This window comes from Staphylococcus cohnii subsp. cohnii (assembly GCF_002902365.1).
GTDB classification, from domain to species: domain Bacteria; phylum Bacillota; class Bacilli; order Staphylococcales; family Staphylococcaceae; genus Staphylococcus; species Staphylococcus cohnii.
Genome location: NZ_PPQC01000069.1, coordinates 55,489 through 113,159 on the forward strand (window position 1 = coordinate 55,489; position 57,671 = coordinate 113,159).

Genomic DNA, 57,671 nt, shown 5'->3' on the forward strand with positions numbered 1-57,671 from the left:
GAAATGAGTCTTTGTTTTAGTTTCTTGAGAAATATTCCAAACGATTTTGCATTGTGCTGACGCCTAGGTGAAAGATATGAACGAGAGACTACAGGCTCGAGCCATATCCCAGGCAAGCATGCACAGTCAAAATCGTAAGATTTTAAATATAAAGAGGACCAATTCATATTAAGGATTGGTCCTCTAATTTTGAGAATGGGGATTTATCTCCTAAACTCGTTAATATTAAAATGAATAGGGCGGTTAATAAAAGTTTGGATTAAAAGTATTTAGATAAATAAAGCTGAAAGAACAATCGTTTTGTTGTCCTTTCAGCTTATTATTGTTAAATATTATAATTTTCACTTACTGCAACATCTAACTCTACACTTCTTATTAGATTAAATCCTTCAATTTCATACAAAGCATCGATTACATCTTGTGTTACAGGATGATCAATCGATAAAATCATCAACGCATTACCACCTTGGTTTGTGCGTCCTAAATGCATAGAAGCGATATTAATATTGTATTCGCCTAATATTTGACCTGTATGTCCTACGATACCTGGTCTATCGTTATGATTGATAACCAGTTGATGCTTTTCGGGTTTGAAATCAACAGGGTATTCATTAATACGTACGATTCTTGGGCCATAGCCATTTAGTACAGTGGCACCAATTTTAATTTGTGTGTCTTTATTAATTAAAGTTAATTCAATATAATTACTAAATCCACGATGTTTGGTATCTTTTTCAATATTATATGATACACCTTGCTCATTTAGTAACACTAAGGCATTTATTAAATTGACACGTTCCGCTAAATCTTGGCGTAATACACCTGATACAAGAGTTCTCGTAAGTAAACTTGTATCATCAAGTGCGATATCCCCTTTATATTTAATTTGTAACTCACGAGGGGCTTTTTCCAATAATTGAATACCTACTTCACCAGTTAATTTACTTAATTCAATATACGGCTTTAATTCATCATTAATTTCATTGAAGGACATTTTTGGTGCGTTAATTGCATTAACGACATTACCATGTTCAAATATGTCTATGATTTCATTGGCAACAGAAACTGCAACTTTTTCTTGTGCTTCAACAGTAGATGCACCTAAGTGTGGTGTGACAATTATTTTGTCATGCGCAACAAGTGGTGATTCAGTTGCAGGTCCGCTTTCAAATACATCAATTGCAGCACCTTGAATTTGATCAGTATCTAATGCTTCGACAAGCGCATCTTCATCAATGATACCTCCGCGCGCAACATTGATAATTTGAAGGGTCGGTTTTGCTTTTTCAAAAAATGCTTTATCTACAATACCTCTTGTTTTTGGTGTTAGTGGGGTATGCACTGTTACAAAATCTGCTTGTTCAGCAATTTCATCAACTGTAGCACGAGTTACATTAAGTTCTTTAGCTTTGTCTTCTGACAGATAAGGATCAAAAGCAAGTATGTTCATGCCAAAACTTTGTGCACGTTTTGCTACACCAATTCCAATTCTCCCAGCACCAATGACACCTAATGTTTTGTTATAAAGTTCAGTTCCTCTATACGCTTTACGATCCCATTTTCCGTTTTTTAATGATTGGTGGGCTTGAGGGACGTTACGTGCCATGGATAAAATCATTGCCATTGAATGTTCTGTAGCAGAAATTGTATTCCCGTCAGGTGCATTAATAACGATAACACCATGCTTAGTAGCAGCTTCTACATCAATATTATCCACACCAACGCCTGCACGTGCGATGACTTTTAAGTTTGGTGCAGCAGCAATGATATTAGATGTAACTTGGGTTTGGCTTCGTACAATTAGCCCCTCATAGTTAGGAATAATTTCAGCTAATTCTGTTTCATTCAAATCAGTTTGAATGTCGACATTAAAATCGCTATGATCTGTTAAATTTTTTAAACCATCTGGTGAAATTGGATCTGAAACTAAAATTTTATACATACGCTTTTACGACCTCCATATATTGTGTGATAGCTTTTCCAACATAAGATTCATTTCTAAATTCTGACAATAGTATTTCTAAAGCTGATACAACTTGTAAAATATCAAATGGTGATATTTGACCCATGTGGCCGATACGTAATATTTGGCCTTTTAAATGACCTTGACCACCAGCAATTGTAATGGCAAATCTATTTTTTAATTCATTTTTAATATAGTTCAGTTCATCTTTAGATTTTGGAATAAACGCAGTGACAGTAGGAGATGCATAAGCATCTTGGACCAATAACTCCAAATCTAATGCTCTCAATGCTTGTCTTAATCCATCTCTTATCGCATAGTGTCTTGCTACAACTTGATTTAATCCTTCTGCATTGATTAGTTCGGCGTATGCGTTCACACCTCTAAATAAAGAAACATTAGGTGTGAAAGGTGTTGAATGCTCAGACAATGATTTTAAATATTTATTTAAATCTAAATAAAATCTAGGCGTTACTACTTCGTTAAATCGCTCTTTTGCACGATTATTATAAGCTACAAATCCAAGACCAGGTGGCAGCATAATTGCCTTTTGACTACCTGAAACAAGGACATCGATATAATCACGGTCTAAATCTACATCAACAGCTCCAATGCAGCTGACTCCATCAACAACAAAATAAATCGATGAATCAAAGTCGCTTAATGCTTTACCTAGTTCATGTATAGGATGTAATACAGCTGTAGAAGTTTCACAATATTGGCTGAAGACTGCTGTGATATCAGTGTTTAAAGATTTTAAGAAGTTGATAAAATCAGGAACATTAACTGCTTGACCCCATTCAACTTCAAATATATGTACATTATCGTAATAAGTCTCTGCTATTTGTTTAAATCTATTGCCAAATGCACCAGAAACAATAATAACAATGTCATCATCTGGGTTTGCTATATTTAGCATACTTGCTTCAAGTACGCTTGTACCACTTGAAGTAAGTATCATAACCTCATTTTTAGAACCAAAGATAGGTTTAAGTGATTTAAAAGCTTGTTCTGCGATTGTTTCAAAATCACTTGATCGATGTCCGACCATTGGTAATTGTGTAGCGTGTAATATATGTTCTGGTACAGGTGTAGGTCCTGGTGTAAGTAACAAAGGATGATAATATTTCATGTGTAATTCCCCCAATGCTTATGATTGTCAAGTTTAGCAAATTTTCAGAAAATATAAAAGTGTAAAAATTTAGAATTATTTAATATATTCAAATTTCAAATAATATGTAAGGGCATACATTGTTATTATAATCATATTCCGTCATACATAAAATGATTGCAAAATTATTTTAGTATAGGCTCTATTTTGACGTCGACATTGCCTCTTATAGAATTTGAAATCATACAATTATTGTCTGCAATCTTTAGTAACTTTGGTAATTTCTTTTTTAATTGTTCTTTCTGAGTTGTATCCACTTTTATTTCAGGATAATGTGTAATCGTGTCCATTTTAAATTTAGCATTTTCAAATATAGCAAATCCAATTGTTGATTGTTGGATATCTATCTGTGTAAAACCTGAGCGTTCTAATACAGCTGCAAGGGAAATGATATAACAAGACGATGCTGCTGAAACTAGTAATTCATCAGGATTCGTACCAGTTCCATTTCCACCCAGACCTGCTGGGATAGATATTTGTTCATCTAAAATATCACCTGATAATTTACCGACTGATTCACGCCCATCTGCCCATTTTGTAGTTACTTTAAATTGATGTTGGACCATTGCTTTGACCTCCAATGTTTTTATGATAACTTAAGTTTAGATGATTCTACTTAATATTGAAAGGGGAGGACACTTTTTATGTCATTTGAATTCGAAGACCATCACATAATGTTAGTTGCACATCGTGGCTTGGCAATGGACTATCCAGAAAATACTATCATTGCAATTCAAGCTGCCCTTCAAAGTAATGCAGATATGTTAGAGATAGATTTACATAAAACGCGGGATGGTCAGTTAGTTGTGTTACATGATGATTCTATTGACAGAACATCCGATGGTAGTGGAAAAGTTAAAGAACAAACACTTTATGATTTAAGAAGATTTGATTATGGTATAAATAGTAATCCAAGATATACAAAACAAACATTGCCGACATTAAATGAAGTACTAACATTAATCAAATCATCGCCTCAGTTATTATTAATAGAAATGAAACAACCTAAAAATTATCCTGGTATTGAAAATGATTTAATAGATAAACTAAATCAATATGAGCTAAATAAAAATCAAGTGATTATTCAATCATTTGATCAAAATTTTATAAAACAACTATATCTGCAACATTATGGTTATCGATTAGGTGTTTTAATTAGCAAAAAACGATATTGGTATAAAATGCCATCTTTTAAAAAAATAGCTGAATATGCTGACTATGTTAATCCGCACTATTCATTAGTGACGGAAGCGTTTATGAAGAAGGCACATGACTATGGATTGAAAGTAATGCCTTATACCGTTAATGAAAAAAGCCAAGCGATAAAACTGATCCGTATTGGTGTCGATGGTCTTATTTCTGACAAGCCACATCGTTTATTTTGTTAAGCCAATGATTAGTTTTAAATAAAAGTTTGTGGTGTCACTTTATCCGCTCTGTTAATGTATAGATTTAAATTGGAATATATTGTCAAAATTGACAGGGTATAGACATCGAAGTAATTTTTTACATTCAGTCTGACAAGGGAAGATAGCTTAGTTTTCAGGATTAGTTGAGCTAAAGCACATGCATAACCGCCACTAACTCAAAAAGTGAGAAGTGGCGGTTTATACGTTTATTTTTGTTGTTTAATCCAATCATCTTTCAAAAGCCCCATTACATGGCAATCATTATATTTTCCTCGTGTATAGAAATGTTCTTGTAAGGTACCTTCGATTTTAAAGTTTTGTTTTTGGTAAATATGTACAGCTTTTTCGTTCGTAACGTCTACAAATAAATATATTTTATGAAGATTTAACACTAAAAAAGCATAATCTATAGCCATTTTAAATGCTTGTGAGGCATATCCTTTACCACCATATCCTTCATCCACGATAATTTGAATTTCACAATTGCTATGTATAAAATCAATTTCTACTAATTCAACGACTCCGATACGTTCAGAATCATTTTCGATAATAAATCTTCTTTCAGATTCATCTAATAGATGTTTTTTGTAGAGTGATTGTAATTCACTTAGAGATTGATATGGTTCTTCAAACCAATAAGACATAATGGAATATTCATTATTCAAATGATGTACAAAGTCTAAATCTGTTTCTTCTAAAGCTCTGATTTTCAATGATAACACTCCTTTTTACTAAATATAAACAAAGTGAAGTAAAAAGTAAAATTGAAGGGGCGTAGAGAGGAGATGTTATATCTTTCTTTAACATTGATTGAATCAGTGGCAAACATAAAAAAAACTTTTAATATAGCGAAATTTATTAAGCTTTAGCACTGAAATGATAGCATAATGACTCATTGCATATAAATTAGCATGGAGAAATAAAAAAACACCGACAAAAAATTTGTCGGTGTTTGAGTATGAAACTTATTATCTTGAGTAGTACTCAACGATAAGTTGTTCATTGATTTCAGCTGGTAATTCACTACGTTCAGGAATACGAATGAATTTACCTTTTAAGTTATCTGCATCAAATTCTAAGTAATCAGGTACAAAGTTGTTGATTTCAACAGATTCAGCAATGATATCTAATTTAGCAGATTTTTCACGTACTGAAACTTCTTGACCAGGTTTAAGTGTGTATGACGGAATGTCAACACGTTTACCATCAACTTCGATATGACCGTGGTTAACGATTTGACGTGCTTGACGACGTGTACGAGCTAAACCTAATGAATATACAACTGCATCTAAACGTGCAGCAAGTAATTGCATGAAGTTTTCACCGTGTACACCATGTTGGTTACCAGCGATTTCGAATGTGTTACGGAATTGTCTTTCAGTCATGCCATATAAATAACGTAATTTTTGTTTCTCACGTAATTGTAAACCATACTCTGACATTTTTTTACGTTGATTAGGACCATGTTGTCCTGGTGCGTATGGACGTTTTTCTAATTCTTTACCTGTGCCACTTAAAGAAATACCTAAGCGACGAGATTTTTTCCAGTTTGAACCTCTGAATCGAGCCATAAATTGACTCCTCCTTTTTCTCTTTTATTGTTATGAAAAAACAAAAAAGAGTGTTGCATGCTTAATTGGATATATTGTTTTATGTGTCCTCGCCTCATAGCTACGGTTACACGGCACGCCCACTTTGGGAACAACATAGCGCCAATTAATATACAACTGCTAATTTCGTTTATTCACACAAAGAACATTGTACCATGATATATTAATCTGTCAATAGTCGACTTTGCGTTTGTTTGTGACAGCTAAACATAAAATTTATGATAATTGTTGTTCAATGATTTTTACAATCGCTTCTAATCCTTGTTTATCTTCATTATTAAAACGATTTGTGATTGGTGCATCTATATCTAAAACACCTATTACATTATTATCCTTATGAATAGGTACTACAATTTCAGATTTACTGTTAGCATCGCAGGCAATATGACCAGGAAATGCATTGACGTCTTCTACTAATTGTGTTTTATCTTGGGCAACAGCAGTACCACATACCCCTTTACCAATTGCGATATGTACACAAGCAGGATGTCCTTGAAATGGTCCGAGAATCAATTCGTTATCTTCTATTAAATAAAAGCCAATCCAGTTAATTTGATCTATTGAGTCATTTAATAATGCAGATACATTGCTTAGGATAGCAATCATATTTGACTCATCTTCAATTAAACCTGCAACTTGTTTTTGTAATAAATCATAATTTGTTTCAGTGACCTCTAGCATAAAAAACCTCACTTTTTACTTTTCATTTATTATAAAGACTGTTTTAATAGTAATCAATCAATAGATTTTAGAAGTTTTTCAAAATATCGTTATACATATGATTTAGGTGAGAATGAACTTATGATTAATTTTAAATAATTGAGATGATTCACTCATTTTCTCTTTAATGGGTAGGTATCTTACGTTATAATGAATAGTGATAAAATAGGAGGAGAAAACATATGGTATTGTATGTCATTTTAGCAATTATTGTCATTATACTGATTATTGTCGGTATATTATTCTATATGCGTTCCAACAAAAGTCAAATGATTGAAAAGGCTGAAACGCGTAAATCAAAAGTAGAACAATTACCCTATGATGAAAGTCTATCTCAATTATCTGAGCTAACTTTAACTGGGGAAACAAAAACGACTTATAACAGTTTAAAACAAAATGCATTAGATAGTAAAAATCAATATTTATTGCCAGTAGAAGAAAAAATTCATCAAGCGGAAGGATTACTTGATAAATTTAAGTTTTCACAAGCTCAAACTGAGATTGATGAAGCTTATGAACTAATGGATAAATATGAAGAAAACTACAACGAACTTAATTCAAATATTGAAAACATTTTAAATCTACATAAAGAAAGTGACCACCTATATGAAGAATGTAAGGTGGATTATCGTGAAATGAAGCGTGATGTGTTAGCCAATAGACATCAATTCGGTGAAGCGGCTGCTCCATTAGAACAAGAAATTGAAACTTTTGTTCCAGAGATGGAAACATACGAAACACTAAAAGAAGACGGCAATTATAACCAAGCGTATGATCACATCAAAACACTTAATGAAGATATGAATTATCTTAAAAAAGATATGGATGAAATTCCTGAATTAATTAGAGAAGCACAAAAGGAATTACCAGGTCAATTCCAAGATTTAAAATATGGTTGTCGCGATTTGAAGGTCGAGGGTTATGATTTAGACCATGTCAAAATTGATAGCTCATTACAGACGCTTAAAACAGAATTGAGTTTCGTAGAACCGATGATTAGTAGATTAGAATTAGACGAAGCAAATGATAAATTAAATAGTATCAATGATCGTCTAGATGAAATGTATGAATTAATCGAACATGAAGTGAAAGCAAAAAATGAAGTAGAAGAAACAAAAGAAGTCATCACAGATAATTTATTTAGAGCTAAAGAAATGAATTATACATTACAAACTGAAATTGAATATGTGCGTGAAAATTATTATATAAATGAAAGTGATGTTCAAAACGTCAGACAGTTTGAAAATGAAATTCAGAGTATGATTTCAGTTTATGATGAAATTCTACAAGAAATGGCAAAGTCAGCTGTAAGATATAGCGAAGTTCAAGATAACTTGAAATATATCGCAGAACATGTTGATGTTATCAATGAAAAACAGGAAAAATTACAAAATCATTTAATTCAACTTCGCGAAGATGAAGCAGAAGCAGAGGAAAATATCTTGCGTGTACAAAGTAAAAAAGAAGAAGTTTATAGAAAACTCTTGGCATCAAATTTACCAAGTGTACCTGAAAGATTCATCATTATGAAAAATGAAATAGATTACGAAGTGCGTGAAGTAAATAAAAAATTCAGTGTAAGACCGATTCATGTAAAACAACTTAAAGATAAAGTATCTAAAGTAGTCTTACAAATGAATAAATTTGAAGATGAAGCTACAGATGTCCTCGTTAATGCAGTTTATGCTGAAAAATTGATCGAATACGGTAACCGTTATCGTAAAGAAAGTTCAAATATTGATAAAAGTCTTAACGAAGCGGAACGTTTATTTAAAAACAATCGTTATAAACGATCAATTGAAATATCTGAACAAGCGCTTGAAAGTGTAGAACCAGGCGTTACAAAACAAATTGAATCACAAGTTATCAATTAAATAACAGTAATCTTTTTTGAGGCTGGAACATTTTTATGTTCCAGCCTCAAAAAATTTGTTGGACGTAGAAGTTCGCATTAATAGATTATTAATATTTAATGGTCATTCAAAAATTTATTTCGATAGTGATGAAGAAATTATATTTTAAAAACCAATTTCTATTTTAACTCTCTTTTCTTTTTAATAAAAGCGAGTATAATGCTAAAAGGGAAACTTTAAAATATGAAATAAAATGTTGATATAAAATATAAATATGAAACGTTTAAAAATATAAAATGATATACAATTGGAGTGAAAATATTGATTTATCTTGATAATGCAGCGACAACAAAACCAAGACAAGACGTATTAGATACCTATTTAAAAGTAAATGAGTCGTTATATTTTAATCCAAATAGTCCACATAAAGCAGGTATACAAGCAGAGCAGTTATTACAACAATCAAAAGATCAAATCAAAGCGCTATTTAAATTAGAAAAAGATTTTGATATTGTATTTACAAGTGGTGCAACTGAATCGAATAATATTGCAATTAAAGGAATTGCTTACAAGAAAAAGGCATTTGCAAATGTCATAATCACCTCTGTTTTAGAACATCCTTCTGTTTTAGAGGTGGTACGTTCGCTGGAAACTGAAGGGTTCGAAATAAGATATGTAAATATTACAAAAGATGGACAAATTGATTTAGAACATTTGGAATCGTTAATGTCAGACAATGTAGCACTCGTGACTTGTATGCATGTCAATAATATTATGGGACAAATTCAACCTGTCGAAGCAGTGTCAAAAATTGTTCATCAATACCCTAAAGCACATTTACATGTCGATGCAGTACAAGCAATAGGTAAAATTGCTTTGAATTTTGAAGCTGCTGACACACTGAGTTTAAGCGGCCATAAATTTCATGGCTTAAAAGGCCAAGGTCTTTTATTTGTTCGTAATTTACACCAAATTGAGCCCATTGTGCATGGTGGCGGTCAAGAGTATGGACTTAGAAGTGGCACAGTCAATCTTCCTATTGATATAGCTATCGTAAAGGCTTTGAAAGTCGCTGCTAAAGAAAGTACGCAACTGTATGAAAAACTAAGTGAGTTCAATCAGGAAATTATAAGATTTTTAAGTGGATTTACTGGAGTGAAAGTTAATTCTCCTAACGGTGCATCACCACATATTTTGAATATTGGCTTTCCGGGTGTGAAAGGCGAGGTTTTAGTAAATGCATTTTCAAAAAATGATATTATGCTTTCTACTACAAGTGCGTGTTCATCCAAAAAAGCTTCATTGAACGAGGTACTTTTAGCAATGGATATTCCAAAAAAGCAAATAGAAGGCAGTATTAGAATATCGATGGGTGCCAACACTACCGCTGAAGATATCCGTGATTTTAAAGAGAAATTTAAGCTTGTATATGAAGAAGTGAAGGAGTTGTTAATATGATTTATGATCACATTTTAGTGAGATATGGTGAGTTGACTTTAAAAGGTGCTAACCGTAAAATGTTTGTTAATAAATTACGTTCGAATGTCAAGCGTGCATTAATGCCACTGCAAGGATATAACGTCAAAGCCAATAGAGATAGAATGTACATTGAATTGTATGAAGGTGCAGATATTGAAGAAATGTGTCGTCGACTAGAAAAAGTATTTGGTATTTATTCTATCAGTCCTGTATTGAAAATTGATAAAACAATGGAAGCAGTACGTGATATAGCAGTAAAATTTGCACAAGGTTATGCACATGGAGATACATTTAAGATTGATGTCAAACGTTCAGATAAAAATTTTCCGTTTGATACCTATCAATTGCAAAAAGAACTCGGTGGTACAGTGTTAAACGCTACTGATAACCTAACAGTAGACGTACATAACCCGAACCATACGATTAAAGTAGAGGTTCGATTAGACGCTATTTATGTATATGATAAAGTGATTGCTGGATCTGGTGGATTACCAGTCGGTACAGGCGGTAAGACATTACTTATGTTATCTGGAGGTATAGATTCTCCAGTAGCTGGTATTGAAGTTATGAGAAGAGGTGTTACTGTAGAAGCCATTCATTTTCATAGTCCACCATTTACAAGTGAAAAGGCTAAGGATAAAGTAATTGAACTTACAAGAATCATGTCCACTCATGTAGGCCCTATAAAATTGCATATCGTGCCATTCACTGCTTTACAAAAACAAATTAACAAAGTGGTACATGAGCGTTATACGATGACTTCAACACGTAGAATGATGATGAGAGTAGCGGACAAGCTTGTGCATGATATTGAAGGACATGCCATAGTAAATGGAGAGAATTTAGGGCAGGTTGCAAGTCAAACCCTTAAGAGTATGTATGCTATCAATCATGTGACGTCTACACCAATTTTACGACCGCTTTTAACATTAGATAAAGAAGACATTGTGAAGAAAGCTAAAGAAATTGGCACATTTGACGTATCTATCCAACCATATGAAGACTGTTGTACAATCTTTACACCTAAAAATCCTGTGACGGAGCCAGATATTGAAAAGGTGGAAAAATTTGAAACAGTGTATGATTTTGAACCACTTGTACAGGAAGCATTTGAACAAATAGAAACATTAACAATTACGCCAGACTATCAAAGTGAAAAAGATACTGAAACGCAAGCACTGGCAGATGATTTATTTTAATTTTTATTATGAATATTCAATTCCATACAAACAACATTAGCTAATCAGACATAAGAATAAAACAGACAGGGGATGGAATTATGCTAGATTGGGATATTTCGATCGTTCTTATAATTATACTTCTAGGGTTTTTAGCAGCGTTTATTGATGCTGTTGTAGGTGGCGGCGGTTTAATTTCTATTCCGGCATTATTAGCTGTAGGTATGCCACCAGCTGTCGCTTTGGGTACAAATAAATTAGCAAGTTCATTTGGTTCACTTACAAGTGCATTTCGTTTCTTGAGATCGGGTAATGTCGATTTGAAGATAGTAGGAAAGTTATTTCCATTTGTATTTATTTTGGCAATTTGTGGCGCGAGTGTAGCCACATTTCTACCCGCCGAGCTTTTAAAACCACTGGTTATCATTATTTTGACGTTAGTCATGATTTATACATTGGTGAAAAAAGATTGGGGCAATGTACGTACATATACAAAATTGACATTTGGTAAAGCAATTTTATTTGTAAGTATTATGTCGCTCATTGGATTTTATGATGGTTTTTTAGGTGGCGGCACTGGCTCATTTATGCTTTTTATTCTACTTATGTTCGGTTTTGATTTTTTAGGTGCTGCTGGCAATGCAAAAGTATTAAATTTTGCTTCTAACTTAGGTGCTTTAATTTTGTTTATGATATTAGATCAAGTTGACTATTTTTATGGTTTGATTATGGCAGTAAGTATGATTTGCGGATCGTATGTTGGGGCGACTTTCGCAATTAAAAAAGGTGTCAGTTATGTAAAAACTTTATTTATCGTAGTAACTGCTATTTTGATTATTAAAAATGCTTACGATTATATTATGCAATTAATCAATTGATTACATTAAAAATAAAACTGTAATACTTCAATGGTATTCGGGTGTGTGTATGTTGCTGAGACAAAAATGTCTCAGCTTTTTTCATTTTAAAACGATTAGTTTTCTATACCACTCAGATCTTCCTCTTATTTTATTTTTCTTATAAAGGTATACATTGTTTAATTGATTATGTTTAAATTGTATTTGGAACGATTGAAAAAATATTCTGGGAGTGAATACGTTATGTCGAAAAAGAGAATAATAGCAATAGTACTTGCCGTAATAATCGTGCTTGGTGGTATTGTTATGAGTTCGATATCTACTGTGATATCTTCGCTTTTTAGTGAAGATGGCATGTCAGAAATGGATCCTTTTACTGAAACGGTAGAATCAGAAGGTGACAGTTCAAAACGCATTGTACACCTAACTTTAAATGGTGAAATTAGTGAAGGTACTGGTGAAGGATTGTTTGGAAGCTCTGGTTATAATCATGAAGCATTTCTCAAACAGTTGGATAAAGTGAAAAAAGATAGCTCGATAAAAGGTGTTTTATTAACCGTTAATACACCTGGCGGAGGTACATACCCAAGTGATGAAATTTATAAAAAAATTGAAGAAATAAAACAAAAACATAAAAAAGTTTATGTACATATGGATGCGATGGCTGCATCTGGTGGATATTATATTTCAGCCCCTGCCGATAAAATATATGCTGGCCCTCAATCTACTACTGGGTCCATTGGCGTTATTATGTCAAATGTTGATTATTCTGGATTACAAGAAAAACTAGGCATTAAGGAAAATGTCATTAAATCAGGTGAGCATAAAGACATTATGAGTAGCTCTCGAGAAATGACTAATGAGGAAAAAGATATCCTGCAATCTGTATTAGATGATAGTTATCAAAGATTTATTAATATTGTTGCAGAAGGTAGAGATATGCCAGAGAAAAAGGTTGAAAAGTTAGCTGATGGACGTATTTATAGTGCACAACAAGCTGAAAAGAACGGACTGATTGATGAAATTGGTTATAATGATAATGCGTTAAAAGCACTTAAGAATGACATAAAAGCAAAGGATGCAGAAGTGTTTAAATATAGTGCAGACGAAGGCTGGTTTAGTTCTATTTATTCAACTAAATCAACACTAGATCAATTCAAAAATGAATTAAGTGATTTGAAATCAATTATAAGCAATGATACAGAAGCTGAACCTATGTATCTATATAAAGGTTAGGTGTATAAAATGGAGCAGTATACAAATGAACAAACATTACAAACAACTCCAGAAAATGATAAATCTGATATAGAAGCAATGTATCAAAAACAATTAGCACAGTCTGTATATGCAGGTTTTGGTATAAGGTTTTGGAGTTTTATTATTGATTTACTCATTATATTTGGTATACGTGGACTGATATTGAAACCGATATATCATTTTACACATATAGATGAAATTAAGTTATGGATTGAATATTTTAGCCTAGGTCATCTTTTAGATGCGCTGGTATTTTATCTATACTTTGTATTATTAACCAAATTTTTCAAACAAACGATAGGTAAAATGATTTGTAATATTCGGGTAGAACGGATAGATCGTCAATCCCTTACATGGTCAGATGTATTATTTAGAGAGTGGATTGGACGTATTATAAATGGCGTGTTATTTAATTTACCTTACTTAGTTACTTTGTTTACAAATAAACACAGAGGTATTCATGATATCTTCGCTGACACGGTCGTAATCAGAAATAAATTCGAAAAATTATTTTATTTAAAAAAATAAAAGTAAACTTTAGTAATCTATGAGTTTATTTTGAGACAATAGATGGGTATACTATTGTAGTAAGAACTATTTAATAGGAGGCGTGCAACATGGCACAAATTACATTCAAACAAGAACCAGTAACACTATACGGTTCACAAGTAAAAAAAGGAGAATATGCGCCAGATTTTACTGTTTTAGATAATGATTTAAATGAAGTTAATTTAGAAACTTATGACGGACAAAAAAAATTAATTAGCGTTGTTCCGTCTATAGATACAGGTGTTTGTGACCAACAAACACGTAAATTTAATGAAGAAGCTGCTAAAGAAGATGGTGTAGTTTTAACAATTTCAGCAGACTTACCATTTGCACAAAAAAGATGGTGTGCGTCAAATGGATTAGAAAATGTAATCACATTGAGTGATCACAGAAACTTATCTTTTGGTAAAACGTACGGTGTTGTTATGGAAGAATTACGTTTATTAGCACGTTCTGTTTTCGTTTTAGATAAAAACAATAAAGTTGTTTATACTGAAATTGTTTCTGAAGGCACAAATTTCCCAGACTTTGATGCTGCATTAGAAGCTTATCGTAGTCTATAAATTATATAATATTGTCACATGATTATACTAGTAAAACTCATAAAACAGTATCGTTGACATTATAAATTAAACTGTCCATAATTATTTGGTAATATAAGTTAGGGTACTGACTTAGTTTCAATTAAATTATGGGCAGTTTTTTTAGAAAGGACTTTTAAATGGCACAAGAAGAAACAGTAATGGAACAATTATTTAAGGCACTTGATGAAAAAACCAAATCTTTAAATGAAGAGAATGGTCAAAGTTTCATAGAAAATTTAGGTCTTGCAATGGAAAATATTTATACGAATCAAAGATCATTGCTGGAACAAGCTACGTTACAAGATAGACGTAAAGCATTTCAATTTGCTTATTTAAATTTAATGCAAAAAGAAGATATTCAAGCAAATCATCAAATTACTCCTGATTCAATTGGAATGATTCTAGGTTTCCTTGCCGAGCATTTTTTAAAAAACAAAGAAGCATTTCATGTCGCAGATATTGCGAGTGGGGCTGGACATTTGAGCGCTTCTGTACATGAAGTATTAACTGAACATACAGTTATGCATCATCTTGTTGAAGTCGATCCAGTATTATCGCGTGTAAGTGTACATTTGGCAAACTTTTTAGAAATTCCATTTGATGTTTATCCCCAAGATGCTATCATGCCACTTCCTTTTGAAGACGCAGATGTTGTGATTGGTGATTTACCAATAGGATATTATCCAGTGGATGATAGAAGTAAAGAAATGGATTTAGGTTTTGAAGAAGGACATAGTTTTTCTCACTATTTATTAATTGAACAAGCAGTAACTGCATTAAAAGCATCAGGTTATGCGTTTTTAGTAGTACCTAGTAATTTATTTGAAGGTACGAATGTGAAACAGTTACAAAATTTCATTGCAACAGAAACAGAAATGCAAGCTTTTCTAAACTTGCCATCTACACTGTTTAAAAATGAAAAAGCGCGTAAATCGATACTCATTCTACAGAAAAAAGAAACTAATGTAACAAAGCCTGTAGAGGTTCTGTTAGCTAATATACCTGATTTCAAAAGCCCTCAACAATTTCAAGGTTTTTTACAAGATTTAAATGCTTGGATGATGGAAAATCATCCTGAAAATTAAACTGTAATATTCTTGAATTCTTACTGTATTAATGATTAAATAGATATGGATATAAAAAAACTTAATTTAAATTGGAGGCATTATGCTATGTCAAAATTAATTTTGGCTATTAACGCTGGTAGTTCATCATTGAAATTTCAACTTATTGAAATGCCGGAAGAAAAAATTATTACTAAAGGACTTATTGAACGTATTGGATTAAAAGATTCTGTATTTACTATTGAGGTAGGCGGAGAAAAACACAAATCAACTTTAGATATTGCAGACCACGAACAAGCGGTTAATATTATGTTGGAAAGCTTCAAAAAACATGGTGTGATTGATAGCATTTATGATATCGATGGCACAGGTCATCGTGTCGTACATGGTGGCGAATTATTCCCAAATTCAGTATATGTTACAGATGAAGTTGAGGAACAAATTGAGTCATTAAGTGAACTAGCACCATTACACAACCCTGCAAATTTAATGGGCATTCGTGCTTTTCGCAAATTATTACCAGAAATTCCACATGTAGCTATTTTTGATACTTCATTCCATCAAACAATGCCAGAGAAATCTTATTTATACAGCTTACCATACCAATATTATGAAGATTATGGTATTCGTAAATACGGATTCCACGGAACAAGTCATAAATATGTATCACAACGCGCTGCTGAAATTTTAGGCAAACCGATCGAAGAATTACGCATGATTTCATGTCATATCGGTAACGGAGCATCTATTGCTGCAATTGATGGTGGAGAATCTGTTGATACTTCTATGGGATTCACACCACTAGCTGGTGTTACTATGGGTACGCGTTCAGGGAATATTGACCCTGCCCTAATACCATTTATTATGGAAAAAACTGGAAAAAATGCTGAAGAAGTTCTGAATACATTAAATAAGGAATCTGGTTTGTTAGGTATTTCTGGTACTTCAAGTGATTTAAGAGATATTATTGATGAAGCAAAAGCAGGTAAAGAACGTGCGCAATTAGCATTAGATGTATTTGCATCAAGAATTCATAAATATATTGGTTCTTATGCGACACGTATGCACGGCGTAGATGTAATTATCTTTACTGCAGGCGTAGGTGAGAACTCTGACCCTGTTAGAGCAAAAGTTTTAGAAGGTTTAGAATTTATGGGTGTTTATTGGGATGCTAAGAAAAATGAAGCAATTCATGGTGAAGAAGGTTTCATTAACTATCCACATTCTCCTGTAAAAGTTATTGTTATTCCTACAAATGAAGAGGTAATGATTGCACGTGATGTAGTTAAATTTGGTAATCTTGAATAAATTTGAAATCAAAAGTATGATAGTTTAAAATGCACGATAGGTTATGACATAGTTTAAGATATAAAACAATGTTTAAAAATTAAAATCTATGATATAAATATCTAGCTTATAAATAATAGGGCCAATCCTTAATGTGGATTGGCCCTATTTATATTTGAAATATTACGATTTTGATCGTGCATGCTTGCCTGGGGATATGGCTCGAGCCTGTAGTCTCTCGTCCATATCATTTCCCCGGGCGTCAGCACGATGCAAAATCTCTATAATTTATATGTTATCTGCCTAGTTACCTTTAATTTAAATAGACATATATAAATTCCAAAAATAAAAGCTGTTTTTTGCAATTCTTAAGGTTTTATTTCAAATGCAGTAAGGTTCGTTTGTTGTTTTTGATTAAAGTTATTATCTGATATAAGAACTAAACTGTCGTGACCATTTGGCAATTTTGGACCAAAAGACATACCTTCTATGTTGTCAATATGTCCGATGTCTTGCGCATTAAGATTTGCAATTAATTGTTTTTTAACAGGTGTAACATGGTTCTTTTGCAGTGATTTGATATTTTTAGTATCTGTTCCGCTTGTGCTATCAATTTTATAAATACGTATATAATTTTTGAAATTGTTATTTTTATCTTGAACACTGGCACGCTCAAGTACAAGTAATTCCTTTTTATTCAATGTTAAAATTTCAGCTATTCCATTTTCAGCATCTTTGTTTTTTCCTGGTTTTTTTGAAATTGGATCTAGATTATAAGGCTTTTCTGAAATAACATCACCTTGACGATTATATTTTGTTAGGCGTGTTTTAGCGCTTGATTTTATGGTTGGTAATTGATCATCTTGAAGTAAAGGTGCTTCCATAGAAGTCCAAATATACTTACCATTTTCGGAAAAACTGCTACCTTCTAACGCAAGGTTATTTCTAAATCCATGTTTATTCTGATGTCCCATTTTAATAGGGGTATGGATTTGGAGATTACTAATAAATGTGCCATTTCTAGCAGCTGTCCTTATAAATGGATTGAAACCAAGTTCGCGATCGCCTTCACTTGTATAAAGCAGACGTTTATGATTTAAAGGGTCAATTCTTATCGACTCAGGGTCAGCTACAACATCATGTTGGTGCTTCTTAAATGATGTCTTACTTGGATATTTTGTGCCATTGGGTTGTGTTAAAAAGTGCATTTGAGTGAATTTCACTTTGTTAAATTTATGTTTATTGTAATTGATTTGAGCTTCATAAAACCTAGCAGGATTTTCTTCTGAGCGGTCGTCGCTAATCATTAGCCACTTTTTGGACTTAGCATCATAAGAAATACCAGAAAGACCGCCTATTTTTGTATTTTTGAATGATTTATTATAAGGGATGGTTTTTGTGTCAATATATTTTAATTGAGAAGCCGTTTTTTCATTTTTTACATCATCGTTATAAGCATATGTATGTGTTGACGCAGAAATAAAAAAAGCACTAATAGATAAACTAACCATCATCATTCTCTTAAATTGGTTCATATCATTTACTCCTTTATGGTATGCCTTAATTCTATTTTACATATTTGATATGAAGCTCATTTAAGGATGATATAACAATTTCTTAACAACTAAACAGGCGATGTGAAGATGATTAAGCAAAAAAGATAGTTTTACACGATATACAGTGTAAAACTATCTTTTTTCTATAGCTGAATGTCTTTATTAAATAAGTTGTACTTTAACGTTAATGTGCTTGATACTTGGATCTAAATTCATCTGTAGCTACCTGTGGTTGGAAATCTTCAGGAAGTTCTTCTGTACGTACGACCAACACGTCACAAGGAGAGTGACGCACAATCGCTTCTGATACAGAACCTACGATAAATCTTTCAACTGCGTTTAAACCTGATGTACCACACATAATTAAATCTGCATCAACATCAGCAGCTAATTTTTTAGGTATGATTGCTTTCGGTGAACCAAATTCTAGTCTCGTTTCAACTTCAGTAACACCAGCATTCGTAGCCACTTCTTTATAACCTTTTAATAAATCATCAGAGAAGTTTTTTGATTTTTCAGTAAATTGCGCATCATAAACTTCATAAGAAGAGTAAGTTCTTGAATCAATAACATTTACGATTGTTAGTTTTGAATCATTACGTTTTGCAACTTCTACAGCTTTATTAAATGCCCATTCAGCTTCATGTGATCCATCGACTGCGATTAAAATATTTTTATACGTTAGCATCACAATTACCTCCTTCATCTTCTTGCTTATATTATACCACTATTTACAGAATATTAACATAATTCGCCTTAATACATGTTGTAAAAATACCCTAAACTATGATTGCGCTTTCATATAATACGCGTTACTATAAATTTGGAGGTGGATAAAATGATAATAGGTATTCCGAAAGAGATTAAAAACAATGAAAATAGGGTGAGTTTATCACCAAGTGGCGTACATGCATTAGTAGAACAAGGTCACTCAGTTATTGTTGAAAAATCTGCTGGTTTAGGTTCATATTTTGAAGACGAAGATTATATTACAGCTGGAGCTAAAATTGGTGATGTACCGGCTGAAGTATGGAACGTTGATATGGTTATGAAAGTTAAAGAACCATTAGAAGAAGAGTTCCAATATTTTAAGGAAGGGTTAATACTATTTACTTATTTACATTTAGCAAATGAAAAGAAACTCACACAAGCTTTATTAGATAATAAAGTAATAGGTATTGCTTATGAAACAGTTCAATTGCAAGATAAAACATTACCATTATTAACGCCGATGAGTGAAGTGGCAGGGCGTATGTCTGCACAAATTGGTGCTGAATTTTTACAAAAATATAAAGGCGGTATGGGTATTTTACTTGGTGGTGTACCTGGCGTAGCTAAAGGTCGCGTAACGATTATCGGCGGCGGTCAAGCCGGTACAAATGCTGCTAAAATTGCATTAGGTTTAGGTGCCGATGTAACAATTTTAGATGTTAACCCTAAGCGTTTACAAGAGCTTGAAGATTTATTTGATGGCCGTGTACACACAATTATGTCTAATCCATTAAATATTGAAGAATGTGTTAAAAATAGTGACTTAGTCATCGGTGCGGTATTAATTCCTGGTGCCAAAGCACCAAACCTAGTTACTGAAGACATGGTAAAATCCATGAAAGACGGTTCGGTAATCGTTGATATTGCTATAGACCAAGGTGGTATTTTCGAAACGACTGACCGTATTTCAACACATGACGATCCAACATATAAAAAACATGGCGTTGTACATTATGCTGTGGCTAATATGCCTGGTGCAGTACCACGTACTTCTACTATTGCATTAAATAATGCAACGTTACCTTATGCATTACAAATTGCGGGAAAAGGTTATTTAAAAGCATTACAAGATAATGAACCTTTATCATTAGGTTTAAATACTATTAATGGCGTATTAACCAATAAAGGTGTTGGTAAAGCTTTGAATTTACCATATTCTAACGTTGAAAGCACTCTAAAATAATAAAAAATAACAAACAAAAACTGGTAATCTCTTCCATATAGTAGAGGTTACCAGTTTTTAAATTCAGTTTTAATACGATTTATTAAAATTTAGTGCACGCGTAATAAGCTTTTAAAATATAATATAAAATTTGATATTTGTATTAAAACAATTACTTAAGTGAAGAGCATTATAAAGTGGATTGTCAATGGTCTTATGGAAATTGTGTTGCCATTATATATTGAAATTTTCACAAAGTATATATGCTATTGTTATACAATTTTTGTACCATGTACCTCTTGAAAAGGAAATGCAGTAATGAGTTCTTGAACATTAGATTTTGTTAAACCGCCACCAGGCATGATTTCAATCTTTCCTCCTGAATTCACGACCAATTTACCAAGTTGATTTAAATTGTCAAAAATATTGGTGTCAGTCGGACCCCCATGTGTGAGTAATCTACTAAACCCAAGTTCAATTAATTTGTGTAATGCTTTTACTTGACCTTCTAAATGTATTTCATCAAACGCCATATGACAAACAACAGGTATCGGCGATGCTAGTTGTTTTAATGTTTTCATTTGCCATTCATTCAATGTGTTATCATCTGTTAAACAACCGAATACAAAATAATCAATATCAAATGATTTAATTGCTTTAATATCTCGCTGCATAATTTCAAAGTCATATAGGCTATATACAAAATCGCCACCGCGTGGACGAATCATGACAGCAATTTCTACGTCGTTTGCTTTGCAAATTTCAGTAGCAATTTCAACCATTCCTATACTTGGCGTGGTTCCTCCGACATGTAAATGATCACACAATTCAACACGATCTGCGCCATTTTCAATTGCATATTCAACTTGTTGGATTGTTTCAACTACGGCTTCTTTGATCATTTTTCGTAACCTGTCAAACTTTCATTTCCATTTTCAGTTACGAGAATATCATCTTCAATACGGACACCAGCTACACCAGGCACATAGATGCCAGGTTCAACAGTTACAACCATCCCTGGTACAAATTCATTTGCATTTGTACTAGAAACATCTTGATATTCATGCTCTTCTAATCCAAGACCATGCCCTAGTCGATGAGGGAAATAGTCTCCGTATCCATCATCTGTAATAATACCTCGGGCAATAGCGTCTATATCTTTAATTTTTACACCAGGTTTAATTGCAGCGATTGCCTCTTGTTCAGCTTTTAATACGATATCGTATATGTTTTGAGCATCTGAGCTAGGTTGTCCAAATTTAATTGTTCTTGTCATATCACTACAATAATTTTCATAAATGACACCTAAATCAAATAATACGAATTCATTATTTTGTAATTGACGTTCACCAGGTATACCATGTGGTGACGCTGCATGATCACCGAAGAGGACCATCGTATCAAAGCTCATTTCATTTACGCCATACGCTTTGATTTCATATTCAATGTGATTAACAACTTGTCGTTCTGTCACACCTTCTTTTAAGAAACTTGCACCAATTTCAATACATTTATCTGCAAGTTCACATGCTTTACGAATTTTAGCAATTTCAGAGTCACTTTTAACATTACGTAGTGACTTTATTGTTTGATCAATATCACCGAACGCTTTTACATCAAAAGCTGCGATTAATTCACGTTGACGTTGCACAGTTAAATGTGCCGCTTCAACTAACATTTTATTGAAAGTAAAGGGATACTTATCTAATGCATTTTCTGTATCAAGGTAACCAATGATTTCACCATCAAATGGTGAAGCCTTTACTTCTTCGACTTCTAATTGTGGACAAAATAGGACTTGATCGCCATTTTCTTTGATTAATAATGCTAGTAAACGTTCATGAGGATCACTTAAATAGCCTGTGAAATAAAAGATGTTCAATGGGGTAGTAATCCATGCTGCGTCAGCTTGTTGTGATTTTAATGATTCTATAACTTGTTGTAACTTCATTTTACTGCCTCCTAAATATATGATTATATTAATTTTAAGTTAGTTGTGTAAGGAATTCAAAAATAATATGTTGAAATAAGATATATTGCTAAAATTATTAAAAGAATTATCATATATAAGCACGTATTTTGTTAAAAGCGTGTTATAACTATTAATAATTGTGGTATATATAAAATAAATAGTTTTATGGGAGGAATTATCGATATGAAATTATCTTTTCATGGACAATCAACGATTTATTTTGAAGCGAATGGCAAAAAAGTAATTGTTGATCCATTTATTACGGGCAACGATTTATCCGATTTAGATGCTGAAACTTTAGAAGTTGATTATATTATTTTGACACATGGTCATGGAGATCATTTTGGTGATACGATTGAATTAGCAAATCGAAATCACGCAACAGTTATTGGTTCAGCAGAATTAGGTGATTATTTAACGACTACTAAAAACGTTGAAAATGTTAGACCTATGAATATTGGTGGTAAAGCAGAATTTGATTTTGGAACGGTTAAGTTTGTACAAGCGTTTCATAGTTCTAGCTTGACTGACGACAATGGTATTCCCGTATATTTAGGTATGCCGATGGGGCTAATTTTAGAAATAGAAGGCAAGACGATTTATCATACTGGTGATACAGGATTATTTGGTGACATGAAATTAATTGCCGAACGTCATCCAGTTGACATTTGTTTTATTCCAATTGGTGATAATTTCACAATGGGCATTGATGATGCTAGTTTTGCAATTAATCAGTTCATTAAACCTAAAATTACAATACCAATTCACTACAATACATTTGACTTAATCAAACAAAATCCAGACGACTTCAAGTCAGCTGTTTCAGAAGGTGAAGTACAGATATTAAATCCAGGAGACGCAGTTCAACTTTAAAGTGATTGCGATATAAACAGCTTACACATAAAATGTAAACGCCAATTTCACTAACATCATAGTAGAAATTGGCGTTTACTTTGTTTTTTATGGAATTGAACTAATTGTTGCAATGAGATGATTTTCCCAGTTATTAAACCGTTGTACTATTTTACTATTAGCACAGGGATGCTTGCTCTTTTAGCAACTTTGTGACTCACACTACCTAGTACGAATTTTTTCTTTTCTTCGGCACGACGGTTACTGAGGACAACTATTTCATATTTACCACTATTTGCTTCTTTTACCAATTGTTCTTTGGCATTACCACGTACAATGATTTCATCATATTTGATGCCATATTCATCGAGCGTATTTCGAGTGCTTTCTAACCCTTTACTACGTTTTTCAACAAGCTTATCTAAATGAACACCAGATTTAATCGATGCTTGTGCATCTTGCTCACTGATTGCATTAAGAATTGTTACAACAGTATCTTCGCCAGCTAATTTAGAAACTTCTTTAAGTGCTTTTTCATTTTTAAGTGTTGTATCAACACCTAGTAAAATATTTTTAAACATTATTCCATCCCTCCTTAATTCTATTCTAATTAAAGTTTATCACAAATCAAATTAAAAATTATATATTTTCATATTAACAGAGTAAAAAGTTTTATAGATATTAATATCTTAGTGAATATATGTCATAATTAAAGTTAAAATATATTTTTCAAGTGATTAAATCGCAATTTTAGTTATAAAAAGTTATAATATCATAGAAAATGTCCAAAAATGAGGTTATTACAATGACAAAGCATGAGCAAATTTTATCTTATATCGAATCTTTAGCAGTAGGGCAAAAAATTTCTGTTAGAAAAATAGCGAAAGATTTAAATGTCTCTGAAGGGACAGCTTATCGTGCGATCAAAGATGCCGGTAGAATTGGTTTAGTAGCAACAATCGATAGAGTTGGTACTGTCCGAATAGAAAAGAAAACACGTGAACAAATTGAACAACTTACATTTGGAGAAATTGTAAAAATAATTGATGGACAAGTATTAGGAGGAAGAAATGGCCTCATCAAGACATTAACAAAATTTGCTATTGGCGCAATGGAAATTGATGATGTGGTAAAGTATTTAAGTCCGCATACATTGTTGATTGTAGGAAATCGAAAAGACGTACAATTAGCCGCTTTGAAAAGAGGAAATGCAGTATTGATTACAGGTGGTTTTAGAACGTCCAATGAAATAATCAAATATGCTGATGAACATGATTTACCAATACTATCATCTAATTATGATACATATTTAGTTGCAAATATTATTAACAGAGCGATGTATAATCAAATGATTCGGAAAGAAATATTAGTCGTCGAAGATATAGTGAAATCTGTGAATGAAGATACTGTAGTTTTTGACAATATGACGTTGCACGATTATAAAGAAAAAGCAAAACGCACAGGTCACTCCAGATTTCCAGTTATCGATGAACATTGGCGTTTAGTTGGTATCATTACGAGTAAAGAAATTATTAAAATGGAAGACAAGGATACTTTAGCACATTTTATGACTAAGTCTCCGCTTAATGTACAACTATCAACTACAGTAGCAAATTGTGCACATATGATGATTTGGGAAGGTATCGAATTATTACCAGTGATTTCACCAAGCAAAAAATTAATTGGTGTAATTACAAGAAAAGATGTGTTGACAGCAATGCAATTATTAAGTCGTCAACCCCAGGTAGGCGAAACTATTAATGATCAAGTAGCTAAACATATTACAATTGCAAATGATGATATTCAAGTACAAACTTCGCCTTTACTTACAAATCAGTTTGGCACACTGAGTAAAGCGGTGTTTGTAGCTATTATTGAAGAAACTGTGCGTTATGAAATGCGGAAGTTAAAGAAACTTGAAGTAATGATTGAAAGTTTAAATATCATTTACATTAAGATTGTGCAAATTGAATCTGAAATTAATGTACATTATGATATGTTAGATGTAGGAAGAAATTTTGCTAAATTAGAAGTAACGATGACAAGTGATGGTAAACATGTTGCAAAAGCAATGATTATTTGTCAAATGATAGATTAAAAGCATATATAACTTAAAAAAGGAAGATAAAAATGACGATAGAATTTAACCAAATTATGGATGAAATAAAAGCGGTTCAAACAGTAATTATACATAGACATGTAAGACCAGACCCAGATGCTTATGGATCACAACTTGGAATGAAAAATTATTTGAAACTTAAATTTCCAGAAAAGAATATTTATGCAGTAGGAGAAGGAGAACCGTCACTTGATTTTATCGGTACTTTTGATGATATTAGTGATGACCAATATAACGAAGCATTGGTTATCGTATGTGATACTGCTAATTCTCCTAGAATCAGTGACCATAGATTCAATGCTGGCAAACGTCTTGTTAAAATAGATCATCATCCAGCAGTTGACCAATACGGAGATATTAACTATGTGAATGACCAAGCATCATCAACGAGTGAGATTATTTTTGATTTTATAAGTCATTTTAATGATCAATCACTAATTGATGATTCTGTAGCAAGAGTATTATATTTAGGTATTGTAGGCGATACTGGACGGTTTTTATTCAATAATACAACACCACATACTATGGAAGTCGCAAGCCAATTATTAAAATATTCATTTAACCATCAGCAAGAATTGAATAAATTAGGGGAAAAAGATCCAAAACTATTACCTTTTCAAGGCTATGTTTTACAGAATTTTGATTTAAATGAAAAAGGTTTCTGTAAGGTGAAAATCACCAAAGATGTACTTGAACAATTTGATATTGTAGCGAATGAAGCTTCGCTTTTTGTCAATGCGATTGCTGATATTCAAGGGTTGAAAATATGGGTGTTTGCGGTAGATGAAGGTTCCGAGATTAGATGTCGTATTCGTTCTAAAGGTATCGTCATTAATGATATTGCTAACACATTTGGTGGTGGAGGTCATCCGAATGCATCTGGTGTTTCAGTTGCAGATTGGCACCAATTTGAAGCATTAGCACAAGCATTAAATAATAAATTGTAATATTAAGGAGGTATTTGCTGATGGTTGCGCATTTAAACGTTCATACATCGTATGACTTATTGAATTCAAGTATTAAAATTAAAGATGTCATTGCGAAAGCAGCGAAAGAAGGTTATACATCGTTAGCAATTACAGATACAAACGTTTTATATGGGTACCCTCAATTTTATGACGCGTGTATTACAGCAAATATCCATCCTATATTTGGAATGACGATTTATCTTACAGATGGTTTGTCATCAGTTGAAACTATAGTACTTGCTAAAAATAATCATGGTCTAAAAGATTTATTTAAATTATCTTCTGCGATAAAAATGAAAGAGAAGACTGAAACGCCAATAGAGTGGCTAAATAAATATATTGATCATTTGGTTATCATATTTAAAAATGTTACGGAAGCACACCAAAGTATATTACAAAATTTCACTGATAAAGATGATATATTTGTAAATCACAATAGCCAACAAAGATTAGATTTTCCTGTTGTATGGGCGCAAAGTACAAATTATCTAAATGAAGATGATGCGGATACTTTAACGGCTTTAGCTGCTATCAAAAATAATGAGAAATTAGATTTGGTTAAAGAAGTTCATAATTATAATGCACATATGTATAGTCAGTCCGATTTGGATGCGTTTAATTTAAGCGAGCAAATTTGGCAAAATACAAATTACGTTGCGTCCATTTGTAATGCCGAACTACAATATCATCAATCGTTATTACCTAAATTCAAAACACCGAGTAACCAACCGTCTAAAGATTACCTTTATCAAGTTCTCCAACAAAATTTAAAACAACTAAATTTACCCAATGCTTCATTACAAAAATACGATAACAGGCTTAATCATGAATATGAGATTATCACACGCATGGGTTTTGAAGATTATTTTTTAATTGTTAGTGATTTAATCCATTATGCTAAAACGCATGATGTATTAGTCGGTCCGGGTCGTGGTTCATCTGCTGGCTCCTTAGTCAGTTATCTATTAGATATTACGACGGTTGATCCCATTAAATATAACTTGTTATTTGAGCGATTTTTAAATCCTGAACGTGTTACTATGCCAGATATTGATATCGATTTTGAAGATACGCATAGAGAAAAAGTGATTAAATACGTACAAGAAAAATATGGTGATAACCACGTTGCTGGCATTGTGACGTTTGGTCATTTATTAGCGAGGGCAGTTTCAAGAGATGTAGGTCGAATTATGGGTTTTGATGAAATAACATTAAATGAGATCTCATCTTTAATCCCTCATAAGTTAGGTATTACATTAGATGAGGCATATGAGCAAACTGAATTTAAACAATTTGTGCATAGAAATCATCGGCATGAACGCTGGTTTGAAATTTGTAAAAAATTAGAAGGATTGCCACGACATACGTCAACACATGCAGCAGGGATCATTATAAACGATCATCCTTTATATGAATATACACCATTAACTTTAGGAGATACGGGGTTATTGACACAGTGGACCATGACTGAAGCTGAACGTATTGGCCTTTTAAAAATTGATTTTCTAGGTTTACGAAACTTATCTATTATTCATCAAATCGTTAAACAAGTAAAAAGAGATATGAATATTGATATAGATATTGAAGCCATTCCTTTTAATGATCCAAAAGTATTTCAGTTACTCTCGCAGGGTGACACAACAGGTGTATTCCAATTAGAATCTGATGGCATACGAAATGTATTGAAAAAGTTACAGCCAGAACAATTTGAAGATATTGTGGCAGTAACTTCTTTGTATAGACCAGGACCTATGGAAGAAATTCCAACCTATATTACAAGAAGACACTTCCCTGAAAAAGTACAATATTTGCATAAAGATTTAGAACCTATATTAAAAACTACTTACGGTGTAATTATTTATCAAGAACAAATTATGCAAATCGCGAGTAAGTTTGCTAATTTTAGTTATGGTGAAGCGGATATATTAAGACGTGCTATGAGTAAAAAAAATCGTGCAGTATTAGAGAGTGAGCGACAACATTTTGTAGAAGGTGCTTTAAGTAACGGATATGATGAACGATTAAGCAAGCAGATTTTTGATTTGATTTTAAAATTTGCAGACTATGGCTTTGCACGTGCACATGCAGTGAGCTATTCTAAAATAGCTTATATTATGAGTTATTTAAAAGTACACTATGCTAATTATTTTTATGCCAATATATTGAGCAATTCAATTGGTAGCGAAAAAAAGACGGCACAAATGATTGATGAAGCGAAACATCAGCAATTAAATATATTGGCACCTAATATTAATGAAAGTCATTGGTTTTATAAAGCAAGTAATAAAGGTATTTATCTATCTTTAGGTGCGATTAAAGGCATAGGTTATCAAAGTGTTAAACTCATCGTCGATGAAAGAAAAAATAATGGTGCATATAAAGATTTCTTTGACTTTACACGTCGTATCCCTAAAAGAATAAAGAGTAGGAAATTACTTGAAGCATTAATATTAGTCGGCGCTTTTGATACATTTGGTAAGAATCGAGCGACTTTATTGCAGTCTATTGACCAAGTATTAGATGACGTTTCCGATGTTGAACAAGATGGTTTTATTTTTGATGTGTTGACACCTAAAACAACATATGAAGAAAAAGAAGAGCTACCAGATCAAGTGTTAAGTGATTATGAAAAAGAATATTTAGGGTTTTATGTATCTACTCATCCTGTAGAAAAAGCATTTGAAGAAAAACAATATCTTGGTATTTATAAACTTAATAATGCCAGAGATAATCAACCAATCTTTGTTCAAATCGACCAGTTAAAACGTATTCGTACTAAAAATGGACAAAACATGGCATTTATTACGTTAAATGACGGTCTTAACAATTTAGATGGTGTAGTGTTCCCAGACGCATATAAAAAATTTGAGGTATATTTAAACAATACAGATACGCTTATCGTGAAAGGTAAATTTGAAAATAGAAATAATAAAAAGCAACTTATTATTAATCAAATAGAAAATGTTGCGTCATTTGAGAACAATAAATTAGCAAATGCGAAACAAATAATCATTAGAAATATTGAAAGTTTATCGGAAATAAAACAGTGGTTAAATTCACAAGAGACTGCAGACGATATCCCAGTGAAATATTTTCAAGAAAAACAAAATCAATTTAAAATAATAGGTTTTATATCACGTGAAAAAGAGAAAATTGAAGTGCTTATATCTAAGTTTTCACCGTGGGATATAAGGATAATTTAACTTTATCAAGTCTATAAACTATGATATAGTAAACTGATGGTTAAGTTGAAACTTGCCATCAGTTTATATTAAATGATGACATCTATACTTCATGTGAAATATATGTTTTTATTACAAAAGTTAACATACAACTTGTGCTTGCTATTTAATGCTAACGATAACATTTGTAATTTATGTTAGATTGTAATAAAAATATATATGACTGATTAAAATTATTGAATGTAAGGGGTAGGTTTACATGACATTAAGAGACGACGCACTAGAAATGCATAGAATAAATCAAGGTAAATTAGAAGTTACACCAAAAGTACAAGTGACCAATAAAGAAGAGTTGAGTTTAGCGTATTCACCTGGTGTAGCTGAGCCATGTAAAGAAATACACGAAGACCCTAGAAAAGTATTTGAATATACCATGAAAGCAAATACAATCGCAGTTGTTACAGATGGTACGGCTGTACTTGGACTGGGTGACATAGGTCCAGAAGCTAGTATTCCAGTAATGGAAGGTAAAGCAGTTTTGTTTAAAAGTTTTTCAGGCATAGATGGTGTACCAATTGCACTAAATACTACGGATACAGATGAAATCGTTAATACAGTGAAATTATTAGAACCTAACTATGGTGGCATTAATCTTGAAGATATTTCTGCACCACGTTGTTTTGAAATAGAAGAGCGTTTGAAAAAAGAAACAAAAATACCTGTTTTTCATGATGATCAACATGGTACAGCAATTGTTACAGTCGCAGGTATGATAAATGCGCTACGCATTATAGATAAAGAATTATCAGATATAAAAGTGGTACTTAACGGAGCTGGCGCAGCAGGTATGGCAATTGTTCAATTACTGTATTCATACGGTGTTAGAGATATGATTATGTGTGATTCAAAAGGTGCAATTTATGAAGGCCGTTCCCACGGAATGAATGATACAAAATCATTTGTAGCTAAATGGACAAACAGAGATAGAGTAGAAGGTTCATTAAATGATGTAATTAAAGATGCTGATGTATTTATTGGTGTTTCTGTAGCTGATTTATTAACAAAAGAAATGGTTGAGTCAATGGCTAAAGATCCAATTATATTTGCAATGGCGAATCCTAACCCTGAAATCAACCCTGATGTAGCAAAAGAAGCAGGCGCCAAAGTAATTGGAACGGGTCGTTCTGATTATCCAAATCAAATCAATAACGTACTTGCATTTCCTGGTATATTCAGAGGTGCATTAGATGTAGAAGCTACACACATTAATGAAGAGATGAAACAAGCTGCAGTAGAAGCAATTGCAGACTTAATTAAACCGGAAGAATTAAATCCAGATTACTGCATTCCAGGTCCATTTGATAAACGTGTTGCACCTTCTGTTGCTAGAGAAGTTGCAAAAGCTGCAATGGAAACAGGGGTAGCAAGAACAGATATGGATCCAGAAGAAATTTATAATAAAACAATGAAATTAACAGACTTAGATAAATAATATTCATGAATACTGATCTCAAAATATTGAGTTTATAATATTGGAAAGACAGTAATGGTTAAGTGGAGGTTTAAAATGTTTAAAGATTTTTTCAATAGAAGTAGTAAAAAGAAAAAATATGTGACTGTTTCTGATTCAAAACAAAGTGATGTTCCAGCGGGAATTATGACGAAATGCCCGAAATGTAAAAAGATTATGTATACCAAAGAATTAGCTGAAAATTTAAACGTATGTTTCAATTGTGATCATCACATTGCTTTAACAGCGTATAAAAGAATTGAAGCCATTTCTGATGAAGGTACATTCACAGAATTTGACAAAGGAATGACCTCTGCGAATCCATTGGATTTTCCAAGTTATGAAGAAAAAATTCAAAAAGATCAACAAAAAACAGATTTAAATGAAGCTGTTGTTACTGGTACAGCGTATTTAGAAGGCATTGAATTTGGTGTAGCTGTGATGGATGCTCGATTTAGAATGGGGAGCATGGGGTCAGTTGTTGGTGAAAAGATTTGCAGAATTATTGAACATTGTACTGAGCACCGTTTACCATTTATCCTATTTTCTGCTAGTGGTGGTGCTAGAATGCAAGAAGGTATCATATCATTAATGCAGATGGGTAAAACAAGTGTCACATTAAAAAGACATATGGATCATGGATTGCTATACATTTCATATATTACAAATCCAACAACAGGTGGCGTATCGGCAAGTTTTGCTTCAGTTGGTGATATTAATTTAAGTGAACCCAAAGCACTCATTGGTTTTGCTGGCAGACGTGTGATCGAACAGACGATTAATGAAAAGTTACCTGACGACTTCCAAACTGCTGAATTTTTATTAGAACATGGACAACTAGATAAGGTTGTACATAGAAAAGAAATGAAAGTAACACTTTCTAATATTCTAAAAATGCACCAAGAGGTGAAGACGAATGCTTGACTTTGAAAAGCCGCTTTTTGAAATAAAAAATAAAATTGAATCGTTGAAAGAATCACAAGAAAAAAATGATGTGGACTTACAGGAAGAAATTGATATGCTTGAGGCGTCCTTAGAACGTGAAACTCAAAAAGTATATACTAATTTAAAGCCTTGGGACCGTGTACAATTAGCGCGCTTACAAGAAAGACCTACATCATTAGATTATATACCGTATATTTTTGATTCCTTTATTGAATTACATGGTGATCGTAATTTTCGAGATGATCCAGCTATGATTGGTGGTATTGGATATTTAAATGGCCAAGCAGTAACAGTAGTTGGACAACAGCGGGGTAAAGATACCAAAGATAATATTTATCGTAATTTTGGTATGGCGCATCCTGAGGGGTATAGAAAAGCATTACGTTTAATGAAACAGGCTGAAAAATTCAACCGACCTATTTTCACTTTTATTGATACAAAAGGTGCTTATCCAGGAAAAGCAGCAGAAGAACGTGGTCAAAGTGAGTCTATAGCTAAAAATCTCATTGAAATGGCAGCACTTAAAGTGCCAGTCATTGCAATTGTAATAGGTGAAGGTGGAAGCGGTGGGGCTTTAGGTCTTGGTATTTCAAATCGTTTGTTAATGCTTGAAAACAGCACTTATTCTGTTATTTCACCAGAAGGTGCATCTGCATTACTATGGAAAGATAGTAATTTGGCACAAATAGCTGCTGAAACAATGAAGATTACGGCAGAAGATTTATATGAGTTGAAAATTGCTGATGAGGTTTTAAAAGAACCACTTGGCGGTGCTCATCATGATATTGAAACACAAGCACAAAGTATTAAAACAGCATTTTTAAATCATTTGAGTGAATTAAATGCACTTAATGAACAACAAATCATAGATAATCGTTATGATAAATTTAGAAATATTGGATCATTTAATGAATAACTAAAAAGGCCTTGATGTTTACACCAACAAAACAATTTTTTACTACACATTCTTGCTATGAGTCATTTATTGACTAAGTTTTTCAAAGAGCATTATATTGGAGTCAGGTTTCAATACTTGATTTCATATTAGTGCTCTTATTTTTATTGAATAAAGCAATGTAGAAATGGAAAATTGAGATACCTGTTTAATAAAGTGAAGTTAAAGGTATGATAAAGTATAGTTGTTTTGACAATGTTAGATAAATTAAAAGGAAACGCTTTCGTATTGTAAAATGTTTTTTTACTATAATTAAAAACGTTTACATGAGTTACTATGCCTTATTTTAATGGCACCTTCTATGATTTTATGGTATTTTTAGAATAAGAAATACATGTTAGAAAGGTATGTCGTCATGAAAAAAATTGCAGTGTTGACTAGCGGTGGAGATTCACCAGGCATGAACGCGGCTATTAGAGCTGTTGTTAGAAAAGCGATTTATAATAATATTGAAGTTTATGGTGTTTACCAAGGCTATCAAGGATTATTAAACGATGATATCGAGAAGTTAGAGCTCGGTTCTGTTGGTGATACAATCCAACGTGGCGGAACTTTTCTGTATTCAGCAAGATGTCCTGAATTTAAAGAAGCAGAAGTTCGGAAAAAAGCAATAGATAACTTACGCAAAAGAGGGATTGAGGGACTAGTGGTTATCGGTGGAGACGGTAGCTATAGAGGTGCTCAACGTATAAGTGAAGAATGTAAAGAAATTCAAACGATAGGAGTACCAGGTACAATTGACAATGATATCAACGGTTCCGATTTTACAATAGGATTTGATACAGCTTTAAATACTATTATAGATTGTGTTGATAAAATTCGTGATACGGCCTCAAGTCATGCAAGAACTTTTATAATTGAAGTTATGGGTCGTGATTGTGGAGACTTAGCTCTATGGGCTGGACTTTCAGTTGGGGCAGAAACAATTATTGTCCCAGAAGTAGAAACGGATATTAAAGACGTTGCTGAGAAAATTGATAATGGGATAAGACGTGGAAAAAAACATTCCATTGTTATGGTTGCAGAAGGTTGTATGTCTGGAGAAGATTGCGCAAAAGAATTGACAAAGTACATTAATGTCGATGCGCGCGTATCTGTACTTGGCCATATCCAACGTGGTGGCAGTCCAAGTGGCGCAGATAGAGTGCTTGCTTCACGATTAGGTGGACATGCTGTAGACTTATTGCTAGAAGGAAAAACAGCAATTGGTGTTGGTATTCGCAACAATGAATTAACAGATACATCGTTTGAAGAAATATTCAGATCAAACGAACACAAATTTGATTTTGAAACTTTTGCTTTAGCAAATGAATTATCGATATAAAATACTGGGAGGCATTAATAATGAGAAAAACTAAAATTGTTTGTACAATAGGACCTGCATCAGAGTCTGAAGAAATGCTAGAGAAATTAATTAAAGCTGGAATGAATGTTGCAAGATTGAATTTCTCACATGGTGATCATGCAGAACATAAAGCTAGAATTGATAGAATTCGTGAAGTATCTCATAGATTGGGCAAAACAGTCGCTATACTATTAGATACTAAAGGTCCTGAAATCCGTACTCACAACATGAAAGATGGTGTTATTGAACTTGAAAAAGGTACGGAAGTCATCGTAAGTATGACTGAAGTTGAAGGTACACCAGAAAAATTCTCAGTAACTTACGATAATCTAATAAATGATGTTCAAGAAGGTTCATATATTTTATTAGATGATGGTCTTATTGAATTACAAGTAAAACAAATAGACAAAGCTAAAGGTGAAGTTGTTTGTGATGTTTTAAATACTGGAGAGTTAAAAAATAAAAAAGGTGTTAACTTACCGGGTGTTAAAGTAAGTTTACCTGGCATTACTGATAAAGATGCTGAAGATATTAAATTCGGTATAAGTGAAAATATTGACTTTATCGCTGCAAGTTTTGTTCGTCGTCCAAGTGATGTATTAGATATTCGTAGATTACTTGAAGATGGTAACAATACAAACATTAGCATTATTCCTAAAATTGAAAATCAAGAAGGTATTGATAACATTAAGGAAATACTTGAAGTTTCAGACGGTTTAATGGTTGCGCGTGGTGATATGGGTGTTGAAATACCACCTGAATCAGTACCAATGGTGCAAAAAGACTTAATCAGACAATGTAACAAATTAGGTAAACCTGTTATCACAGCGACGCAAATGTTAGATTCAATGCAACGTAATCCTCGTGCAACACGTGCTGAAGCAAGTGACGTTGCGAATGCGATTTATGACGGTACAGACGCAGTTATGCTTTCAGGCGAAACTGCTGCTGGATTATACCCAGAAGAAGCAGTTAAAACAATGCGTAATATTGCAATTTCAGCTGAAGCTGCACAAGATTATAAACGATTATTATCAGATCGTACTAAATTAGTGCAAACTTCATTAGTTAATGCAATTGGTGTTTCAGTAGCGCATACTGCATTAAATTTAAATGTAAAAGCAATAGTCGCAGCAACTGAGAGTGGGTCAACAGCTAGAACAATTTCTAAATATCGTCCTAAATCAGATATTATTGCAGTTACACCTCATGCTGAAACTGCACGTCAATGTGCATTAGTTTGGGGTATCCATCCTGTTGTTAAAGAAGGACGTAAAACAACAGATGCTATGCTGAACACAGCAGTTGCTACAGCGGTTGAAACTGAAAAAGTTCAAAATGGTGATTTAATCATTATTACAGCAGGCGTACCTACTGGTGAAAAAGGAACTACGAATATGATGAAGTTACATTTAGTTGGTGATGAGTTAGCTAAAGGTCAAGGTATCGGTAGAAACTCAGTAGTTGGAAATACTTTAGTAGTTAATGATGCGAGTGAACTTGAAGGCAAAGATTTAAGTGAAACAGTTATTGTAACAACTTCTGTAGATGAAACGCTCGTTCCTTATATTGAACAAGCAAGTGGCTTAATTGCTGAAGAAAGTGGTATTACGTCACCAAGTGCAATTATAGGTCTAGAAAAAGGTATTCCAACAATTGTTGGTGTTGAAAATGCGACTAAAGAGATACAAAATGACATCTTGATTACTGTAGATGCAAATCAAGGTAAAGTATTCGAAGGATATGCGAACGTACTTTAATCACATTAGTCATTATTCATGCATTAAACAGCATAAATGACAATATAAATAAAATAAGAGGACCAATCCTTATTAAGGATTGGTCCTCTTTATATTTAAAATATTACGATTTTGACAGTGCATGCTTGCCTGGGGATATGGCTCGCGCCTGTAGTCTCTCACTCATATCATTTCGCGGCCGTCAGCACGATGCAAAATCGGTAAAATTTATATTTTGTTATTTAAAAAATAAGGACTTTCATATAATTTAATAAATGCCCTCAAACTAAATTAACGAAGTGCCTTATGTATAAAGATTACAACATGGCTCAACTTACACTACCAATAGAAATTTCAATTTTTATTACCACAAATGATACATCACGACATGTGAATGAGATCGTTGAAACAATCTTTGAAAATGTATTTGATGAATTCAAACATCATCGTGATGCTACGCATATCATCCCTAAGTGATGTTGAAAATTATTCTATATGCGTATACACAATTTTTTTAACGGATTAAAACCAATAGCCAGTGCAATTTACTTCTCTCTATAACTATAAAAAAATAGCTATGAAGAAATCTGTGACGATAGATTTCTTCATAGCTAATCTTAATATATTTTTTTCTGAAACTATAGCTATTCCTTTATAATTGTCACTTAAAATCCTGTTTCTTATCTTTCTTACATAAAAAGATTGCGCATATGGAGAAAGTGCAAAACGCATAAATAACTCGAAATTGAATGTATATTTTAACTACCTTGATATGATATATACAACGAAAATTAAAATACGTAAACATTTTAGTTCTAGACAACACATATTGATTGTCTATCATCCTCTTCCCATAAAGCAAAGCCCAAGACTATTTTATGTCTTGGGATGTTTTTATTAACTAATTGAAATAGTAAAGTGCTAATGCAAGATTAATGATGCAGTTATTTTACATCTGAACTTGCGATTTTTTTATATCTTAGATACATAAGACTCAGGATGATAAACCAAATAGGTGTTAAATAAACTGCTCTTCTTGTCTCTACATTTACAAAAAGTAAGCAAAAGACTAAAAAGAAGAACGCTAAAATGATATATCCTATATATTTACCACCAAATAATTTATAGGTAGCATTTTTGTGCATTTCTGGATTTTGGCGATGATAATTAATATAAGCAACTATGATTAGTGCCCAAACGACTAAAAACAACACTGTGGAAACGGTTGTAATATATGTAAATACTAAAGTTGCATTTGGAATAATGTAATTTAATAATGCTGAAATTAATAATAACGCACATGATACTAAGATAGCTATATGAGGTACTCCATTTTTGTTTGTTTTTTCAAAAATAGGCGGTGCTTGCTGTTGATTTGAAAGTCCAAATAACATACGACTGTTTGAAAATATACCGCTATTACAAGATGAAGCAGCAGCTGTTAATACTACAAAGTTAATGATTCCTGCTGCAAATGGAATACCGATTAAAGCAAATAATCTAACAAAAGGACTTTCTTCAGGATTAATATTGTTCCAAGGAATGATGGACATTATTACAGTCAATGCACCGACATAAAAGATTAAGATTCTTATCGGTACACTATTAATTGCTTTTGGAATGGTTTTAGTTGGATCTTTTGTTTCACCAGCCGTTACTCCGATTAATTCAATTCCTACAAAAGAAAAGAGTGCCATTTGGAATGACATTAAAAATCCACTAATTCCTTTAGGAAAAATACCATGTTGATATAAATTGGTTAATGATGTATGTCCAAATTGTGTGTCGTATGCCATGATAATCATTACCACACCAACGACGATAAGTGCCAAGATTGTAACGACTTTAATGATTGAGAACCAGAACTCTAGTTCACCGAAAAGTTTAGCACTCAGTAAATTTAATGACATTAAAATTAATACACAAAATAGAGCACTTATCCAATTAGGTATATGCGGAAACCAGAAACTGACATATTTTGCAACTGCTGTGACTTCAGCCATACCTGTAATAATCCAGCATAACCAATACGTCCATCCGGTAACAAACCCGGCAAATGAACCTATATATTGATTTGTCACATCAGCAAAAGATTTAAAATTTGTATTTGTTACAAGTATTTCTCCTAAGCCACGCATAAACATAAATAACATAAATCCTATAATGATATATGTAAGTAAAATAGACGGGCCTGTTAATGCTATGGTTTGACCAGCACCTAAGAAAAGTCCTGTACCGATTGCGCCTCCAATTGCAATTAACTGTATATGTCTATTGCTGAGTTCTCTTTGTAGCTGTTGTTTTGCCATAAGTTTTAACTCCTTTATTAAGTTATTTATTATTATGATACGCAATCTAAAATAAAACAATACTTTTTTATAGTTGTATCTCAAAAAAACCAGTGTAATATTATATTAATAATTTGTTATTAATCATGATAACCAATTAAAAACTTTGATAAATTGAAGAAAGGGTAATTACATATTAGAATGATGATATAACAACGTTCATTAATTAGGGCGTGTTTATGGGCATATAAACAAATTATCGTTTCTTAATGATTAATCAGGACTTTAAACGGAAATATTCACAAAAACGTAAATATTGGCTATAATAGTTTATGAAAGCCGTTTCATTATGAAATAGAAAAGGGGAATATATATGGCAGAGTTACAAAAAGGTTTAGAAGGGGTAATTGCAGCAGAAACAAAAGTGAGCTCAATCATTGATAGTCAACTTACATATGCTGGCTATGAAATTGATGATTTAGCCGAAAATGCTGAATTTGAAGAAGTTGTCTTTTTATTATGGCATTACAGATTACCTAATAAAGAAGAACTACAAACATTTAAAGAAAAACTCTTTAAGTATATGACATTAAATCCTAGAGTGTATAATCATTTTAAAGAATATGCTACTAGTAATGTACATCCAATGACAGCGTTAAGAACATCAGTGTCTTACGTTGCACATTTTGATGAACATGCTGAGGATGAAAGTGAAGATCAAACAATGGAACGTGCAGTGCGTATCCAAGCTAAAATCGCCTCACTTGTTACAGCGTATGCTAGAGTTAGAGAAGGTAAAGAACCTGTCAAACCTAATAGTGATTTAAATTATGCCGGGAACTTCTTATATATGTTACGTGGTGAATTACCAACAGATATTGAAGTTGAAGCATTTAATAAGGCATTGGTACTACATGCAGATCACGAGTTGAATGCTTCTACCTTTACTGCTAGATGTGCAGTGTCTTCATTATCAGACATGTATTCAGGTATTGTAGCAGCTGTCGGATCTTTAAAAGGTCCATTACACGGTGGGGCAAATGAACGTGTGATGAGCATGCTATCAGAAGTTAAGTCTATTGATGACGTAGACGAATACATTGATAATAAAATTAAAAATAAAGAAAAAATAATGGGGTTCGGTCACCGTGTATATAAAAATGGTGATCCAAGAGCAAAATTCTTGAAAGAGATGAGTAGAAAAATTACTTCAGAAACAGGTCAAAGTCAGTTATTTGATATATCTGTAAAAATAGCTGATAAAATGAAAGAAGAAAAAGGCCTTATCGCCAATGTAGACTTCTATAGTGCAACTGTATATCACAGTATGAATATTGAACATGATTTATTCACACCAATTTTTGCAGTTAGCAGAACTTCAGGTTGGATTGCACATATTCTTGAACAGTACAGAGACAATAGAATTATGCGTCCAAGAGCGCAATATATTGGTGAAACCAATAGAACATATGAACCAATAGAACATATGAACCAATTGAACAAAGATAATTACGAATTAGCATTCTAAAAAATAATACAAATGACGGAGGTATTTTTACATGGCAGGAGAAAAAGTAGTAAAATCAGCAGAAGGGTTAACTGTACCAAATAATCCTATCATTCCTTATATTATTGGAGACGGTATCGGCCCAGATATTTGGTCAGCTGCTAGCAGAGTCATCGATGCAGCTGTAGAACAAGCTTATAATGGTGAAAAGAAAATTGAATGGAAAGAAGTACTTGCTGGTCAAAAAGCTTATGATGAAACAGGCGAATGGTTACCGCAAGAAACTTTAGATACAATTAATGAATATTTAATCGCAATTAAAGGACCACTTACTACACCAATCGGTGGTGGTATTCGTTCATTAAACGTTGCACTACGTCAAGAACTTGATTTGTTTACTTGTTTAAGACCAGTACGTTGGTTCCAAGGCGTTCCTTCACCAGTTAAACGTCCAGAAGATACTGATATGGTTATTTTCCGCGAAAACACAGAAGATATCTATGCTGGTATTGAATTTAAAGAAGGTACTCCAGAAGTTAAAAAATTAATTGACTTCTTACAAGATGAAATGGGCGCTAAAAATATCAGATTCCCAGAAACATCAGGAATTGGTGTAAAACCAGTTTCTAAAGAAGGTACAGAGCGTTTAGTGCGCGCAGCAATTCAATATGCTCTAGATAATAATCGTAAATCTGTAACTTTAGTTCATAAAGGTAATATCATGAAATTTACAGAAGGTGCTTTCAAACAATGGGGTTATGATTTAGCACATAATGAATTTGGTGATAAAGTATTTACTTGGCAACAATATGATGAAATTGTTGAAAAAGACGGTAAAGAAAAAGCGAATGAAATTCAAGAACAAGCTGAAAAAGACGGTAAAATTATTATTAAAGATTCTATTGCAGACATTTTCTTACAACAAATCTTGACGCGTCCTGCAGATCACGATGTTGTAGCTACGATGAATCTTAATGGTGACTATGTGTCAGATGCCTTAGCAGCACAAGTTGGCGGAATTGGAATTGCACCAGGAGCAAATATTAACTATGAAACTGGCCATGCGATATTTGAAGCAACGCACGGTACTGCTCCAAAATATGCCGGTTTAAATAAAGTAAACCCATCTTCTGAAATTTTAAGTGCTTCATTAATGCTTGAACACTTAGGTTGGCAAGAAGCTGCTGATAAGATTACTGAGTCTATTGAAAAAACAATAGCTTCAAAAGTTGTTACTTATGACTTTGCACGTTTAATGGACGGTGCAAAAGAAGTATCTACATCTGAATTCGCAGATGAATTAATCAAAAATATTAAATAAATGAACAACAAATACTATAACGAAGTATTTTTCAAATGAAGAAGCATAATTTTAGTTAAGAGCGAGGATATGAAATCATTTTTATAATGATTTCTATCTCGCTCTTTTTAATTTTGCTTGAATGCATGTTGCTAACTAGCAATAATTGGCCTTAATTTGGTTGAAAAGAAACAATTACTAGTTTGAATATAAAGTTAATGTTAAGTTAGTATTAAGATAAACAATATTATTTATTTAAAATGCTGGAGATAGGTTCATTGAAGAATTGTTTAAGAAGACGATACAAATTATTTGTTCATTCTTTACAAATAACTAATTATTTTCTATTTATTAAGTTTATGTAAAAAAACTTTTAAGTATGTTATTTTTATTAAAATTTACGTTATAATTAATTTGTAATCATAAAATTGGAGGTATACTATGTCACAAAAAGTACTTGTAGTAGATGATGAGCAATCAATTGTAACCTTGTTAAAATATAATTTAGAGCAAGCTGGATACATAGTGGATGTTGCCTATGATGGTGAAGAAGCCTTAGAAAAAGTGAATACTGTAAATCCGGAATTGGTTGTATTAGATGTTATGCTTCCTAAGAAAGATGGTATCGAAGTTTGTAAAACAATTCGATCTGATAAAAATTTAGTACCAATTTTGATGTTAACTGCTAAAGATGATGAATTTGATCGTGTGTTAGGTTTAGAGCTTGGTGCAGACGATTATATGACTAAACCGTTTTCACCGAGAGAGGTTGTCGCAAGAGTTAAAGCTATTTTAAGACGCTCTGCAATGATCAATGAAGCAGTACCAGTTGAAAATGATGAGGATGATATTTTAATTGGTACTATAAGAATTAGACCAGAATATTTTGAAGTTTATCGCGAAGATGAATTATTAGAGCTCACGCCTAAAGAGTTTGAACTGTTACTTTACCTTATTGAAAGACAAGGCAGAGTAATCACGCGAGAACATATGTTAAATTCTGTTTGGAATTATGAATTTGCAGGTGATTCAAGAATTGTGGATGTACATATAAGTCATTTAAGAGATAAATTAGAAGAGAATCCGAAACAACCTAAATTGATAAAAACAGTTAGAGGTTTAGGTTATAAATTGGAAAGACCTAAAGTCTAATGCTAAAGTTTAACCAAAGACTCTTATTTTTATTATGTACCATCGTTATCATTAGTTTTGTTGCATTAGGTGCAATAATTACACATGTCATTTATAATACTGTCATTTCGAGCCAACAAGGTGACTTAGAGCATCAAGCACAACATTTAGTTAGTTTATATAATCATGATAAAACAGATGAAATCAAAGATATTGCAAAAAATGAAAATTTCACATTTATACTCACGAAAGATAACGATGAAGTGTTTTCCACAAAAGAAAGGATCCAATTTAACGACGATATTAATAATGAAGCGAATCCATCTAAAATAGTTTACGATAAATTCGGGGATGATCGAAGATACACTTTTAAAACATCGATTAGAGATAAAGATGTGATTATCAGTGGTATTAATAATCAAATCCTAGAATTACAAATAGGTATATGGAAATATGTTGGCTTAATTGGATTATTTGTTTTGGTTATTATTTTCTTTGTCGTCAGAAGTATTAATAGAACTTACATTAGACCCATTAATGAAGTGACATATGCTACCAATCTTTTAGCTGAAGGTTATTATCATGTAAGAGTTCCAGAAAGTAATGTAAAAGAAACAAGGGAACTATTCGTCACCACTAATGAGTTAGCCAGAAGATTACAACGCTTAAATCATAAACAAAAGTTGCAATCTAATCGCTTGAAAACAACGATAGAAAATATACCTAGTTCAATTTTAATGATTGATAAATATGGCGAAATTGTAATTGCCAATAAATCGTATTACGATGTGTTTAGTCCAGACAATGTTGTAGAACATAAAAGTTATATTGATTTTATAGATCCAGAGATACAGAAGTTAATCGCTGCAGCATTTAAAGTTGAAAAACCAACATATGATCAAATCGAATTGACGATTGACCAGGTCCATCAAAAATATTTTGACACTGCATGTATTCCAATTTTATCTAAAAATAAAAAAAATCTTTATGGTATGGTTGTTGTGCTACATGATATTACGAATTTGAAAAAGTTGGAAAATTTAAGACGTGAATTTGTGGCTAATGTATCTCATGAATTGAAAACACCAATCACATCTATAAAAGGATTTGCCGAAACACTGTTAGACGGTGCAAAAGATGATGAACAAACATTAAATGACTTTTTAAAAATTATTTCTAAAGAATCTAATCGTATTGAAACATTAGTATATGACTTGTTAGATTTATCTCATGTTGAAAAACAAACACAATTGGAAACAGAGCCAACAAGTTTGTCTGAAATTGCTGAATCAACAATGAGACATATGCAAAATATCGCAGAAAGTAAAAATATAACAATCGTTAATGAAATTGCACCAGATATTATTATAGAAGCGAATAAAGATAAAGTTTCGCAAGTAGCACTTAATTTACTTTCGAACGCAATAAGTTATTCTAAAGTATCTGGACAAGTCATCGTGCGTGTTTTCAAAGAAGGTAATAAGCGCATGCTTGAAGTTCAAGATTTTGGTATTGGCATTAGCAAACAAGATCAAAAACACATATTTGAACGCTTTTATCGTGTAGATAAAGCACGTAGTAGAGATTCTGGAGGTACTGGTCTAGGTTTATCTATTACGAAACATATTATGGAAGCACATCAAGGTAGAATTAATGTGTTTAGTGAACCGGAAAAAGGTTCTACCTTTAGAGTCACATTTTTTGAATAAAATAATATCTGCAATCGATTTAACCATAATTGGTCAAGGTTAAATCGATTGTTTTATTTTGTGACTGTAAAATTCAATGAAAGTATATATTTAATCAATTTGATGATGCTTGTGTTGTCATGTACATGCGTAAAGGTGCACAGAAGGAATAAGATAGAGGATTAATTGAGCAGAGACTCATGCGCTTGCATCAGTCGTACAAGTACATAAAATTAAAAAGTATGCCTTTATCAGTGACTACCAATCTAATGCTAATTAGTTGAGAAGCTCAATTTGACGCAACGTCATCGAATGAATACGGATTGTCCTATAATTTATGATAAAATGAAAAGTAAATATGTGTTGGAGGTTAAAATATTGAATAAATTAATTTTAATTGATGGAAACAGTTTAAGCTTTAGAGCTTTTTATGCGTTACCATTATTACAAAATAAAGCTGGTATTCATACGAACGCCGTTTATGGTTTTGCAATGTTGTTGGAAAAGATAATTAAAGAAGAACAGCCCACACATTTTTTAGTCGCTTTTGATGCTGGGAAAACAACATTTAGACACGCGCAATATAGTGAATATAAAGGTGGACGACAATCCACTCCTCCAGAGCTTAGTGAGCAATTTCCATACGTGAGACAGCTATTGGATGCATATCGTATTAAACGTTATGAATTAGAAAACTATGAAGCAGATGATATAATAGGTACATTAAGTAAACAAGCTAATCAAGAAAACTTCCAAACAATAATCATTACAGGAGATCGTGATTTAACACAGTTAGCAACCGATGATGTAACCATTTATTATACTAAAAAAGGTGTGACAGACGTCGACCATTATACACCGACGTTTATAGCTGAAAAATATAATGGTCTAACACCGAAACAAATTATCGACATGAAAGGTTTAATGGGGGACACTTCAGATAATATTCCTGGAGTAGCTGGTGTCGGTGAAAAAACAGCAATTAAACTATTGAAGCAATTTTCAACTGTTGAAAATGTATACGATCACCTAGATGAAGTATCAGGAAAAAAACTGAAAGAAAAACTTGAAAATAGTAAAGATGATGCTTTAATGAGTAAAACATTAGCAACCATCAATTGTGATAGCCCGATTGATGTATCGTTAGAGGATACAAAATTACCGGATCATTCAGATACTGAGGATAAAATTGAACTATTTAAAAAGTTAGAATTCAATCAACTCTTAGATCAGATGGATGCTTCAAATAATGTAACTGAAGTGCAAGACATGGATATTGAAATAGAAGATAATTTTACAAACGTTGATTTCAACTCATTAGAAGCAGCTACTATCCATTTTGAATTGGATGGTGCCAACTACTTAAAGGATAATATTTTGAAATTTGGTTTGTTTGATGGTCAACATTATGTTGTAGTTAATGCAGAACAATTAACTCAGAATCAATCATTAATTGCTTGGCTTGAAGACGATAAAACTGAAAAGATTGTTTATGATGCCAAAAAATCTTATGTTGTTGCACATCGACTTGGTATTAGTATTAAGCATATTGTGTTTGATGTGATGTTAGCAAGTTACATTATTGATCCTTCACGCACAATTGATGACGTGAATTCTGTGGTGGCAAACTATGGTCAACATTATGTCCAATCAAGTGTAGCGATATATGGAAAAGGCAAGAAAAAACATGTCCCTGCAGATGACGTATTAAATCCTTATGTGGGGTCTATTATCAATGCTATCAGTCAAGTTAAACCAAAAATTCAACAACAATTGGATGAATATAATCAAACCGATTTATTGTATGATTTAGAATTACCATTAGCACAGATATTAAGTGAAATGGAAGAAACTGGAATTTATACAGAAATCAGTGAATTACAACAAATGGAAACAGAAATTCAAAGTAAATTAGATGTCTTAATAGATAACATCTATGACGCTGCTGGTGAAAAGTTTAATATTAACTCACCAAAACAATTAGGTGTCGTATTATTTGAAACATTAAAATTACCTGTGATTAAAAAGACTAAAACAGGATACTCTACTGCAGTTGATGTGTTAGAACAGTTGCAAGGGGAACATCCAATCATAGAGTATATTTTAGAATATAGACAATTAGCGAAATTACAATCAACGTATGTTGAAGGGTTACAAAAAGTGATTGCTGAAGATAATCGTATTCATACTCGTTTTAATCAAACATTGGCTCAAACAGGGCGTTTATCATCAATTGATCCAAATCTTCAAAATATACCAGTGCGTTTAGAAGAAGGTAGAAAAATTAGAAAAGCATTTAAATCAAGTGATAAAAATAACGTTATATTTTCAGCGGATTATTCACAAATTGAATTAAGAGTATTGGCACATATAACGCAAGATGAAAGTTTGAAACAAGCGTTCATCAATGATGAAGATATCCACACGGCCACAGCAGTAAAAGTGTTTGATGTGGATCCTGAAAATGTAGATAGTTTAATGCGTAGACAAGCAAAAGCCGTGAACTTTGGTATCGTATATGGTATAAGTGACTATGGTTTAAGCCAAAGTTTAGGTATAACTAGAAAACAAGCTAAAAAATTCATAGATGATTATCTAGATAGTTTCCCTGGCGTCAAACAATATATGGAAGACATAGTTAAAGACTGTAAAGCACAAGGCTATGTAGAAACACTGCTTCACAGAAGACGCTATATTCCAGATATCACTAGTAGAAACTTTAATTTAAGAGGTTTTGCTGAAAGAACAGCGATGAACACACCTATACAAGGTAGCGCAGCAGATATTATCAAACTTGCGATGGTACATTTTGCTAATGAGGTTAAACATACAGATTTTCATGCTCAGCTATTATTACAAGTTCACGATGAGTTGATTTTTGAAGTACCAAAAGAAGAAGTAAATGATTTTGAAAAATTCATTGAAAAAATAATGGATAATGCATTGAAGTTGGATGTTCCATTGAAAGTTGAATCTAGTTATGGACAAACATGGTATGACGCGAAATGAAATAGAAAGAGGGGAATATAGTGCCTGAACTACCTGAAGTTGAACATGTTACAAGAGGAATAAGACCTTTTGTACAAGGGCAAAAAATTGAGGATATTATTTTCTCTGATAAAGTGATAGAAGGGAAAAATAATCAAAAAGAAACGATTATTAAAGGTCTATCTTTAGATACATTCAAAAATTTTACTAAGAGTTACACGATTAATAATATTGAAAGACGTAGTAAGTATATTGTCTTTTATATTCAAAATAATTCAACACAACGAATTCTAATTAGTCATTTAGGTATGGCTGGTGGTTTTTTTGTTGTAGATGATTTAGATGACATTAGTGCTCCTAATTATCGTAAACATTGGCATGTTATTTTTAAATTAGATAATGACAAACTATTAGTTTATTCAGATATTCGCAGATTTGGAGAGATTAGAAATGTTGCTTCATTTGAAAGATATCCATCATTTTTAGAAATCGCACCAGAACCTTTTGAGAAAGAAGCATTACCACATTATATGTCTTGGTTTGATAAAAAATTATATCAAAATAAACCAATCAAACAAATGATACTAGACCATAGAGTGATTTCAGGTTGTGGTAACATCTATGCTTGTGAAGCATTGTTTAGAGCTGGCATTCACCCAGCACGTATATCTAAGGATTTAAATCATCAAGAAAAAGAAATGTTATTTTATTATGTTCGAGAAGTACTAGAAGCGGGTATAAAATATGGTGGTACTAGTATTTCAGATTATCGTCATGCGGATGGAAGTACTGGTACAATGCAACAATATTTAAATGTATATAAACAAAAGACATGTAAAGTGTGCGGAAATGATATTGAGACACAAATTATTGCAACACGCAATAGTCATTTCTGTCCTGTATGTCAAAAATGAAGGAAGAGTGAAATTATGCCTAAAGTTATTGGATTAACTGGTGGTATCGCATCAGGAAAATCAACTGTTTCAGAATTGTTAACAGCACATGGTTTTAAAATTGTAGATGCAGATATTGCATCACGTAAAGCAGTTGAAAAAGGCTCTGAAGGGCTTGAACAAGTTCGTGCAACATTTGGAGAAGAAGCAATTGATGAAGATGGTAATATGGATCGCGGGTATGTAGGAGATATCGTCTTCAATTATCCCGAAAAAAGATTAGAATTAAATGAAATCGTCCATCCTATTGTTAGAAACATTATGGAACAAGAAAAAGAAGCATTTTTAAAAGATGGCTATAATGTAATCATGGACATTCCTTTACTTTATGAAAATGAATTGCAAGATACAGTAGATGAGGTATGGCTTGTTTATACTTCAGAAAGTATCCAAATAGATAGATTAATGCAACGCAATGATATTTCTATGGAAGATGCAAAGGCACGTGTTTATAGTCAAATATCCATAGACAAAAAACGCAGAATGGCAGATCACGTCATCGATAATCGAGATTCTAAATTAGATTTACAACAAAACTTAGAACAATTATTGACCGATGAAGGCTATATTGAAAGTGAAACAGGTCATTCGCAAGAAATATAAAAATAAATATAAAATGTGTGTAATAAAACATACACGCTTAATTCCTTCAAAGTGGACAATTAATAAATGAAAACTTTGGAGGGATTTTTTTACATTTATAACGATTTGTAACATGCAGATTATGGAGAAATAATAAGAATGTGAAACTACAGGATTGAACTATATCATCAGGCAAGCATGCACGAAAATCACAGGATAGAAATATCAAAGCAATAAATGATGATTTCATAAAAATTTAATCATTTAGAAAACTATAATTTTAATTGTTTTAAGATTTTTAAATTTTATTCAAGAAAACGCTTTCGCATTTATCGATTTATGTTATACTAATTCCATAAAGTATAACACTAAAACGAGGGGTGCTTCGAATGACGACAAATATTGCAATTAATGGAATGGGTAGGATAGGTAGAATGGTATTAAGAATAGCGCTTAAAAATGAAAATATGAATGTAGTCGCGATTAATGCTAGCTATCCACCGGAAACAATTGCTCACCTAATCAATTATGATACAACACATGGTAACTACGATTTAAAAGTAGAACCTATTGAGAATGGTATAAAAGTCGATGAACATGAAATTAAACTTGTAGCTGACAGAAACCCAGAGAATTTACCATGGGCTGAACTTGATGTAGATATTGTAATTGAAGCTACTGGTAAATTTAATCATGGAGATAAAGCAGTCGCTCATATTACTGCTGGAGCTAAAAAAGTATTGTTAACAGGACCATCAAAAGGTGGAGATGTTCAAATGATTGTTAAAGGTGTAAATAATGATCAATTGGACATTGAAAAATATGATATCTTTAGTAATGCGTCTTGTACAACGAATTGTATTGGACCTGTAGCTAAAGTGCTTAATGACCAATTTGGTATTCAAAATGGTTTAATGACAACAGTACATGCCATTACCAATGATCAAAATAATATCGATAATCCACATAAAGATTTAAGACGTGCTCGTTCATGCAATGAAAGTATTATTCCTACTTCGACAGGTGCTGCTAAAGCACTAAAAGAAGTTTTACCTGAACTAGAAGGAAAACTTCACGGTATGGCTTTAAGAGTGCCAACTAAAAATGTATCATTAGTTGATTTAGTAGTTGATTTAGATAAGAGTGTGACAGTAGAACAAGTTAATGATGCTTTCAGAAATAATACGTTAGAAGATGTGATTGCTACTGAAGATGCGCCACTTGTATCTATGGATTTTAACACAAATCCACATTCAGCTATTATCGATACGCAAAGTACAATGATAATGGGTGATAATAAAGTAAAAGTGATAGCTTGGTATGATAACGAATGGGGTTATTCAAATAGAGTTGTTGATGTCGCTGAAGAAATTGGTCAATTATTAAAAAATAATGTATCAACTGTTGTTAATTAAGAGTGCAATTATTATTAGTGTTTTACATGGTTATTGCTTTGTAATTGCTTAATCAAGAAAAATAATTTATTGTTAACTTATATCTAAACCTCTCGTTAAAGTGAAATAATAGTTTCACTTTAACGAGAGGTTTTAACTTTAAATATGAAGAACCAGTGAATCTAAATAGGTAAATGAAATTATTGTGTAATACCATTCTTTTGTGACTTAATGATTTATAGTATAATGAATGGTAATCAAATTGAGAGGGTGGTAATTCGATGAAATGCCCGAAATGTAGTTCAACGCACTCTCGCGTTGTAGATTCACGACATGCTGATGAAGTAAATGCGATTAGACGTAGAAGAGAATGTGAACAATGCGGCACAAGGTTTACTACGTTTGAACATATTGAAAAAAGACCGCTAATCGTTGTAAAAAAAGATGGTACACGTGAACAATTTTTGCGTGAAAAAATACTCAATGGTTTGGTGCGCTCTTGTGAAAAAAGACCTGTGCGTTATCAACAATTAGAAGATATTACCAATAATGTGGAGTGGAAGCTAAGAGATGAAGGACGTGCTGAAATATCTTCAAGAGAAATTGGGGAACACGTTATGAACTTATTAATGCATGTTGATCAAGTTTCTTATGTGCGTTTTGCATCTGTTTACAAAGAATTTAAAGATGTTGATCAATTATTACAATCAATGCAAGGGATTTTAGCAGAAAACAAACGGAGTGATTCTTAAATGGGATTACAATCCTATGATTATGGTTTGAGGCCACAAGATGACTTTCACGTGTTACGTCATTTTTATTTAAATCATAAGCATTTAGAAATTCTAAATAGATTATTTACGCCAATGATTGGATCAAATGCTATCGGTTTGTATCATTATTTGAATCAATTTGTGGAATTTAAGCAAGATGTTGTCTTGACTCATTATATTATTATGAATGAATTGAAAATTAATCTACTTGAATTCAGGAAAGAAATGGATTTATTAGAAGGCATTGGTTTATTAAAATCTTTTGTTCATCATTCTAAGCAACACTCTTCTTTCGTTTACAAACTCATACAACCACCATCAGCACAACAATTTTTTAATGATCCTATGCTTTCTGTATATTTATATAGCCAAGTAAGCAAGCAACGTTACGTACAATTAAAATCACATTTTGAGGATCAAATGTCTATTGATTTAAATCAGTACCAAGATATTACACGCACATTTACTGATGTGTTTAAAGTTCCTAACCAAGCACTTACTGAAGATGAACAGATGATCGAAGGTGAAGAAACCTATAGTGGCATAGATTTATCTAACGTAAATTTTGATTTTGAAGTACTTTATGATTTATTACAAAATCATTTTATTAGTACTAAAATGATTGATGGTGAAGCTAAAGCGCTGATCACACAAATTGCGACTTTATATGGTTTGACACCAGAAGCAATGAAACGTATTATTTTAAAATCAATCACTAGTGCACAAGAACTTTCTTTTGAAGAAATGCGTAAACATGCTAGAACGTATTATCTTATAGAGCATGAGCAGCAGCTTCCCAAATTAAATGCTAAAAAATCAAATTATATCAATGATGACAACACGGAAAATAAAAATCATATAAAAGGTGATTCAAATAATTGGTTAAAGCAATTAGATGAAACCAGTCCTATTGATATGCTTGCTTCGTGGTCAGAATCTGAACCGACGACTCAACAAAAATATATGGTCGAAGAATTGATAGAAAGAGAACAATTACCGTTTGGTGTAATTAACATACTTTTACAATTTGTAATGTTAAAAGAAGATATGAAACTCCCTAAAACTTATATCTTTGAGATCGCATCAAATTGGAAGAAAAAAGGCATCAAAACAGCAGAGGAAGCATATCAATATGCTAAAAAGGTAAATCAACCTACATCCAATCAATCAAATCAACTTAAAAATGGTAGTTATAAACCTAAGCAACTCGTTTCTAGAGAAATGACGCCTAAGTGGCTTGAAGAAAGGGATAGTAAAGATACGAAAAACCAAAGTTCAGAAAATCATACTAATCCAGATGAGGATGAAGCATTAAAACGAGACCGTGAAGCACTGTTGAAACGATTAAATAGCAAGCGAGAGGAGGATTAATATATGAAGTCTTTCAATCATATTATGGGTGATTCTAAAGATTTAAGTAAGCGCATTGAAAAGATAAAAAAAGATGTTATTAATGACCCTGACGTTAAGATGTTTCTAGAATCTCATCAATCTGAAGTGACGAATGCGATGATTGATGAAGATTTGAATATTTTACAAGAATATAAGGATCAAGAAAAACATTATGATGGACATGCTTTTAAAGATTGCCCTAATTTTGTTAAAGGTCACGTACCTGAATTATATGTAGAAAATCAACACATTAAGATTCGTTACTTGCCTTGCCCATGTAAAATTAAACATGATGAAGAAAAATTCGATGCACATTTAATTGCTTCACACAATATGCAACGAGATACATTAAATGCCAAGTTAAGCGATATTTATATGAATAAGAGAGATCGTATAGATGTCGCAATGGCAGCAACGGATATTTGTGAAAAAATAGTAGAAAACCCCCCCCAAGTTAAAGGTTTATATATACACGGTCCTTTTGGTACAGGCAAGTCATTTATCTTAGGTGCAATTGCCAATGAATTAAAAGTTGAAAAAGTACCTTCTACGATTGTATATTTACCGGAATTTATTCGCTCTTTAAAAGGCGGGTTTAAAGATGGTAGTTTCGAATCAAGGCTTGCGAAAGTGCGTGAATCACATGTATTAATGTTGGATGATATTGGTGCTGAAGAAATTACACCTTGGGCGAGAGATGAAGTGATTGGACCATTATTACATTATAGAATGGTTCAAGAATTACCAACGTTCTTTAGCTCTAACCTAAGTTTTGAAGAATTAGAATATCATCTTTCTGTTACGCGTAATGGTACAGAAAAAACAAAAGCAGCAAGAATTATGGAAAGAATTAAATCTTTAGCAACACCATATTTTTTGGAAGGCAAAAATTATCGTAACGATTGAATTATAAAAAAAATGTTGTATAATATAATTAAATCTAAATTAAGCGAAATAAAATGAAGACATGATAGGTAAATGATTACTTCACAGAGAACCAATGTATGATGAGAATTTGGTAAGTATCATTATCTGTTACTACTTCATTATAGATGTTTTAATCGACATCCGGCTCAAGACCGTTAACTTATGTAGAGTAAAGTTGTTTCATTGTTATAGAAATAACTTTAATTAGGGTGGTACCACGAAGACCTCGTCCCTTTTAGGGATGGGGTCTTTTTGTTTTTACATTTGTAATTATGTCTTTTTCGCTATGATTTAAGGTAAGTATAAATAGGAGGAATTTAAATGGCTCAAATAAATATTACTTTTCCAGATGGTAATGCGAAAGCATTTGAAAAAGGAATTACTACTGAAGAAATTGCGCATTCAATCAGTCCGGGTTTAAGAAAAAAGGCAGTTGCAGGTAAATTAAACGGACAACTCATTGATTTAACAAGACCCATTGAAACAGATGGTGAAATTGAAATTGTAACACCTGGTAGTGATGAAGCTTTAGAAGTTTTACGCCATTCTACTGCGCATTTAATGGCACAAGCATTAAAACGTTTGTACGGAGATGTGAAATTTGGCGTAGGTCCAGTAATTGATGGTGGTTTTTATTATGACTTTGATATGACTGAAAGTGTGTCATCCGATGATTTTGAAAAAATCGAAAAAACAATGAAACAAATTGTTAATGAAAACTATCCTATAGAGCGAAAAGTAGTTTCGAGAGATGAAGCTAAAACATTTTTTGCAGATGATCCATATAAGTTAGAATTAATAGATGCTATTCCAGAAGATGAAAATGTTACTTTATATTCGCAAGGTGAATTTACTGATTTATGTCGTGGTGTTCATGTACCGTCTACTTCCAAAATTAAAGAATTTAAGCTTTTATCAACTGCAGGTGCATATTGGCGCGGAGACAGCGATAATAAAATGCTTCAACGTATATACGGTACTGCTTTCTTCGATAAAAAAGATTTAAAAGCACATCTACAAATGTTAGAAGAACGTAAAGAACGCGATCACCGTAAAATTGGTAAAGAGCTAGAATTATTCTCAAATAATCAATTAGTAGGTGCTGGGTTACCATTATGGTTACCAAATGGCGCAACAATTCGCCGTGAAATTGAACGATATATTGTAGATAAAGAAGTGAGTATGGGGTATGATCATGTTTATACACCAGTAATGGCCAATGTAGATTTATATAAAACATCAGGTCATTGGGACCATTATCAAGAAGACATGTTCCCAACTATGAAATTAGATGAAAATGAAGAAATGGTACTAAGACCTATGAACTGTCCTCACCATATGATGATTTATGCAAATAAACCACATTCATATCGTGAATTACCAATTCGAATTGCTGAGTTAGGTACAATGCATCGTTATGAAGCAAGTGGTGCTGTTTCTGGGTTACAACGTGTTAGAGGAATGACTTTAAATGACGCACATATTTTTGTAAGACCAGATCAAATAAAAGAAGAGTTCAAACGGGTTGTTAATTTAATCGTCGATGTTTATGAGGACTTTGGCTTTGAAAATTATAAATTCCGCTTAAGTTACAGAGATCCAGAGGATAAAGAAAAATACTTTGACGATGATGAAATGTGGAATAAAGCAGAAAGTATGTTGAAAGAGGCGGTTGATGAACTAGGCTTAGCATACGAAGAAGCTATTGGTGAAGCGGCATTTTATGGTCCTAAGTTAGATGTCCAAGTACAAACAGCTATGGGTAAAGAAGAAACATTATCAACAGCACAATTAGACTTTTTACTACCTGAAAAATTTGAATTATCATATATAGGAAAAGATGGTGAACAACATAGACCTGTAGTCATCCATCGTGGTGTTGTTTCGACAATGGAACGCTTTGTTGCATTTTTAACAGAAGAAACTAAAGGTGCTTTCCCTACATGGTTAGCGCCAAAACAAGTTGAAATTATTCCTGTAAATGTCGACTTGCATTATGATTACGCCAGACATTTGCAAGATGAACTTAAATCACAAGGCGTAAGAGTCGAGATAGACGACAGAAATGAGAAAATGGGATACAAAATTAGAGAAGCTCAAATGCAAAAAATCCCTTATCAACTTGTCGTTGGAGATAAAGAAATGGAAAATAATGAAGTGAATGTTAGAAAATATGGTTCTCAAGATCAAGAAACGGTTGAAAAAGAATCATTTATTTGGGATTTAGTAGATGAGATCAGACTTAAAAACAAAGATAACCTTGAAAGTAATCTTGAAATCATGTATATTAAATCTTAGTGAAATAAAAAAATAAAAAAATAAAAAAATTGAGTTAGAGGTTGCGTTTTTAATCAGTAACAATCCGGAAGCTATTTGGAGCGTATGTAGGATTTGTGAAAGGTAAAAATGCCGAAACCAAAAGTGACCATTTGCGCTTTTGGTTGGGTCAGTTTTCGAAAGGGACTGGACTGTCACATATGTGATGTGCTACCTATATAAATGCTATTACTAAAATGGTTGCATATCTAATAGGTATGCAACCATTTTATTTTAGGTTAAAGATTATTATTCATACTAAAACGGGAAATTTATAGCAAATTGATTAAATAACATGTATATTCCAATATTCATGTTAATAAAAACTATAAAAGTATAATTATAATCGCATAGTAAGTTGGCCTCTAAGTTTAAAGGAAAGGGAGCATCTATGGCAAAAGAAGGAAATCAAAATAATGGAGTTAAAAGAGGACTAAAAGATCGTCATATATCCATGATAGCAATTGGTGGTTGTATTGGTACTGGTTTGTTTATGACTTCTGGTGGTGCAATTCATGATGCAGGTGCCTTGGGTGCATTACTTGCATATGCAATTATTGGTGCAATGGTATTTTTCCTTATGACATCTTTAGGAGAAATGGCTACTTATTTGCCTGTTTCTGGGTCATTTAGTACATATGCAACGCGTTTCGTTGACCCATCACTTGGTTTTGCATTGGGGTGGAATTATTGGTTCAACTGGGTTATTACAGTTGCTGCGGACGTAACAATTGCTGCACAAGTGATTCAATATTGGACACCACTTTCAGGCATACCAGCATGGAGTTGGAGCTGTTTGTTCTTAATGATTATATTTGGATTAAACGCATTGTCTGTTAGGGTATATGGTGAAAGTGAATACTGGTTTGCATTAATTAAAGTTGTAACAGTTATTATCTTTATTGGAATTGGACTACTTACTATTCTAGGTATTATGGGTGGAGAATTCGTAGGTTTTGACACATTTACTAAAGGTGGTGGGCCAATTCTTGGTGACGGTTTAGATGGTAGCCTACTAACAATCCTTGGGGTGTTCTTAGTTGCAGGATTCTCTTTCCAGGGTACTGAATTAATCGGCATTACAGCTGGTGAATCAGAAAATCCAGAACGAGCAGTACCTAAAGCAATTAAACAAGTGTTTTGGAGAATCTTGATTTTCTATATATTAGCAATTTTTGTAATCGGTATGTTAATACCATATGATAGCTCTGCACTAATGGGCGGTGGAGATGATATTTCAACTTCACCATTTACATTAGTATTCCAAAATGCAGGATTGGCTTTCGCAGCATCATTTATGAATGCGGTTATCTTAACATCAGTTTTATCAGCGGGTAATTCTGGAATGTATGCATCGACGAGAATGCTATACTCTATGAGTAAAGATAAATTAGCTTATCCAATTTTTGGTAAAACAAATAGAAACGGTGTTCCATATGTATCGCTAATCACGACAGCAATCATTGTCGTAGGTATCTTTATATTGCAACATTTGAGCGGTGACGCTTATGAATATATCGTTGCTGCAAGTGGTATGACTGGCTTTATCGCATGGGTAGGTATTGCGGTTAGTCATTATAGATTTAGAAAAGCATTTGACAAGCAAAATTATGATAAATCTAAATTAAAATACAAAGCTAAACTATTCCCATTTGGCCCAATCTTTGCTGGAATACTTTGTGTATTAGTCATAATTGGACAAGATGTTGATTTTATCAAAACAGGTGAATTTAACTTAAATCGTTTTGTAATCACGTATATGGGTATTCCAGTATTTCTTGCTTTCTTTATTTATCATAAATTGCGTTATAAAACTAGAATGGTTCCATTAGAGAAAGTAAACTTACATCAAGATGTAGATATGGACGAAATTAAATAATAATTAAAACAAACTGTTGACTTATATGAATATTGTTGCTAAGATAGGTAATGTTGAATACGAAACGAACCAAGTAGAAGCTCCCGCTTCTCACCTGTGGCGACGCTAAACGCAGTTGGCAGGTCTATATATACATGGGAATATCATGTGTAGAGAAGAGCGGGTATATTATATACTCGCTCTTTTTGCTTGGGATAATTTCGTAAAAATCTTGGAGGTGTCAACCATAGCAAAAGATCAGACTCAAGTTAACGAAAAGATTCGCGCAAAAGAATTACGTTTGATAGGGCAAGATGGAGAACAAATTGGTGTTAAATCAAAATCCGAAGCCCTAGAAATGGCTGAAAGAGTAGGTTTAGATGTAGTCTTAATGGCTCCTAACGCTAAACCACCTGTTGCAAGAATTATGGATTACGGTAAATACAAATTCGAACAACAGAAAAAAGAAAAAGAAATGAAGAAGAAACAAAAAACTATCAACCTTAAAGAAATTCGC

46 protein-coding genes, 1 pseudogene, 1 riboswitch and 1 other annotated feature (1 of these 49 running past the window's edge) are annotated in these 57,671 nt (G+C 32.7%); of the genes and pseudogenes, 35 read left to right on the forward strand and 12 right to left on the reverse strand.

The genetic code is table 11. The features are described 5' to 3' along the window. Window positions 1-325: 325 nt before the first annotated feature. The 3 genes from serA to CD032_RS12630 all read right to left on the reverse strand — a co-directional run bounded on the left by serA (window position 326) and on the right by CD032_RS12630 (window position 3,700). Complete coding sequence (gene serA / locus CD032_RS12620) at window positions 326-1,942, reverse strand: phosphoglycerate dehydrogenase (RefSeq protein ID WP_019468593.1); 1,617 nt, start codon at window positions 1,940-1,942, stop codon at window positions 326-328. Continuing rightward, window positions 1,935-3,095, reverse strand: coding sequence for a pyridoxal-phosphate-dependent aminotransferase family protein (locus tag CD032_RS12625; protein WP_019468594.1), 1,161 nt, complete (start codon window positions 3,093-3,095; stop codon window positions 1,935-1,937). Before CD032_RS12625 ends, serA begins: the two co-directional genes overlap by 8 nt. A gap of 164 nt (window positions 3,096-3,259) precedes the next feature. Continuing rightward, window positions 3,260-3,700, reverse strand: a complete 441-nt coding sequence (locus tag CD032_RS12630; RefSeq protein WP_019468595.1) for an SACOL1771 family peroxiredoxin — start codon at window positions 3,698-3,700, stop codon at window positions 3,260-3,262. 78 nt (window positions 3,701-3,778) lie between these two features. Between CD032_RS12630 and CD032_RS12635 the strand changes: the two genes are divergently transcribed. After that, window positions 3,779-4,522, forward strand: a complete 744-nt coding sequence (locus tag CD032_RS12635; RefSeq protein WP_071562238.1) for a glycerophosphodiester phosphodiesterase — start codon at window positions 3,779-3,781, stop codon at window positions 4,520-4,522. A 227-nt stretch (window positions 4,523-4,749) separates the two neighbouring features. On the opposite strand, the gene CD032_RS12640 is transcribed toward CD032_RS12635, so the two are convergent. From CD032_RS12640 to CD032_RS12655, 3 genes are all read right to left on the reverse strand, one after another. Beyond that, entirely contained in the window at window positions 4,750-5,256 is a 507-nt protein-coding gene (locus CD032_RS12640; protein WP_019468597.1) for a GNAT family N-acetyltransferase, read from the reverse strand. A 255-nt stretch (window positions 5,257-5,511) separates the two neighbouring features. Then, window positions 5,512-6,114 (reverse strand): 30S ribosomal protein S4, encoded by a 603-nt coding sequence (rpsD, locus tag CD032_RS12645; RefSeq protein WP_019468598.1) that lies wholly within the window; start codon window positions 6,112-6,114, stop codon window positions 5,512-5,514. A 255-nt stretch (window positions 6,115-6,369) separates the two neighbouring features. Next, entirely contained in the window at window positions 6,370-6,834 is a 465-nt protein-coding gene (locus CD032_RS12655) for a free L-methionine (R)-S-oxide reductase MsrC (RefSeq protein WP_019468599.1), read from the reverse strand. A 221-nt stretch (window positions 6,835-7,055) separates the two neighbouring features. On the opposite strand from CD032_RS12655, the gene ezrA reads away from it, so the two are divergent. The 9 genes from ezrA to CD032_RS12700 all read left to right on the forward strand — a co-directional run bounded on the left by ezrA (window position 7,056) and on the right by CD032_RS12700 (window position 17,002). Further along, window positions 7,056-8,747, forward strand: a complete 1,692-nt coding sequence (gene ezrA / locus CD032_RS12660; protein WP_103211527.1) for a septation ring formation regulator EzrA — start codon at window positions 7,056-7,058, stop codon at window positions 8,745-8,747. A gap of 300 nt (window positions 8,748-9,047) precedes the next feature. Continuing rightward, entirely contained in the window at window positions 9,048-10,184 is a 1,137-nt protein-coding gene (locus CD032_RS12665; RefSeq protein WP_019468601.1) for a cysteine desulfurase family protein, read from the forward strand. Then, window positions 10,181-11,404, forward strand: a complete 1,224-nt coding sequence (thiI, locus tag CD032_RS12670; RefSeq protein ID WP_019468602.1) for a tRNA uracil 4-sulfurtransferase ThiI — start codon at window positions 10,181-10,183, stop codon at window positions 11,402-11,404. The genes CD032_RS12665 and thiI overlap by 4 nt, the downstream gene beginning before the upstream one ends. An 80-nt stretch (window positions 11,405-11,484) precedes the next feature. Then, complete coding sequence (locus CD032_RS12675; protein WP_019468603.1) at window positions 11,485-12,261, forward strand: sulfite exporter TauE/SafE family protein; 777 nt, start codon at window positions 11,485-11,487, stop codon at window positions 12,259-12,261. Window positions 12,262-12,483: 222 nt separating this feature from the next. Continuing rightward, a complete protein-coding gene (gene sppA, locus CD032_RS12680) occupies window positions 12,484-13,476 on the forward strand; it encodes a signal peptide peptidase SppA (RefSeq protein WP_019468604.1) in 993 nt (330 codons plus the stop codon). Window positions 13,477-13,485: 9 nt separating this feature from the next. Then, complete coding sequence (locus CD032_RS12685; RefSeq protein ID WP_019468605.1) at window positions 13,486-14,025, forward strand: RDD family protein; 540 nt, start codon at window positions 13,486-13,488, stop codon at window positions 14,023-14,025. A gap of 89 nt (window positions 14,026-14,114) precedes the next feature. Then, entirely contained in the window at window positions 14,115-14,609 is a 495-nt protein-coding gene (gene tpx / locus CD032_RS12690) for a thiol peroxidase (RefSeq protein WP_019468606.1), read from the forward strand. A gap of 158 nt (window positions 14,610-14,767) precedes the next feature. Next, window positions 14,768-15,715, forward strand: coding sequence for a class I SAM-dependent methyltransferase (locus CD032_RS12695; protein ID WP_103211528.1), 948 nt, complete (start codon window positions 14,768-14,770; stop codon window positions 15,713-15,715). A gap of 87 nt (window positions 15,716-15,802) precedes the next feature. Then, complete coding sequence (locus tag CD032_RS12700; RefSeq protein WP_019468608.1) at window positions 15,803-17,002, forward strand: acetate kinase; 1,200 nt, start codon at window positions 15,803-15,805, stop codon at window positions 17,000-17,002. Between the two features lie 347 nt (window positions 17,003-17,349). On the opposite strand, the gene CD032_RS12705 is transcribed toward CD032_RS12700, so the two are convergent. Both CD032_RS12705 and CD032_RS12710 read right to left on the reverse strand, forming a co-directional pair. Next, complete coding sequence (locus CD032_RS12705) at window positions 17,350-18,516, reverse strand: esterase-like activity of phytase family protein (protein WP_019468609.1); 1,167 nt, start codon at window positions 18,514-18,516, stop codon at window positions 17,350-17,352. A 205-nt stretch (window positions 18,517-18,721) separates the two neighbouring features. Then, window positions 18,722-19,225 (reverse strand): universal stress protein, encoded by a 504-nt coding sequence (locus CD032_RS12710; RefSeq protein ID WP_019468610.1) that lies wholly within the window; start codon window positions 19,223-19,225, stop codon window positions 18,722-18,724. A gap of 150 nt (window positions 19,226-19,375) precedes the next feature. On the opposite strand from CD032_RS12710, the gene ald reads away from it, so the two are divergent. Continuing rightward, window positions 19,376-20,491, forward strand: coding sequence for an alanine dehydrogenase (ald, locus tag CD032_RS12715; RefSeq protein WP_019468611.1), 1,116 nt, complete (start codon window positions 19,376-19,378; stop codon window positions 20,489-20,491). Between the two features lie 251 nt (window positions 20,492-20,742). Here the strand turns inward: ald and CD032_RS12720 are convergent, their stop codons facing one another. After that, a complete protein-coding gene (locus CD032_RS12720; protein WP_103211529.1) occupies window positions 20,743-21,372 on the reverse strand; it encodes a copper homeostasis protein CutC in 630 nt (209 codons plus the stop codon). Next, entirely contained in the window at window positions 21,369-22,421 is a 1,053-nt protein-coding gene (locus tag CD032_RS12725) for a M24 family metallopeptidase (RefSeq protein ID WP_103211530.1), read from the reverse strand. The genes CD032_RS12720 and CD032_RS12725 overlap by 4 nt, the downstream gene beginning before the upstream one ends. Before the next feature lie 204 nt (window positions 22,422-22,625). On the opposite strand from CD032_RS12725, the gene CD032_RS12730 reads away from it, so the two are divergent. Further along, on the forward strand, window positions 22,626-23,315 hold the full coding sequence (locus CD032_RS12730) for a metal-dependent hydrolase (protein ID WP_040030004.1): 690 nt from the start codon (window positions 22,626-22,628) through the stop codon (window positions 23,313-23,315). Between the two features lie 146 nt (window positions 23,316-23,461). On the opposite strand, the gene CD032_RS12735 is transcribed toward CD032_RS12730, so the two are convergent. Next, complete coding sequence (locus CD032_RS12735) at window positions 23,462-23,875, reverse strand: universal stress protein (protein WP_019468615.1); 414 nt, start codon at window positions 23,873-23,875, stop codon at window positions 23,462-23,464. Window positions 23,876-24,099: 224 nt separating this feature from the next. Between CD032_RS12735 and CD032_RS12740 the strand changes: the two genes are divergently transcribed. From CD032_RS12740 to CD032_RS12780, 9 genes and pseudogenes are all read left to right on the forward strand, one after another. Then, window positions 24,100-25,392: a DRTGG domain-containing protein gene (locus CD032_RS12740; RefSeq protein ID WP_040030005.1), complete on the forward strand. Its 1,293-nt coding sequence runs from the start codon at window positions 24,100-24,102 to the stop codon at window positions 25,390-25,392. A 32-nt stretch (window positions 25,393-25,424) separates the two neighbouring features. Next, a complete protein-coding gene (locus tag CD032_RS12745) occupies window positions 25,425-26,360 on the forward strand; it encodes a DHH family phosphoesterase (RefSeq protein ID WP_019468617.1) in 936 nt (311 codons plus the stop codon). Window positions 26,361-26,380: 20 nt separating this feature from the next. After that, entirely contained in the window at window positions 26,381-29,584 is a 3,204-nt protein-coding gene (locus CD032_RS12750; protein ID WP_064263257.1) for a DNA polymerase III subunit alpha, read from the forward strand. 238 nt (window positions 29,585-29,822) lie between these two features. After that, on the forward strand, window positions 29,823-31,055 hold the full coding sequence (gene ystJ / locus CD032_RS12755; RefSeq protein ID WP_019468619.1) for an NADP-dependent malic enzyme: 1,233 nt from the start codon (window positions 29,823-29,825) through the stop codon (window positions 31,053-31,055). 75 nt (window positions 31,056-31,130) lie between these two features. Then, window positions 31,131-31,997, forward strand: coding sequence for an acetyl-CoA carboxylase, carboxyltransferase subunit beta (accD, locus tag CD032_RS12760; protein WP_019468620.1), 867 nt, complete (start codon window positions 31,131-31,133; stop codon window positions 31,995-31,997). Next, window positions 31,990-32,934, forward strand: coding sequence for an acetyl-CoA carboxylase carboxyltransferase subunit alpha (locus CD032_RS12765; protein ID WP_019468621.1), 945 nt, complete (start codon window positions 31,990-31,992; stop codon window positions 32,932-32,934). The genes accD and CD032_RS12765 overlap by 8 nt, the downstream gene beginning before the upstream one ends. A 394-nt stretch (window positions 32,935-33,328) precedes the next feature. Continuing rightward, on the forward strand, window positions 33,329-34,297 hold the full coding sequence (gene pfkA, locus CD032_RS12770; RefSeq protein ID WP_019468622.1) for a 6-phosphofructokinase: 969 nt from the start codon (window positions 33,329-33,331) through the stop codon (window positions 34,295-34,297). 20 nt (window positions 34,298-34,317) lie between these two features. Next, window positions 34,318-36,078, forward strand: coding sequence for a pyruvate kinase (gene pyk / locus CD032_RS12775; protein ID WP_019468623.1), 1,761 nt, complete (start codon window positions 34,318-34,320; stop codon window positions 36,076-36,078). 285 nt (window positions 36,079-36,363) lie between these two features. Then, window positions 36,364-36,566: pseudogene (locus CD032_RS12780) on the forward strand (transposase); the annotation flags it as partial. Between the two features lie 435 nt (window positions 36,567-37,001). On the opposite strand, the gene CD032_RS12785 reads toward CD032_RS12780, so the two are convergent. After that, window positions 37,002-38,366 carry an amino acid permease gene (locus CD032_RS12785; RefSeq protein WP_019468625.1) on the reverse strand — a complete coding sequence of 455 codons (1,365 nt, stop codon included), beginning with the start codon at window positions 38,364-38,366 and terminating at the stop codon, window positions 37,002-37,004. Between the two features lie 352 nt (window positions 38,367-38,718). Between CD032_RS12785 and CD032_RS12790 the strand changes: the two genes are divergently transcribed. From CD032_RS12790 to infC, 14 genes are all read left to right on the forward strand, one after another. Continuing rightward, entirely contained in the window at window positions 38,719-39,873 is a 1,155-nt protein-coding gene (locus tag CD032_RS12790; RefSeq protein WP_103211531.1) for a citrate synthase, read from the forward strand. Window positions 39,874-39,904: 31 nt separating this feature from the next. Beyond that, a complete protein-coding gene (gene icd / locus CD032_RS12795; RefSeq protein WP_019468627.1) occupies window positions 39,905-41,173 on the forward strand; it encodes an NADP-dependent isocitrate dehydrogenase in 1,269 nt (422 codons plus the stop codon). Between the two features lie 420 nt (window positions 41,174-41,593). Further along, complete coding sequence (locus CD032_RS12800) at window positions 41,594-42,304, forward strand: response regulator transcription factor (RefSeq protein WP_103211532.1); 711 nt, start codon at window positions 41,594-41,596, stop codon at window positions 42,302-42,304. Further along, window positions 42,304-43,992, forward strand: coding sequence for a two-component system histidine kinase PnpS (pnpS, locus tag CD032_RS12805; protein ID WP_040030008.1), 1,689 nt, complete (start codon window positions 42,304-42,306; stop codon window positions 43,990-43,992). Before CD032_RS12800 ends, pnpS begins: the two co-directional genes overlap by 1 nt. Window positions 43,993-44,349: 357 nt before the next feature. Next, entirely contained in the window at window positions 44,350-46,980 is a 2,631-nt protein-coding gene (gene polA / locus CD032_RS12810) for a DNA polymerase I (protein WP_040030009.1), read from the forward strand. Window positions 46,981-47,000: 20 nt separating this feature from the next. Further along, the gene (mutM, locus tag CD032_RS12815) at window positions 47,001-47,873 is read left to right on the forward strand and encodes a bifunctional DNA-formamidopyrimidine glycosylase/DNA-(apurinic or apyrimidinic site) lyase (RefSeq protein ID WP_103211533.1); all 873 of its coding nucleotides are present in this window, start codon (window positions 47,001-47,003) and stop codon (window positions 47,871-47,873) included. 15 nt (window positions 47,874-47,888) lie between these two features. Beyond that, window positions 47,889-48,515: a dephospho-CoA kinase gene (coaE, locus tag CD032_RS12820; protein WP_103211534.1), complete on the forward strand. Its 627-nt coding sequence runs from the start codon at window positions 47,889-47,891 to the stop codon at window positions 48,513-48,515. A gap of 368 nt (window positions 48,516-48,883) precedes the next feature. Further along, entirely contained in the window at window positions 48,884-49,909 is a 1,026-nt protein-coding gene (gene gap / locus CD032_RS12825; RefSeq protein ID WP_019468633.1) for a type I glyceraldehyde-3-phosphate dehydrogenase, read from the forward strand. Window positions 49,910-50,169: 260 nt separating this feature from the next. Beyond that, the gene (nrdR, locus tag CD032_RS12830) at window positions 50,170-50,640 is read left to right on the forward strand and encodes a transcriptional regulator NrdR (RefSeq protein WP_040030011.1); all 471 of its coding nucleotides are present in this window, start codon (window positions 50,170-50,172) and stop codon (window positions 50,638-50,640) included. After that, window positions 50,641-52,032: a replicative helicase loading/DNA remodeling protein DnaB gene (gene dnaB, locus CD032_RS12835; protein WP_040030012.1), complete on the forward strand. Its 1,392-nt coding sequence runs from the start codon at window positions 50,641-50,643 to the stop codon at window positions 52,030-52,032. A gap of 3 nt (window positions 52,033-52,035) precedes the next feature. Next, on the forward strand, window positions 52,036-52,959 hold the full coding sequence (gene dnaI / locus CD032_RS12840) for a primosomal protein DnaI (protein WP_103211535.1): 924 nt from the start codon (window positions 52,036-52,038) through the stop codon (window positions 52,957-52,959). A 342-nt stretch (window positions 52,960-53,301) separates the two neighbouring features. Then, complete coding sequence (gene thrS / locus CD032_RS12845) at window positions 53,302-55,278, forward strand: threonine--tRNA ligase (RefSeq protein WP_103211536.1); 1,977 nt, start codon at window positions 53,302-53,304, stop codon at window positions 55,276-55,278. A gap of 27 nt (window positions 55,279-55,305) precedes the next feature. Continuing rightward, window positions 55,306-55,478: riboswitch (Lysine riboswitch) on the forward strand. A 209-nt stretch (window positions 55,479-55,687) separates the two neighbouring features. Next, window positions 55,688-57,175 (forward strand): amino acid permease, encoded by a 1,488-nt coding sequence (locus CD032_RS12850; RefSeq protein ID WP_019468475.1) that lies wholly within the window; start codon window positions 55,688-55,690, stop codon window positions 57,173-57,175. 65 nt (window positions 57,176-57,240) lie between these two features. After that, window positions 57,241-57,369, forward strand: a sequence feature (ribosomal protein L20 leader region). Between the two features lie 23 nt (window positions 57,370-57,392). Continuing rightward, window positions 57,393-57,671, forward strand: the 5' portion of a protein-coding gene (gene infC, locus CD032_RS12855; protein WP_037539866.1) for a translation initiation factor IF-3. Its footprint extends 249 nt past the window's final position; 279 of the gene's 528 nt are visible here — the first part of the coding sequence; it begins with the start codon at window positions 57,393-57,395; the stop codon falls past the right edge of the window.

Excerpts from the sequence above, each read along its gene's own strand:
- CD032_RS12655 (WP_019468599.1), bottom strand. The coding sequence starts at position 6,834 with ATGCTAGAGGTCACTGAAACAAATTATGATTTATTACAAAAACAAGTT.
- CD032_RS12695 (WP_103211528.1), top strand. The coding sequence starts at position 14,768 with ATGGCACAAGAAGAAACAGTAATGGAACAATTATTTAAGGCACTTGAT.
- ystJ (WP_019468619.1), top strand. The coding sequence starts at position 29,823 with ATGACATTAAGAGACGACGCACTAGAAATGCATAGAATAAATCAAGGT.
- thiI (WP_019468602.1), top strand. The coding sequence starts at position 10,181 with ATGATTTATGATCACATTTTAGTGAGATATGGTGAGTTGACTTTAAAA.
- CD032_RS12720 (WP_103211529.1), bottom strand. The coding sequence starts at position 21,372 with ATGATCAAAGAAGCCGTAGTTGAAACAATCCAACAAGTTGAATATGCA.
- CD032_RS12850 (WP_019468475.1), top strand. The coding sequence starts at position 55,688 with ATGGCAAAAGAAGGAAATCAAAATAATGGAGTTAAAAGAGGACTAAAA.
- serA (WP_019468593.1), bottom strand. The coding sequence starts at position 1,942 with ATGTATAAAATTTTAGTTTCAGATCCAATTTCACCAGATGGTTTAAAA.
- thrS (WP_103211536.1), top strand. The coding sequence starts at position 53,302 with ATGGCTCAAATAAATATTACTTTTCCAGATGGTAATGCGAAAGCATTT.
- pfkA (WP_019468622.1), top strand. The coding sequence starts at position 33,329 with ATGAAAAAAATTGCAGTGTTGACTAGCGGTGGAGATTCACCAGGCATG.
- CD032_RS12630 (WP_019468595.1), bottom strand. The coding sequence starts at position 3,700 with ATGGTCCAACATCAATTTAAAGTAACTACAAAATGGGCAGATGGGCGT.
- CD032_RS12740 (WP_040030005.1), top strand. The coding sequence starts at position 24,100 with ATGACAAAGCATGAGCAAATTTTATCTTATATCGAATCTTTAGCAGTA.
- CD032_RS12675 (WP_019468603.1), top strand. The coding sequence starts at position 11,485 with ATGCTAGATTGGGATATTTCGATCGTTCTTATAATTATACTTCTAGGG.
- CD032_RS12765 (WP_019468621.1), top strand. The coding sequence starts at position 31,990 with ATGCTTGACTTTGAAAAGCCGCTTTTTGAAATAAAAAATAAAATTGAA.
- CD032_RS12800 (WP_103211532.1), top strand. The coding sequence starts at position 41,594 with ATGTCACAAAAAGTACTTGTAGTAGATGATGAGCAATCAATTGTAACC.
- icd (WP_019468627.1), top strand. The coding sequence starts at position 39,905 with ATGGCAGGAGAAAAAGTAGTAAAATCAGCAGAAGGGTTAACTGTACCA.
- CD032_RS12710 (WP_019468610.1), bottom strand. The coding sequence starts at position 19,225 with ATGCTAACGTATAAAAATATTTTAATCGCAGTCGATGGATCACATGAA.
- accD (WP_019468620.1), top strand. The coding sequence starts at position 31,131 with ATGTTTAAAGATTTTTTCAATAGAAGTAGTAAAAAGAAAAAATATGTG.
- dnaI (WP_103211535.1), top strand. The coding sequence starts at position 52,036 with ATGAAGTCTTTCAATCATATTATGGGTGATTCTAAAGATTTAAGTAAG.
- CD032_RS12730 (WP_040030004.1), top strand. The coding sequence starts at position 22,626 with ATGAAATTATCTTTTCATGGACAATCAACGATTTATTTTGAAGCGAAT.
- coaE (WP_103211534.1), top strand. The coding sequence starts at position 47,889 with ATGCCTAAAGTTATTGGATTAACTGGTGGTATCGCATCAGGAAAATCA.
- CD032_RS12790 (WP_103211531.1), top strand. The coding sequence starts at position 38,719 with ATGGCAGAGTTACAAAAAGGTTTAGAAGGGGTAATTGCAGCAGAAACA.
- CD032_RS12625 (WP_019468594.1), bottom strand. The coding sequence starts at position 3,095 with ATGAAATATTATCATCCTTTGTTACTTACACCAGGACCTACACCTGTA.
- tpx (WP_019468606.1), top strand. The coding sequence starts at position 14,115 with ATGGCACAAATTACATTCAAACAAGAACCAGTAACACTATACGGTTCA.
- CD032_RS12745 (WP_019468617.1), top strand. The coding sequence starts at position 25,425 with ATGACGATAGAATTTAACCAAATTATGGATGAAATAAAAGCGGTTCAA.
- sppA (WP_019468604.1), top strand. The coding sequence starts at position 12,484 with ATGTCGAAAAAGAGAATAATAGCAATAGTACTTGCCGTAATAATCGTG.
- CD032_RS12785 (WP_019468625.1), bottom strand. The coding sequence starts at position 38,366 with ATGGCAAAACAACAGCTACAAAGAGAACTCAGCAATAGACATATACAG.
- ezrA (WP_103211527.1), top strand. The coding sequence starts at position 7,056 with ATGGTATTGTATGTCATTTTAGCAATTATTGTCATTATACTGATTATT.
- CD032_RS12685 (WP_019468605.1), top strand. The coding sequence starts at position 13,486 with ATGGAGCAGTATACAAATGAACAAACATTACAAACAACTCCAGAAAAT.
- CD032_RS12735 (WP_019468615.1), bottom strand. The coding sequence starts at position 23,875 with ATGTTTAAAAATATTTTACTAGGTGTTGATACAACACTTAAAAATGAA.
- gap (WP_019468633.1), top strand. The coding sequence starts at position 48,884 with ATGACGACAAATATTGCAATTAATGGAATGGGTAGGATAGGTAGAATG.
- CD032_RS12750 (WP_064263257.1), top strand. The coding sequence starts at position 26,381 with ATGGTTGCGCATTTAAACGTTCATACATCGTATGACTTATTGAATTCA.
- CD032_RS12700 (WP_019468608.1), top strand. The coding sequence starts at position 15,803 with ATGTCAAAATTAATTTTGGCTATTAACGCTGGTAGTTCATCATTGAAA.
- ald (WP_019468611.1), top strand. The coding sequence starts at position 19,376 with ATGATAATAGGTATTCCGAAAGAGATTAAAAACAATGAAAATAGGGTG.
- dnaB (WP_040030012.1), top strand. The coding sequence starts at position 50,641 with ATGGGATTACAATCCTATGATTATGGTTTGAGGCCACAAGATGACTTT.
- pnpS (WP_040030008.1), top strand. The coding sequence starts at position 42,304 with ATGCTAAAGTTTAACCAAAGACTCTTATTTTTATTATGTACCATCGTT.
- nrdR (WP_040030011.1), top strand. The coding sequence starts at position 50,170 with ATGAAATGCCCGAAATGTAGTTCAACGCACTCTCGCGTTGTAGATTCA.
- rpsD (WP_019468598.1), bottom strand. The coding sequence starts at position 6,114 with ATGGCTCGATTCAGAGGTTCAAACTGGAAAAAATCTCGTCGCTTAGGT.
- CD032_RS12725 (WP_103211530.1), bottom strand. The coding sequence starts at position 22,421 with ATGAAGTTACAACAAGTTATAGAATCATTAAAATCACAACAAGCTGAC.
- pyk (WP_019468623.1), top strand. The coding sequence starts at position 34,318 with ATGAGAAAAACTAAAATTGTTTGTACAATAGGACCTGCATCAGAGTCT.
- CD032_RS12635 (WP_071562238.1), top strand. The coding sequence starts at position 3,779 with ATGTCATTTGAATTCGAAGACCATCACATAATGTTAGTTGCACATCGT.
- CD032_RS12705 (WP_019468609.1), bottom strand. The coding sequence starts at position 18,516 with ATGAACCAATTTAAGAGAATGATGATGGTTAGTTTATCTATTAGTGCT.